We start from the raw sequence: 54641 nt of genomic DNA on the forward strand, positions 1-54641 counted from the left end.
AGGCCGTAGGCCGTGCCCTGCGCGAACGGGTCGTCCATCGCGGCGACCGCGGCGGTCTCGGGTCGCTGGTCCTCGGGAAGGGCGAGGAGATACTCGGCGAGGTTGTTGTAGTGATCGTTCGCGATCGCGGGTGCGGCGTAGAAGAGGTTGTCGAAGCCCTGCTCGAACACCTCCTCCGCCGCGCCGGCCGGTTCGACGAAGAGCATGCCGTACTCCTGCGCGACGCGCGCGGAGGGGACGACGAGGCGGGTGGAGAACGGGCCGAACACGAGGTCGACGCCGTCCTGCGCGATGAGCGATTCGTAATCGGACACGACCCGGTCGGCGTTGGACTGGTCGTCGAGGATCTTCAGCTCGACCGGGCGTCCGAGGAGCCCGCCGTTCTCGTTGACGATGTCGCGCCAGGCCTCATAGCCGCGCTCCACCCCCTTGCCCGGCTCCGAGAAGTCGCCGGTGAGGGGCAGCGAGATGCCGATGACGATGGGGTCCTCTCCGCCCTCACCGCCCGACTGGTCCCCGGTTCCGGAACAGGCCGAAACAAGCAGTGCGGCGATCGTGGCCGTACCGATCGCGCCGGCGATCCGTCGACTCTGGCGGCGTGCAGTCATGCGCGTGTCTCCTACGTCATCGTAAGCGAAAGCGCTTTCGTAAGCGCTTCCGTCAATATACTGTGAGAGAAACGTCGAGAGCAACCCTCAACGCGAGCCGCGTCGGATGAGCTCCCTGGGGGAGGTATTCATGAAGCGCAGCACCGGCACACCGCGCCTGATCGACGTCGCCCAGGCCGCAGGGGTGTCGCTCGCCAGCGCCTCACGGGCGATGACCGGCGGATCGGGCATCTCGCAGTCCGTCGCCGAACACGTGCGCCGCATCGCGAAGGAGCTCGGCTACGAACCCGATCTGCACGCCCGTGGCCTCGCCGGCGGACTCGTGCCGACCATCGGCCTGCTCGTCCACGAGATCGGCGACCCCTACTTCTCCGAGATCGCGAGCGGCGTCATCCGCAGCGCGACGCTCGAGAACCGCTCGGTGCAGATCGCCCAGGCCGACCGCACGCCCGAGAGCGAGCTCGCGCAGGTGCAGTCGCTCCGGCGGCAACGCGTCGGCTCGATCATCATCGCGGGGTCCGGATACTCCGACCCCGCGCACGAGGAGCGGATGACGACGGCCCTGGCCGACTTCGCGCAGGCCGGTGGCCGGGCGGCGGCGATCGGCAGGCACCACCTCGCCATCGACTCCGTCCTGCCCGACAACCACGGTGCCGGGGTCTCGATCGGGCGCCATCTCGCCGACCTCGGCCACCGCCGCATCGGCGTGGTCGCCGGGCCCCTCGAGCTCAACACCGTGACCGACCGCATCGCCGGTCTGCGCGAGGGCTTGACCGACGCGGATGCCGAACTCGCCGTCGTCTCGCACGCCTTCACCCGCGAGGGCGGCATGGCCGGCGCCCGCGACCTCCTCGATCGAGGGCTCACGGCGATCGTCGGCCTGAACGACGCCATGGCCATCGGCATCCTCAGCGAGCTCCGACAGCACGGCATCCGCGTGCCAGATGACCTCTCGGTCGTCGGCTTCGACGACATCGCCGTCGCCGCCGACGTGGCCCCCGCACTCACCACCGCGCGCATCCCGATGTTCGAGATGGGACAGCACGCGGTGTCGCTCATCCTCCGGCCGGAGAGCGACGAGCCGCGCACCGTGACGACCACGCACGAGCTGATCGTGCGCGACTCCTCCGGCCCGCCCCGCTCCTGACCGATCGGGGTCGGCGACTCTGCCAGGATGCTGTCATGCCCCGTTTCGATCTCGACCGTGAACAGCTGCGCGCGTATCGCCCCGACGTCGCGGAGCCCGCGGACTTCGACGAGTTCTGGACCACCACGCTCGCGTCCTCCCGCGCCAAGGCCGAACCCGCACGCCTGACCCGCGTCGACTCGCCGCTGCGCACCGTGGAGGTCTTCGACGTGACGTTCTCGGGATACGACGGGGATCCGATCTCCGCCTGGCTGACCCGCCCCGCGGGGGCCGAGGAGCCGCTGCCGGTCGTCGTCGAGTACAACGGCTACAACGGCGGACGCGGCCTCCCCCACGAGCACATCGCGTGGGCCGCCTCCGGCTACGCGCACCTCTTCATGGACACCCGGGGTCAGGGGTCCGGGTGGGGAACCGGCGGCAGCACCCCCGACCCGCACGGCACCGGCCCGTCCGTCGCGGGCTACATGACCAGGGGCATCCTCGACCCCGCCGACTACTACTACCGGCGCGTGTTCACCGACGGCGTGCTCGCGGTCGACGCCGTGCGCGGCATCGACGGACTCGACCCCGACCGCGTCGCGGTCACCGGCACGAGCCAGGGCGGCGGCATCGCCATCGCCGTCGCGGGACTCGCCGACGGTCTCGTCGCGGTGATGCCCGACGTGCCGTTCCTGTGCCACTTCGAGCGTGCCGTCGGGATGACGGGGCGCGATCCCTACCAGGAGATCGTGCGGTACCTCTCGGTGCACCGCGACCAGGTCGACCAGGTCTTCACGACGCTCTCGTACTTCGACGGCGTCACCTTCGCGAAGCGCGCGACCGCTCCCGCGCTCTTCTCGGTGGCGCTGCTCGACCAGACGTGCCCGCCCTCGACCGTGTACGCCGCCCGGAACAGCTGGGCAGGCGCCGCGGACATCGTCGACTACCCCTTCAACGAGCACGAAGGCGGCCTGGGCGAGCAGTGGCTGCGCCAGGCACGATTCCTCGCCGAGGCGGACGGGACACCCTGACGGCAGGTCCGAGGGGCGTCGATCATCCTCATCAGCCATGACCTGTCCGTGGTGGCGCAGCTCGCCGATGACATCCTCGTGATGCGGGGTGGAGAGGTCGTCGAGCAGGGTGCGGCGGCGCAGGTGCTCGGCGCACCGCAGCACGAATACACGCAGAGCCTCATCGACGCGGTGCCGAGCGGGCACCCCCGCGGCGAGCGCCTCGCCCCGCAGCAGACCACCGTTCCGAATCTGCACGTGGCGCGACCGTCGTCGGGCGAACGCGGAGAGCCCGTGATCGAGGCGCGCGACCTGGTGAAGCGCTTCGTCGCCCCGGATGGACGGCACAGCACGGCCGTCGATCACGTCTCGTTCACGCTGCACCGCGGTGAGACGCTCGGGATCGTCGGCGAATCGGGATCGGGCAAGAGCACGACGGCCCGCATCGCGCTCGCGCTGGAGACAGCGGACGAGGGAGAGGTCCGGCTGCTCGGGTCGCCCTGGTCCGGAGTCTCCGAGCGGAAACGACGTTCGCTGCGCCCCCGCATCGGGGTCGTCTACCAAGACCCTCTGAGCTCGTTCGACCCGCGCTGGAACACCGAGCGGATCCTGCTCGACGCGATCCCCGCCGACGCCGGGCTCACGAAGAGGGAGCGCGAGCAGCGGGTCGTCGACCTCCTCGCGCAGGTCGCGCTGCCGGCATCCGTGCGCGAGCGCTTCCCGCTGCGCCTCTCGGGCGGGCAGCGGCAGCGCATCGCGATCGCCCGCGCCCTCGCCACGTCTCCCGAGATCCTTGTGCTCGACGAGGCCGTGTCGGCGCTCGACGTGTCGGTGCAGGCGCAGGTGCTCGACCTGCTCGTCGACCTGCAGCAGGAGTATGGCCTCAGCTACCTCTTCATCTCGCACGACCTCGGGGTGATCCACCACCTCAGCGACCGGGTTCTCGTCATGAAGGACGGCGCGGTCGTCGAAGAGGGCGACGCCGAGCGGATCTTCCGTGCGCCCGAGCATTCGTACACCCAGGAGCTGCTGCGATCACTCCCGACCTGGGATTCCGTCGAGGGAGCGGATGCCGATCGAGACGGCACCGCGGATCGCTGACTACTCGGGGAACGTCGTCAGCGCGAGACGGAAGAAGGCCAGGTCGTCGCGCGCGACGACGGTCGTGCAGATGACATGCGGGTCGATGACGAAGCCGACCGCGTAGACGAACGGGTCGGTGTCGATGTGCAGTGCTGACCGCTCTGTCCCGTCGACGATCACTCCGGCGGGGGCGACGGCGGTCACGGATGCCCTCCACTTCTCGTCGTCGCGATCATAGGTGACGGGCGCGACCGGCAGGCCGAGGTCCTCGCGGAACCTGTTGCGCAGGATGTGGTTCGTGTGGTCGACGAGCTGCTCGGGCAGCGAGGCGCGAGAGGCGTCAGGATCGGCGTGCCAGCTCGTGCGCACGGCTTCCCACAGCATCGGGTACTTGAACATCTGCGCCTGCTCGACGAGCCAGGGCGGCCTCCCCCAGGGAGGCTCCTCGTCGATGGAGCGGCGCGTGTCGTCGTCGAGCTCGATCTCGTTGCGCGGGTCAGAGTGATCGTCGGGGTAGCGCCACAGCGTGTAGGTGAACGACACCGCACGGGAGTCGCCGGAGTCGACGAACCCCGGCATCCGCAGTCGGGTCAGCGAGGGCTGCGGCTCGAGCTGCATCACCGGAAAGGCGAGTCGGCGTACCCTCGCCTCGGCCTCGATGCGGGGATCGGGCGCATCGGACGGGACCACTCCGCGGTACTCCATCGCCCCAGTGTGACGCGCAGGAGCCGACGAGGGAAGGCGTCAGTCCGAGATCCAGACGGCGGTGTATCGCCAGAACAGCCGCTTCCGCATCCGCACACCGGGAAGGATGCCGCGGACGACCGCCGCGATCTCATCGAAGGTCTCCCGCGGCTCCGACGTCGGAGCGAGCATGCCTTCCGGCGGAGCGGACGCACGACGAGGATGCCGGATCAGGCCGATCACCGGTGTGAGCAACGCGGAAACGGCCGACCGGAGGACGTCGGAGCGTGTCTCCCGCGCGAGACCGACGACGACCAGCCGCCCGCCAGGACGCAGCAGGGGTCGCACCGCTTCGAGAGTCTCCGCGAGCGGCAGGTGGTGGAGCACGGCGACGAGCGTGACGAGATCGAAGGTTTCGTCGGCGAGCTCGCCAGGACGGAACGCACTCTCGATCACCGTCGCGCGGGGCTGTTCAGCGACGGCTCTCCGTGCACGCGCGGCTGTCGCGGGGTCGGGCTCGACGCCCACGACCTCGTCGATCACTGCGGCGAGCCTCTGCAGAAGCGCCCCCGCGCCGCATCCGATGTCGAGAGCGCGCGTGCCGCCACGGTTCCGCACCGCCCGAGCGTGCTGGAGGACGAACGGCGTGAACGCCGCGTTGTGAGACCACGGGTGGGCGGCGTTCACGCGGTCCAGGAGCCGGATCGTCGCCGCCATCCGCTCGTTCATCCGTCCGACGATACCCGGGCGTCGATTCTCGCCGCGGGGAGGCGGTTCACACGTCGCGGACCATGCAGATCAGCTGTGCGCGGTCGTCGCACGAGGGCGTCTCGGCGAACCCGGCCTTCCGGTAGAGCGCGATCGCGTCCGCCCGCCAGTCCCACACCGAGAGCCGGATTGCGGAGGCGCCGCTACGCACGGCGTGTTCGTGCGCTTCATCGAGAAGAGCGGTCGCGATGCGTCGCCCCCTGTGGGCCGGGTCGATCCACAGCCGCTTGATCTCCAGCCGCCCGTCGTGTCGATCCGTGATGACGAGACAGCCGGCCGCTCGGCCCGCGTAGCGCGCGATCAGGACCAGCTCGGCGGCGAACGCGGCGTGAGGATCCTCCACCTCGGCGGCGTACTTCTGCGGGAGGTCCCCGGCTGTCGCCGCCGGCGCGCCCTTCTCGGCCTCCGTCTGCAGGTGGTAGTCCGCCAGGAGGGCGGCGAACTCCGCGGACTCCCGTGCATCGTCGCGGTTCCAGCGGGAGACGAGAGGGCGGAGCTGGTCGGTCACGTGTCCGATGATTCCACGGGGCCGGCCGTCGACTGCGCCCCCGCACCGTGGCGCGTCGGAACGGGTTCGCGAAGCCCGAGGACGAGACCGAGGATGCCGAGCAACGCCGTGCCTGCGGCGGGTCCGTACAGGGTGAGATACGCGCCGAGGTCTGCCGTCGGAGAGCGCGACGAGAACAGGAACAGACCGGACAGATAGGCGATCGGAGTCCACGCCACGACCCACGCCGGCGCCCAGCGCCAGGGGGACGGCACGACGTCGGCCAAGCCGATGCAGAAGACCGAGACGAGGGCGAGCACGGCGAGCACCGCGAGGTACGCCATCAACGTCAGCGTCCACACGTCCTCCTCGGCGTGCGGGTCGAGGGTGTCCGGCACGAGACTGAACCAGAAGGCCTGCGTCAGAGGGGCGACGACCAGCAGGATCGTCGAGACGGTGCCGACGACGCCCCGCCGGGTCACGCTTCCGCCGCGTCCCAGCCCGACGGCGAGGACGATGCCCGCCGCGGCGAACAGCCAGTCCTTCGCCGGGACGACGGCGGCGAGCGGCCCCCGTGCGACGACGAGGACGAGCACGGACAGCAGGAGGAGGACTCCACCGGTCATCCAGGTTCGGCGGCGCGCAGACGCCACTCCCGCATCGACTTCCGCACCCTCGATCATCCGATCACCCTAGCGACCGGACGACCGGTCGCTAGGGTGAGCGGGGAGGACGAATGAAGGCATACGACGCGTTCTGGGGCTCGGCGCTCGGCGTCTTCCTCCTGTCCGCGGTCGTCTCCGCCGCCATGATGGGTCCGCCTTCGCGCACGAACCGATTCCTCGATGCGGACCTCGCGCAGGCCATCACGGGTCCGGCGACCGCCGTGGCGTTGCTGGTCGGGGTGCTCGTGGTCGTCCTGCCTCTCCCGCCGCGCCGTTCGCCCGCGGCCACCGCGGAGACGCTGGCTGTCACCGTCGCCATCCTCGTCGCGGCGATCGGTCTCTACCGCGCTGCGGCGGGCACCGAGGACGGGCGCGGACTCGACGAGGAAGCCGTGACCGCCTGGCTGCTCGCAACCGTCGGGATGCTGATGCTCCTCACCGTTGTCGCGATTCGCGCCGACCGGACGAGAAAGCGCCACTCCGGCCGCTGACGACGGTGACGACGGACCGAGCGGATCGACGACGACGGATCATGCTCGACGCGAAGGCGCGCGGCTCGCCCTCAGGTGCTGCGCTCCGCCTCCGCCGGGAGGTGATCGGGGAAGTCGGTCTCGCCGATGCCGCCCGGTCCGGAGAACGCGTCGACGAACTGCCGCGCCTGCATCACGAGCGCCGTCGCCGTCATCTGACCAGAGGACGGCGCCACCGTGAATCCGTAAGTCCCGCCGGGCGGGCCGTTGAGCCACGAGAAGTCGTAGCTCAGGGTGCCGTCGGGTTGACGTCTCTCCCCCACTCGGAACAGCTCGCCCCCCGATGACGATCTCGAACGGCTCCATCCCGCGATCGTAAGCCTTCGCGCCTCGGACGGACCGGATGACCTCCGCTTACCGGCCTCCTTTATCGACATCTCGGGACTGCGGCAGGAACGCCTGCGCATCCGTCGTCGCCGTACAGCGTTCTCGACGGGGATCAGGACGGGGAGATCGCGTCGAACATGTCGTCCCTGATCGACGCGATCACGGAGGGATCGGCGCGCGTCATCTGCGCGCTGAGACCGAGGGCGGCGGTGACGTGGAGCATGGCGGCGGCGTTGACGGAACCCCACGCGAGCTGCGCAGCCTGCGCTTCGGGTACCGCCAGGCGGCCCGATCGCGCGACGTCGTGCACCTGCCGAGCCAGATGCTCGAAGCTCGCGGTCACCGCGCCGATCTTCGCGCCGCTGAGCACCCTCGCGAGCATCGCCGCGTACAGCCCGGGGCGCTCACCGGCGAAGCCGACGTAGTCGTCCCACCCCTCACGCATGGCCTTCACCGGGTCGGGGTCGGTCGCGTGCTCGCTCTTCCGCGCGAGGAACTGATCGAAGGCGTCGGAGAACGCGGCGCTGAGCAGCCCGTCCGCGCTTCCGAAGTGGTGATAGAGAGTGGGCGCCCCCACCCCGACGATGGCGCACACGCTGCGCGTGGAGAATCCGGCGACGCCGTCGCGTTCGATCACCTCTGCCGCGGCATCCAGCAGTTTCCGTTTCGTATCCATCGCCCTCATCCTCCCGCAGGTTCCCCTGCGGGCGCGAGAACCCGGCGACGGCCCGGGCTCTCGCGCGACGCGGAGGGTCAATCGAACATGGCGCGTGCGCCGTACGACTGCAGACGCTCCTCCCCGAAGCCGTCCATCATCGACACCTGGTCCTGAGCGATCGCATCCGTGAGATAGCGGATACGGTCGCTGCCGTCCGTCGCCGCCTCGAACACGACGGCGGCCGTCCCCTCCGGGGTCGAGACGACGTCGAGCATCGCGGGATCGGAGAACTTCGCGAACACGCGCTCCATGTGGGCGTTGTAGGGCTCGCCGGTCACCATCGTTCCCGCCCGCTGGACGTTCGTGTTCACGATCCCGGGGACGATCGTCTTCACCCTGATCCCGAAGGGATTCACCTCGTGGTTCAGTCCGAAGGACCATCTCTCCAGCCCGGCCTTCGTCGCCCCGTACATGCTCATGAACGGCCCCGCTGCGATCGCGGTCATCGACGTGGTGTTGATCACCAGTCCGCCGCCGCGCGCGCGGAACGCCGGCAGGAACGCGCGGGTCACGCGAATCGGTCCCAGGAGGTTGACGTCGAGCTCGCGCTGCAGATGCTCGTCCGAGAAGAACTCGGCCGGACCCATCAGCATGTGCCCGGCGTTGTTGTGCAGCACGTCGATGTCGGTCTGCGCGAGGGACGCGGCGACGGCGAGGATGTTCGCCGAGTCGGAGACGTCCAGATGGACGGTGTCGATCTCCGGGCGGGATGTGATCTCCGGCGCCTTGCGGAAGTCCCGCGCGGCGGCGATCACCTTCCATCCTTCGTCGGCGAATCGCAGCGCCGTCGCCTTGCCGATACCGGACGATGCGCCGGTGATGAGGATCGTGCTCATGACTTGCCTGCTCTCGAATCGTGCTGACCATCGCCAGCTCTATAGCGTTGCTATAACTATATCACTGCTATAGAGGGGAATGGGGGCGCGTCCCGACGATCCGGGTTCGCTCACCGCCCGAACAGACGCGACCAGAACCCCTTCCTCTTCGACCATCCGAGGGCGGTCAACCGCTCGACGACGGGGCGTGTGATGTCGTCGGTCGAGAAGTTCGCCTGCCAGGTGTGCGCCGACGTGGTGCCCTGGCGGTCGGTCTGCTGAGCGCTCACGGCGGCACCCAACCGGAAGGACTTCCGGTAGACCCTGCCGCGGAATCGCGTGGAGGTGAAACTCGCTCCGCCGATCCCGATGTGGGACTCCATGCCGGTCATCGTCTCCGTCAGACGGAAGACGGGTTCCGACGGCGCGAGCGAGACTCGCAGCTCGTACTCCTCCTCGTAAGAGCCCGCGGCGAGGATGTTGTGCCATCTCGCATCCGCCCACTTCCAGCGCCCGACCACACCGTCGGGAGTCTGCTCGTAGACGAACGGGAGGTCGGGCGAGTTCAACGCGAGAAGCTGCGCTTGCGCGTCGGCGAAGGATGCGGTCATGGGGCGAGCCTAGGGCGAGCAGCCGGAGATCGGACTCCCTGACGACCTCAGGGGGCGGGTGTGCTGAACAGGTTGACGACGTTGCCGTCGGGGTCTCGGATGAGTGCCGACCTGTTCCCCCAGGGCATCGTCGTGGGAGCGAGGACGACGTCCGTCGACTTCGGCCGCAGCCGTGCGAATTCCTCGTCGACGTCGGAGACCTCGAATTCGACGAGCACCGACTGGTTCGCGTGCGCGGACACGGCATCACCGAGCATCCCGATCGTCTCGACGTCGGCGATCGCCAGCGTGGCGCCGCGTCCGGCGAACCGGGCGAAGACGGGCGCCGGACGCTCGGGCGCGGTTGCGACCACGCGCTCGTAGAACGCGGCGAGCCGATCGACATCGTGCGTGATGATGCGGATGGACGAGAACGACATGACGTACCTCCGGGGAGTGGGCGAGTGCAGTGACACCATGCTCGCCGCCCTCGGCGACACCGTCGTGTCGGTGTTTCCGCGAATCGTTCCGCGCTGCCTCAGTCGTCGACGACGGATCGCAGACGCCCGTACTGGATACCGAGATCCTCCCGGCGCAGCATCCGCGGCTGCAGCACCTCGTCCGTCAGTTCGACCGACAGCATCCGGTCGCCTCGGAAGGCGCGCACGCCGTCGCGCAGTCGGCACCAGGCGATCAGGTACCAGTAGCCCTCCTTCCCGATCGACCCCAGCGGCTCGACCTCGCGCACCGACTCCCGGCCGGCGGGATTCCGATACCGAAGACGCACGACGCGACCCGCTCTGAGCGCGGACGCGAACGATGGGGGCGTCGACATCTCCTCGTCCGGCTCGAGCAGATGCACTCGTGACGCGAGTGCTCTGGCGCGCCGAGCGTCGTCACTCGGCATCACCGCGAGGATCTTCCTCCCGGCCGTCGCTGCGGACTGTCGGAACGGGCTCCGACGGAGCGCCCCGAGCCCGATCAGCACGGCGATCGCCTCGTCGAGAGTGAAGCCCGCCGGGCCGAGGGTCGCGGCAGCGTCGATGACGTATCCACCGGTCCGGCCCGGCTCCGCCCAGATGGGGAGCCCCGCCTGCTGCAGCGCGAGGAGGTCCCGCTCCACGGTCCGCCGCGACACCTCGAACCGCTCGGCGAGCCAGCGCGCGCTGCGGGGTCGCGGCGACGCCGCGCGCAACTCCTCGACGAGGGCGTACAGACGATCGGTGCGGTTCACCTCTCCATCATCGATGCCTCGGCCGCGGAGACTCGGTCACACGCGACGAGCGCCCCGTTGACGCGCTTCAGATTTCCGTGACCAAACCGTTGCATTCGTTATCTCGCCGTTATAGAGTGATCGCACGGTGAATGTTTGCTGTGGCATCCACCTCATGTGATTGCAGGACACTCTTGGTGCAAGGGACAAGGGCCGGTCGGGAGCCTCTCCGACCGGCCCTTTACTGTTGCCGTACTCTTTTCCCATGACCGATCGCAAGCTCGCCCTCGAGGCCTGGGAGAGCCTGTTCCGCGCACAGCACGAGCTGTTCACCGAGATGAACGCCGACTTCGACCACTCCGACCTCGGACAGGCCGAGTACGACGTGCTCCTCACGGTCACCCGCTCCCCCGACATGTCAGCGCGTCTTCGCGACGTCACCGCCAACATGCTCATCAGCCAGCCGAGCGTCTCGCGGCTCGTCGACCGCATGGTCACGCGCGGACTCGTCGAGAAGTGCCCCGACCCCGATGACGGTCGCGGCGCGCTGATCAGAGCGACGGATGCCGGGGCGAGGGCGTTCCGCAGCGTCGCCACCGTGCACGGCCGATCGATCGCCGCCCGCATGTCGGTGCTCGAGGATGCCGAGCTGCGCACCCTGCGCGACCTGGCGCAGAAGCTCCGCGGGCGCTGACGCGCAGCATCCTCCGCCCCTCTCCGCCGTCCGCGACACGGCATCCTCCTGCCCTCGTCGTCGCGCGCAACGAGGGAGATCTCGCGTAACGACGGAGCATCCGCGGCTTGAGCTCCTTCGATACGTGCGATCTCCTTCGGAACCGTGATCGTCCCGAGGGGAATTCTCCCCGCGCGGGCACGAGCCGGTTTCTGGCAGGGTGGAAGCGAGTCCCGGCATCTCGCGCCGGGACCGCGGACCACCCCCTCGGGGGGAACCAGGGAGGTCATCCATGGAGATCGCCGGAATCGTCGGCATCCTCGTCATCGTCGGGATCGCGGTCGTCGCCGCCGTCGTCGTCCTGCTCATCCTGCTGCTGTTCGCCCGCAGCTGGATCAAGGTCGCCCGAGCCGACGAGGCACTCGTCATCTCGGGTCGCAAGCAGAAGGTCGCCCGCGCCGTCATCGGCACCGACGGCACGACGCGCGACGAGATGTCGGAGTCGCCCGTCACGGTCATCGTGAACGGCAAGTCGCTCGTCAACCCGATCACCCAGCGCCACGAGATCATCTCGCTGCGCTCGCGGCAGGTGTCGCTGAACGCCGAGGCGCAGTCGCTCGACAGCGTCACCCTCAACGTCGACGGCGTCGCGATCGTCAAGATCGGCTCCGACCCGATCCTCGTGCGCCGCGCCGCCGAGCGATTCGCCTCGCAGGACAAGGCCATCGAGCAGTTCACCACCGAGCAGCTCGAGGGTGCCCTGCGCGGCATCGTCGCGACGCTGTCGGTCGTCGAGCTCATGCGCGAGCGCAAGAAGTTCTCCGACCAGATCGCCGCCGACGTCTCGCAGGAGCTCGCCGAGCAGGGCCTGATCCTCGACTCGTTCCAGATCAAGGGCATCACCGACAAGGTCGGCTACATCCAGTCGCTCGGTGCTCCCGAGATCCAGGCGAAGCGCCAGTCGGCCGAGATCTCGCAGACGAACGCCGACCGCGCGATCAATCAGAAGAACATCGCCAACCAGGAGGCGAACCTCGTCGAGCAGACCGCGCTCGACACCAACACGGCCAACGCCAACGCCGGCATCGGTCGTGCACGTGCCGAGGCGGAGCAGGCCGAGCAGCTCGCCCGCGCCCAGGCCGAGCAGGCCGTTCTGCAGCAACAGGCCGAGAACCGGCAGGCTCAGCTCGACGCCGACGTCAAGCGCGTCGCCGACGCACAGCGGTACGAGGCCGAGACCCGCGCCCAGGCCGAGCTGTACACGCGTGAGCGCGCGGCAGAGGCGGCCGCGATCGAGCAGGTGAAGCAGGCCGAGGCCCGCACCCGCATCGCCGAGCAGCAGGCTCAGGCCGACAAGGCGAAGGCCGACGGTGAGGCCGCAGCCGCCATCGCCCGCGCGACCGGTGAGGCCGACGCGCTGCGCGCCCAGGCCGAGGCCGAGTCCGAGGCACGTCGTCTGCGCGCGAACGCGGAGGCCGACGCCATCCGCGCCGAGGGTGAGGCGCGGGCCGCCGCGGTCGAGGCCGAGGCGAAGGCCATCGCGTCGAACCAGGACGCCTTCCTCTCGCAGCGCGTGCTCGAGACCCTCCCGGCCATCATGGCCGAGTTCGCGAAGGGCTACTCGACGATCGGCAGCGTCTCGATCATCGGCGGCAACGGCGACGGCGCCTCCGACCTCGTGGGCGCCGACAGCGCCAAGGCACTCAAGTCGGTGTTCGACAGCGTCAGCTCCGCCACCGGACTCGACCTCGCCTCGATCATCCAGGGCCAGGCCGTCGGTCGCGGCATCGGCGAGGGGGTGGCCGCGGCATCCGCATCCGCTCCCGCGAAGCGCGCACCGAAGCCCACCACGCCTCCGCCGCCGGCCCCGCCGGCTCCCGCCGCGGAGTAACAGCACGAGAACAGCGGATGCCGCGGCCGAGCCGGTCGCGGCATCCGCTGTTTCGTCGGGTGTCGATGCTTCGCTCCGGGCGCCACCACCCGCCGCGCCTCAACGCGGCAGACTGGAGGGGTGACCGCCGCCTTCGACCTCGCCGCCATCGGCGCGGGACTCTCGTTCGCGACGGCTGTCGACGACCTGTCGCATGCTCTCGACGGCAGTCAGGCTGTGATCGTCAGCGCCCCTCCCGGCACGGGCAAGACGACGCTCGTGCCGCCGCTGCTGGCGAGCCGGTCGGGCGGACGCGTCATCGTCACCCAGCCGCGCCGCGTCGCCGCCCGAGCGGCCGCGCGTCGGCTCGCGCATCTCGACGGCTCAGCCCTCGGCGAGCGCGTCGGGTTCACGGTGCGCGGCGAGAGCGCGGTCGGTCCGTCGACACGGATCGAGTTCGTCACCGCGGGCGTGCTCCTGCGCCGCATGCTCGACGACCCGGGTCTCGACGGAGTGGATGCCGTGATCCTCGACGAAGTACACGAGCGCGCCCTCGAGACCGACCTGCTGATCGGGCTCCTGTCGGAGGTGCGCGAGCTGCGCGACGACCTGGCTGTCGTCGCCATGTCGGCCACGCTCGATGCCGTGCGCTTCGCCGCCGTGCTCGGCACGGACGACGCGCCCGCCCCGGTCGTCGACCACGACGTACCCGCCTTCCCTCTCACCGAGCGCTGGGCGCCGAGTGCCGCGCCCCGCCTCGACGAGCGCGGCGTCACGTGGGCATTCCTCGATCATGTCGCGCACACCGCGGCATCCGCTGCCCGCGATCTCCGACACGACGACCCCGCAGCCGACGTGCTCGTCTTCGCGCCGGGCGCGCGCGAGGTCAGCGAGATCGCGCGCCGCATCAGTGCCACCGCCGACGGGTTCGACGTGCGCGAGCTGCACGGGCAGATCCCCGCGGCGGAGCAGGATGCCGTGATCCGCGGCCGCGCACCGGGCGCACCCCCGCGCATCATCGTGTCGACCTCGCTCGCGGAGTCGTCGCTCACCGTTCCCGGGGTTCGACTGGTGGTCGACAGCTGCCTGGCTCGACACCCTCAGCGTGATGCCGCCCGAGGCATGACCGGTCTCGTGACGACCGCGGCTCCCCGCTCCTCCTGCGTGCAGCGAGCTGGACGCGCCACGCGGCAGAGTCCGGGAACGGTGATCCGCTGCGTCGACGAGCGCACGTACGCTGCCGCCCCCGCTCGCCCTGACCCCGAGATCGCGGTGGCAGACCTCGCGGATGCCGCCCTGTTGCTCGCCTGCTGGGGCGCGCCGGGCGGGGCGGGACTGCGGATGGTCGACCGGCCGCCCGCCGACAACCTCGCCGATGCGATCACGGTGCTGCACGGCCTCGGCGCGGTCGACGACGACGGACGCGCCACCCCCGAAGGCCGTGCACTGGCACGCGTCCCCACCGACCCCCGACTCGCCCGCGCCCTGCGCGACGGCAGCCCCGTCGTGGGGGCATCGCTCGCGGCGGAGGTCGTCGCGCTGCTCGGAGGCGACGTGCGCGTCGCCGAAGCCGATGTCGCGCAGGCTCTGGTCGCCCTGCGCGGTGGTGGCACGGCGCAGGCGCGTCGCTGGCGGCGCGACGCGGATCGCCTCGAGCGACTGGTGCCGCCGACGCCCGGCATCCGCTCCGACCTCGACGGCACGGGACTGGTGATCGCCCTCGCCTTCCCCGAGCGCATCGCTCAGCGGGTGGAGCGCGCGGCCGACGGCGCGTCGTTCCTGCTCGCGTCGGGCACCCGCGCCGGGGTGCGCGGCACGCTCGCAGCGGCCGAGTGGATCGCCGTCGCCGACGTCACCAGAGCCGGCGGACGCGCGGCGGCAGGCTCCGGCGCGATCGTCCGCGCCGCGGCGGTCCTCACCGAGCCGCAGCGCGAGATCGCCGCGAGCCACCTCATGACCGACCGTGTCGAAGCGGAGTTCGTCGGTGGCCGCGTGCAGGCAAGACGCGAACGGCGCATCGGAGCGATCCTGCGGTCGTCGGCCCCCGTCCGTCCGACGATCGACGAGGGACGGGATGCCGTGCGGCGGGCGCTCCACCGCGACGGCCTCTCGGTGTTCACCTGGTCGGAGACGGCCGACGCGCTGCGTCGTCGGCTGGCTCTGCTGCGACGCGAGCTCGGCGACCCGTGGCCCGAGGTGACGGATGCCGGACTGCTCGCGTCTCTCGACAGCTGGCTCGCGTCCGAGCTCGACGCGCTCGCCGGCGGAACCCCTGCGGCTCGGATCGACCTCGCGACCGCGCTGCGCCGACTGCTGCCGTGGCCGGCGGCGACCCGCTTCGAGGAGCTCGTACCGGAGCGGCTGGAGGTTCCGACAGGATCCCGCATCCGCATCGATTACCCCGCGATCGACGAGGAGTCGGCCCGCCCCGTCGTCGCCGTCAAGCTGCAGGAGTGCTTCGGGTGGGCGCAGACCCCGCGGCTCGTCGACGGGAGGGTCCCGGTGCTGTTCCACCTGCTCTCCCCGGCCGGCCGTCCGCTCGCCGTGACCGACGATCTCGCCTCGTTCTGGTCCGGTCCCTACGCGCAGGTGCGGGCCGAGATGCGCGGGCGGTACCCGAAGCACCCCTGGCCGGAGGACCCGTGGGCCGCCGCACCGACGCGATGGACGAAGAACCGCACCGCGCGGGAGTCGGGGTAGGACGTTTCGTGTCGCTCCGCTCGCTCAACGGCCCGCAAGAGAGGTCCGCTCGCTCAACGACCCGCGGAACGGGCCGTGCGCGAGGACGTTCAGGCCAGGAGGTGTCGCAGGTAGCGGGGCGGGTCCTGCAGGAACGAGCGCCAGTGGTTCACGAGTTCGAGGTCGGCCCACTCGGCCGGGCGGATTCCCCACTCCCCGACCTCCAGGATCTTCGCCCCCGGCAGAGCGGCCAGCACCGGCGAGTGCGTCGCGCAGAGCACCTGCCCGCCTTCGTCGACGATGCGCTGCAGCACGGCGATGAGCGCGAGCGTCGACTGGAACGACAGCGCCGCCTCCGGCTCGTCGAGGCAGTAGAAGCCGGGCTCGTCGAAGCGGCTCTCGAGCAGCGCGAGGAACGACTCGCCGTGACTCATCTCGTGGAACGGCACATCCGGTCCGCTCGTCGACGGGTTGTCTTCGAGGTAGGTGTAGAACGAGTGCATCGTCTCGGCGCGCAGGAAGAACCCCCAGCGGTTCGCCCCCACCCCGCGCTGCAGTCGGAGCCACTCCGACAGCGGCGACTCGGTCGGCCGGGTGCGATGCGCCGCCTGGCGCGAACCGCCCTCCGGCGAGAGTCCGTAGGCGACGGCGATCCCCTCGACGATCGTCGACTTGCCGCTGCCGTTCTCACCGACGAGAAAGGTCACACCGGGGTCGAGGTCGATCCCCTCGCGGAGCACCTGCGCGACCGCCGCGATGCTCGTGGGCCAGCGACCATCGGGTTCGGGTGCATCGTCCGCTGCGCGGACCGCCACGATGGGCTGCTCGCGCTTCCGTCTGCTGCCCGGCTCCCAGATCGACTCCATGCTCCGACGTTACGGGCGACCGCAGACATCGGCATCTCCGGGTTCGGCCCGGTCAGCACTCGATGACGTTGACCGCGAGGCCGCCCTCGCTCGTCTCCTTGTACTTCGTCGACATGTCCATGCCGGTCTGCCGCATCGTCTCGACGACCGCGTCGAGCGACACGTAGTGACTGCCGTCTCCGCGCAGAGCGAGGCGCGCGGCGGTCACCGCCGTCGAGGCGGCGATCGCGTTGCGCTCGATGCACGGGATCTGCACGAGGCCGGCGATCGGATCGCACGTCAGCCCGAGGTGGTGCTCCATCGCGATCTCGGCGGCGTTCTCGATCTGCCGGTTCGTACCGCCCATGACGGCGGTGAGTCCGCCCGCGGCCATCGCGCACGCCGACCCGACCTCGGCCTGGCACCCGCCCTCGGCTCCCGAGATCGACGCGTTGGCCTTGAACAGCGAGCCCAGCGCGGTCGCGGTGAGGAGGAACCGACGGATGCCGCGGCGACGGTTCGCCTCGGCGACCGCGTCGGGGTCTTCGATCGCGCCGACCGCGACGAGCGACGCCTCCGCGCCGAAGCCGAGCAGGGCGCTGCCGACCAGTTCGCCGTAGGGTGTGACGGCGTTGCCCGCGCCGAGGCCGGAATCGGCGAGGAACCGCCACCAGTACATCGCGACGGCGGGGAGGATGCCGGCCGCACCGTTCGTCGGAGCCGTGACGACGCGTCCGCCTGCGGCGTTCTCCTCGTTCACCGCGAGCGCGAAGGCACCCAGCCATTCACCCGGGAGCTCGCGGTGCCCCTCGGATTCGACCTCTTCGAGCTGCTCCCTGATCAGGTTCGCCCGCCGCTTCACCTTGAGGATGCCGGGCAGGATGCCGTCGCTGTGGAGCCCCGCGTCGACGCAGCCCGACATCGCGTCCCAGATGGCGTCGAGCCCCGCGGCGACCTCTTCCTCGCCGCGCATCGCGGTCTCGTTGAGTCGTGCGACCTCGGCGATCGACAGGCCGTACTCGTCGCACAGTGCCAGCAGCGATGCCGCGTCGGCGTACGAGTACGGCAGCGGGGCCGTGGCGAGCTTCGCCTCCTCCCCGTCGCGGCGGATGAAGCCTCCGCCGACCGAGTAGTAGGTCTCCTCAGCGACGGTCGAGCCCGCGGCATCCCAGGCCGTGATCGTCATCGCATTCGGGTGACCGGGCAGGCGCGTGCGCGGGGCGAACACGATGTCGTCCTTCGCGAACGCCACCTCGTGCGTGCCGTCGAGCAGCAGCCGTCCGCCGTCGGGGAAGTCCGTCCACGCCGAGCGCACGGCAGCCGGATCACAGGTCTCGGGTTCGAGACCGCGGAGTCCGGCGACGACCGCATCCGGCGTGCCGTGGCCGATGCCGGTGGCGCCGAGCGACCCGAACAGGGTGCAGCCGACGCGCGAGACGCGATCAATCGCGCCGGTCGCCGTGAGCCGCCTGGCGAACTCCAGAGCCGCCCTCATCGGTCCGACCGTGTGGGAGCTGGAAGGCCCCACTCCGATGGAGAAGAGGTCGAAGGCCGAGACGTACGCTGTCACCCGACCAGCGTACGTCGTCGGACGGATGCGGTCGTCAAGCCCCTTCCCGCGACGGCGAGGCCGCGGCATCCTGAATCCGTCCACCCACGCGAAAGGGATGATCATGAGCGACACCACACCCGAGCAGGATCCGGCCACCGACCTCGACGGCGAGGCTCAGGCGCCCACCCCGACCCCGTCCTCCGGCGACGCCGGCGAGATCACGGCGGTCTCCCCCGACGACGAGAGCGAGTCGGAGAACCTGACCGAGGGCCAGGCTGAGACGCCCGAGCAGGCAGAGTCTCCGGAGGACGCCGACCCCGAAGAGGTGCCGAGCACCGAGGAGCTCGAAGAGCCCAGCACCGAGAAGTCGCCCGGCGAGGAGCCGAAGGCCCCGAAGCGAGACGACCCCGAGCCCGACCATCAGGCGGTCGGGATCGGGGTCATCGACGGTCCGCAGACGGACCAGGGCGACTGAGGCGGCTCCTACCCCACCCCAGGGCCCGCGTTCCGGTCGCAGATCGTGCCGCTCCGAGGGCGCGGGGACGGCACGCGACGCGACCGGGACGAGTGCGGGGAACTATTCGACGAGCTTGCCCGTCGTGTCGACGTCGCGCATGAGCTCGGCGATCTCGTCCGGGATCGGCGGGATCTGCTCGTGCGTCACACCCGTGCCCGGGCTCCACACCAGGTTCACCTGCAGCGTCGGATCGGTGTCGGGGTAGTCGCTGCGGTTGTGGCATCCGCGGGTCTCACGCCGCTCCCGCGCGGCCTCCAGCGTGGCCCTGGCCGCGATCGCCGAGGCCTTGAGGTCGAAGGCGTGCGCGAGATCCTGGAACCCGGCGATGTCGGGATGGATGCCGATGTCCTCCATGCGCCCCTCGATCATGTCGAGGTCGGCGAGACCGGCGCGCAGCCCCTCCTCCGAACGCACCACCCCGGCGTGCTGGGTCATGGTGTTGCGGATCGCGCGCTGCAGTGCGCGGACGTTCTCGTGTCCGTCGGCGGCCAGCAGGTCATCGATCTCTGCGCGAGCCTGCGCCACGGCGGCCGCCGAGCGCTTCTGCGCGTCGAGCCCGGCGGCGTGCGCCATCGCGGCCTGGCCGACGATGCGTCCGTACACGAGCAGCTCGACGAGCGAGTTGCCGCCGAGACGATTGGCGCCGTGGAGTCCGCTCGACGCCTCGCCGATCGCGTAGAGGCCGTCGACGTCGGTCTGATGGTCTTCCGAGCGCACCCACACGCCGCCCATCGAGTAGTGCGCGGTGGGGGCGATCTCGATCGGTTCGGCGGTGATGTCGAGCATCTGCAGCTCCATCATCGTCTGGTAGACGCGAGGCAGACGGGTCATGATCGTCTCGCGCGGCAGGTGCGAGACGTCGAGCCAGACGCCGCCGTTCTCGGTGCCGCGCCCCTCGGCGATCTCGGTGTACGCGGCGAGAGCGACGCGGTCGCGGGTCGAGAGTTCCATCCGCTCGGGGTCGTACTTCTCCATGAACCGCTCCCCGAGCGCGTTGCGCAGGATGCCGCCCTCGCCGCGCGCCGCCTCGGAGATGAGGGTGCCCGCCGCGTTCTCCGGCTCGATGATGCCGGAGGGGTGGAACTGCACGAGTTCGGGATCGCGCAGCCGGGCGCCGGCCTCGACCGCGAGGCGGAACGAGTCGCCAGTGTTCTCGTCGCGCCGAGACGAGGTGCGTCGCCAGATGCGGTTGTGGCCGCCCGCGGCGAGGATCACGGCATCCGCGTGGATGAGGTAGCGCGTGCCGTCGGCCTGGTCGAAGCCGTACGCGCCGAAGACGACATTGTCGCGCACGAGGAGTCGGGTGATGTAGACGTTGTCGAGGATCGGCACGTCGAGCTGCTCGGCTTTGGCGACGAGGGTGCGCTGGATCTCGAGACCGGTGTAGTCGCCCGCGAACGCGGTGCGGCGGAAGGTGTGCGCGCCGAAGAAGCGCTGCGAGATGCGGCCGTCGTCCTCGCGCGCGAACTCCATGCCCCAGCGTTCGAGATCACGGATGCCGCGCTCGGCCCCCTGCGTCACGACCTCGACCGTGTGCGGGTTGGCGAGCAGGTAGCTCTCCTTGATCGTGTCCGCGGCGTGCTGCTGCCAGGTGTCGTCGGCATCCATCGTCCCGAGCGCGGCGTTGATTCCTCCGGCCGCGAGCGACGTGTGCGCGTCCTGCCGGGGGCGTTTGCCGACGGCGAGGACGTCGACGCCGTGCTCGGCGACCTCGATCGCCGCGCGGAGACCCGACCCGCCCGTCCCGATGACGAGGACCGTGGTGGAGATCTGCCGTTCGCGTGTACTCATGCCTTCGACGCTAGTTAGGCAGCCCTAATAACTCCAATGCATTGTTCTACTGGTATCGATAGACTGCAGGCATGAATCTGGAGCAGCTGCGGGGGTTCGTCGAAGTGGCCCGTCTGGGGCACTTCACCCGCGCGTCCGAGCACCTGCATCTTGCACAGCCCTCGCTGAGCAGGCAGATCTCGACGCTCGAACGCGAGCTCGGAGCCGAGCTGTTCCACCGCGCACGCGGTCACATCAACCTGACCGCGGCGGGCGAGGCGCTGCTCCCCCGCGCGCAGCGGATGCTGTCGGAGGCCGAGGCGATCCGCGAGGAGATGGGCGAGCTCGCCGGCCTCCGCCGTGGTCGGGTGCGGCTCGGAGCGCCGCCCACCCTCTGCATCAGCCTCGTCGCCGAGGCCATCAGCACGTTCCACGCCTCGCACCCCGGCGTCGATCTGCACCTCGTCGAGAGCGGATCACGTCTGCTCGTCGAGCAGCTCGCGGTCGGAGCCGTCGACATCGCCCTCATCACCGAGTCCGACGGACCGCCCCCCTCCGGCTTCAGCCTCAGCCGCATGCAGCTGCTCACGGAGGAACTCGTCGTCGTCTCCGCGGCATCCCAGCCTCCCGTCGCGGTGACCCCGGCCATCGGCCTCGAACACCTCGCGACGCTGCCGCTCATCGCGCTCGACGAGACCTACGAGCTGCGTGCGACGACGGATGCCGCGTTCCGCTCGGCCGGACTCACGCCCAACCACGTGCTCGAGGGGGCGGAGATGGATGCCGTGCTCCGCTTCGTCGAACGCGGAGTGGGCGTCGCGGTCGTACCCGCGATGGTGCTGCTCGATCAGCCAGCGCTGCGGTCGGTGCGGCTCACGCACCCGATGATGCGGCGCACCGTGAGCCTCGCGCACCGCGCCGACGTCACCCCCGCGGTCGCCGTCGCCGCCATGCGCGAGGTCATCGTCGCGACCGCCGCCGAGGTCGCGCGCCGCGACCCCGCGATCACGAGCCTGCTCGACTGACGGCATCCGCCGCCCGGTGCGGGCCGGAAACGCGTCGCCCACGCGATGCGGCGTCAGGAGGCAGCGAGCTCGTCCCGCACGATCGCGGCGCCGGCGCTGAGCGCGCTCAGCTTCGCGAGGGCTGCTCCGCGGGGCAAGGGAGCCATGCCGCAGTTCGTGCTCGGCACGAGCTTGTCCGCATCCACGAAGGCGAGCGCCTCGCGCAGGACGTCGGCGACCTGTTCGGGAGTCTCGACGGTCTCGCTCGCGACGTCGATCGCGCCGAGCATGACGTTCTTGCCTCGGATGAGCTCGATCAGGTCGAGGGGCACGTGCGAGTGCGCGCGCTCCAACGAGACGGTGTCGATGATCGACTTCTGCAGCAGCGGGAACGACTCCTCGTACTGACGCCACTCCGGCCCGAGCGTCGCCTTCCAGTCGGTGTTCGCCTTGATGCCGTAGCCGTAGCAGATGTGCACGACGGTTTCGGCGCGCAGCCCCTCGGCCGCGCGCTCGAGCGTCGCGACGCCCCAGTCCTTCAGCTCGTCGAAGAAGACGTTGAAGGCGGGCTCGTCGAACTGGATGACGTCGACGCCGGCCGCTTCGAGCTCGCGCGCCTCCTGATTGAGGATCGTCGCGAACTCCCAGGCGAGCTTCTCGCGGCTGCGGTAGTGCCGGTCCGACAGCGTGTCGATCATGGTCATCGGCCCCGGCAGCGCCCACTTGATCCGCTGGTCGGTCTGCTGGCGGAGGAACGTCGCGTCGTCGACGAACACCGGCTTCTCGCGGCTCACCGCGCCGACGACCGTGGGCACGCTCGCGTCGTACCGGTCGCGGATGCGCACCGTCTCGCGCTGGTCGAAGTCCACGCCGCTCAGGTGCTCGATGAACGTCGTGACGAAGTGCTGGCGGGTCTGCTCGCCGTCGCTGATGATGTCGATGCCGCGGCGGGTCTGCTCCTGCACGGCGCTGCGCAGAGCATCCTGCTTGCCCTCGACGAGAGCGTCGCCCTCGAGCTTCCAGGGCGACCAGAGCGTCTCGGGCTGTGCGAGCCAGGACGGCTTGGGGAGGCTGCCCACGATCGAGGTGGGGAGGAGGGAGTTCACGATGCGCCTGCGGGTCACGCGGCCGCGGCCGTGTCGTCGGCGGCGGCCCACCGCGCGAGCACGTCGCGGTGCGGCTTCACGAAGTGCTCCTCGGTGTACCGGCCCTGCGAGCGTGCGAGCCGGTTGCGCTCCTCGCGGTCGTACCCGATCTGGGTCGACGAGTAGTCCTGCTGGTCGAGCGTCGGCCGGTAGATGCTCGCGGCGGCGGAGTTCGCGTTGTAGATCTCCGGGCGGTAGATCTTCTGGAACGTCTCCATGGTGCTGATGGTGCCGATCAGCTGCAGGTTGGAGTAGTCGGTGAGCAGGTCGCCCTCGAAGTAGAACGCGAGCGGTGCGACGCTCCCCGGAGGCATGAAGTACCGCACCCGCAGCCCCATCTTCCCGAAGTAGGCGTCGGTCAGCGATCCCTCGTCATCCTGCACGTACTCGACGCCGAGGACGGGGTGGTGGTTCTCGGTGCGGCGGTACTCCTTGCTCGTCGACACGCTGATGCAGATCACCGGCGAGGTCGTGAAGCGCTCGCGGTACGCCTCGGAGTCGAGGAAGTGCCGGAACAGCTTGCCGTGCAGGTCGCCGAAGTCGTCCGGGACGGTGAACCGGCCCGCCGCCTCCGTCGCCGCCGGGAGCACCACGCTGAAGTCGAAGTCGCGGACGTACGACGAGAAGTTGTTGCCGACGATGCCGTGATGACGTCGTCCGGTCTGCCGGTCGACGATCTGGATGTCGAGGACCTCGAGCAGCGGGAACCGCTTGTCCTCGCCGTCGGCGGTGAACTCCAGGCCGGCTGAGACGATCTCGAGCTCGAGCGTGTACCGGTCGCGGGTCGGGTTGTCCCAGTGCGCGAGGTCGTTGAACCGCCGGTCGATCATCGTGAGCGCGTTGCGGAGGTTCTGCCGGCGGTGCTCGCCGCGCGCGAGGTTCGCGAAGTTCGTCGTGATGCGCGAGTCGTCGGAGGGCGTGTAGTCCTCGTCGAAGCGCGTGGTGGTGATGTGGAACGTGAAGTCGTTCGCCATGAGCGGCCCATCTGCTGGCTGAGCGACCGGATCGGCCGCGCGGAAGTCTGTGCATCCATGGTGCGGTGGAAAGCGGACTATCGGGTAACTCGCGCCAGCTATGCGCGGATATAGTCTCTACCTATGGCACGCGCATCCAGCGGCATCACGCTGCAGCAACTCCACTACTTCGTCGAGGTGGCGGCGGAGGGCTCGATCAGCGCAGCCGCCGATCTGCTCTACGTCTCGCAGCCCACGATGTCGGCGGCCATGAAGGACCTCGAGACGCGGGCAGGGCGCACCCTGCTGCTCCGCTCCGCCCGCGGGGTCACCCTCACGGCCGACGGCGCGGAGTTCCTCGGGTATGCGCGACAGGTCACCGAGCAGGTCGCGCTGCTCGAGCAGCGGTACCTCGGTCGGCCGCCGTCGCGTCGCCTGCTGGGCGTCTCGGCACAGCACTACTCGTTCGTGATCGACGCCTTCGTGCGCATGGTCAAGGCCAGCGGCGCGGCGGAGTACGAGTTCTCGCTGCGCGAGACCCGCACGTGGGACATCATCGAAGACGTGCGCACCCTGCGCAGCGAACTCGGCATCCTCTACCGCAACGACTTCAACCGCAGCGTCATCGACAAGCTGCTGCGCGACTCCGGCCTCGCGTTCCATCCCCTCTTCCTGGCCGATCCGCACATCTTCATCTCGCGCAAGAACCCGCTCGCGAGGCGCGATCGCGTGACCCTCGACGACCTCGTCGGCCTCCCCCGCCTCACTTTCGACCAGGGTGCGAACAACTCGTTTTACTTCGCCGAGGAGATCCTCTCGACCCTGTCGAGCGCGCAGGAGATCCGCGTCTTGGATCGCGCGACCATCTTCAACCTCATGATCGGCCTCGACGGCTACACGATCTCGACGGGCATCATCAGCGACGACCTCGACCCCGAGATCGTCGCGATCCCGCTCGACGTCGACGAGCGCATCGAGATCGGCTGGATCGGCCACTCGGCGATCCCGCTCACGGAGCAGGCGCAGCGCTATCTCGACGAGCTGCGGGCGGTCGTCGCGGGCTTCGGAGTCGTGCTCCTCGGCTGAGGGCGGAGGACCCACGGGAACGCCTCGGACGGTACGGCGTCCGAGGCGTTCTCCCTCGTGGGTCAGGCTTCGACGGACGCCTTCTTCGCCTCAGCCTTCGCCTGAGCGCGCGCCACGATGCGTCCGCGCACCGCCAGCACGAGGACGACGGCCAGGATCGCGTACAGGGTGAGCGAGATCGGCCCCTGCACGAGCACCGAGAAGTCGCCGTTGGCGCTCATCGCGGCATCCCGCAGGCTGGTCTCCGCCAGCGGTCCGAGCACCATGCCGATGATCAGCGGGGCGAGCGGGTAGTCGAGCGCCCGCATCAGGAACCCGAGCAGACCGATCCCCAGCAGCATGAGCAGATCGAACACCGAGCCGCTCGTCGCGTAGATGCCGAGGGCGCAGAAGAGCGTGATCCCCGCGTACAGGTAGGGACGCGGGATCAGCAGCAGCTTGGCCCACAGCATCGCGAAAGGCAGGTTCAGGATGAGCAGCACGATCATCGCGATGAAGAAGCTCGCCAGCAGCGCCCACACGAGCTCGGGCGCCCGCTCGAACAGCAGCGGGCCGGGCTGCAGCCCGTACTGGCGGAAGGCGGCGAGCATGATCGCGGCGGTCGCCGAGATCGGCAGGCCCAGGGCGAGCAGGGCACCCATCGCCATGCTCGTGGTCGAGTTGCCCGCGGCCTCGGGGGCTGCCAGACCGCGGATCGCCCCCGTGCCGAAGGTCGGGCGCGCGCGTCGGGCGTCGAGACGCTTCTCGAGTCCGTAGGCGAGGAAGGTCGGGATCTCCGATCCGCCGGCCGGCACCACGCCGAACGGGAGGCCGATCGCGGTGCCGCGGAACCAGGCGGGAGCGGCCTCCCTGAACTCGGCGCGGCTCAGCCAGGGCCGTCCCGAGGGCTTGATGAGCGCCTTGTCCTTCATGTGCCGCTCCAGGCAGGCGACGTAGATGACCTCGCCGAGCGCGAGGATCGCCACGGTCACGGTGACCAGCGAGACGCCGTCGAAGAGGTTCGGCGATCCCATGGTGAAGCGCGGGGCACCGGAGACGCCGTCGACGCCGATCACGGCGATGCCGAGACCGATGAAGAGAGAGGTCAGTCCCTTGATCACGTTGTCGGTGACGACCGACGACGTGGCGACGAAGGCGAACACGGCGAGCGCGAAGAACTCCGCCGGTCCGAACCGGCTCGAGAAGTCGGCCAGCGCCGGAGCGAGGAAGACCACGACGATCGAACCGATGAAGCCGCCGATGAATGCGCCGATCGCCGCCGTCGCGAGCGCCTGGGCCGCTCGCCCGTTGCGGGCCATCTTGTGACCCTCGATCGTCGAGGCGATCGCCGACGCCTGCCCCGGGGTGTTCATGAGGATGCCCATGGTGGAGTCGCCGAACAGGCCGCCGAAGTACACGCCGGCGAACATGATGAACGCGGCCGTGGGTTCGAGCGAGAAGGTCACCGGCAGCAGCAGGGCGACCGCCATCGAGGAGCCGAGGCCCGGCATCACGCCGACCGCGGTGCCCAGCAGGCATCCGATCAGCACCCAGACGAGGTTCTGCCACGTCAGCGCACCGGCGAAGCCCTCCGCGAGAAGCTGCAGCACGTCCATGTCAGAACCCCCATCCGAGAATGCCCGAGGGCAGCGACATGCCGAGCGCCATGTCGAACGCGATGTACGAGAGCGAGCTCACGGTCAGACCGACCACGAGGCTGAACAGCCAGCGGGTCGAGCCGAAACCGCGCGCGATGCACCAGAACAGGAGTCCTGCGGCGATGATCCAGCCGAGGATGTTCAGCACGAGCGCGAAGACGAGGAACGAGCCCACCACCCAGGCGAGCGACCTCACGTCGACGCGGACCGTGCGCTGCACGGCCGGCTCTTCCGGAGCCGCTGCGGATGCCGGGGTGACCGGCGCGTCCGAGACGGAGGCCGCGGTGTCGTCGTCCGCGCGGAGCTCGCGCACGGCGCCGACGACGAGCACGACCGCGAACAGGTACAGCCCCGCCGTGATGAGCATCGGGAAGAACTGCGGACCGGGGAACGCGGTGCCCTCCGGCACCTTCATCGTGATGATGCCCACGAGCAGGTAGGTCGCGAACGCGATGAGCACGCCCGGCATCGTGAGGTTCTTCAGCAGGGCCGCCGTGCGTCCGGGGCCGGCGCCGAACGCCAGCCGCTGTCCGACGACCGCCGACACCGCTGTCGGGTTGTTGGATGACATCACAGCCCCATCTCCTCGTACAGCTGCTCGATGCGGGAGTGCTCGTCCTCGAGGAAGGCGTCGAGCTCCTCCCCCGTGATGACCCGCTCGGTCCAGCGGTAGCGCTCGATGGCGTCCTTCCACTCCGGAGTCGCGATCGAGTCGGCGATGAGCTCGCGCAGACCGTCGACCTGCTCGTCATCGAGGCCCGCCGGGGCGGCGAGCATGCGCCAGTTGGTCAGCGAGACGTCGTAGCCCTGCTCGGCCGCGGTCGGGATGTCGATGCCGTCGACCGGCTCCTCCGCGACGAGGGCGAGCACGCGCAGGCGTCCGGACTCGATCTGATCGATGTTGTCGGGGTAGCCGCCCGCCGCGGCCTGGGCCGTGCCGTTGAGGAGGGCCTGGATCGCCTCCCCTCCGCCGTCCGATGAGATGTAGGTGGTGTCCAGCGGGGCGATGCCCGCGCTGAGCGCGAGGTCGGTCACGACGAGCTGGTCGAACGAGCCGCCACCCGTCCACGGCACGCCCTTCGGATCGGCCTTCCAGGCCTCGACGAGGTCGTCCAGCGTCTCGTACGGGGAGTCGGCGGGCACCACGATCACGTCGTACTCCTCGACGACCACGGCGAGGGGCGTCACGTCGTCGAGCGTGGCCGCTGAGCCGAACTGGATCGTCGCCGCCATGAGGCCTGTCCCTCCGACGAGGAGGTTGTTCGGCTGTCCTTCGAGCACCGAGACGTTGCCGAGGGCGATCGTGCCGCCCGCCCCCGGCATGTTCACGACCTGGACGTTGTTGACGAGCCCGTTCGCCTTCTGCGCCTGCTGCAGCTCGCGCGCCACACCGTCCCACCCGCCACCTGCTGCGGCCGGCGCGATGATGGTCATCGACGCGTGGATGTCCTGTCCGGCTGCCGCGGACGTGATCGAACCGAACGCGGCGATGCCGATCGCCGCTGCGGCGATCGTGCCGCCTATGACGCGGGGCAGGACCCGCTTACTCGATGAACTCGTCGTCATCATCGCCTCCTCGTGCGGACACCGTTGTCGCCGCAAGACGGTTATTAGGATGGCAAGGGACCGAGCGCACGTCGCGTGCGCTCGGCTTTGTGCTCATAGATGCTCATGGGAGAGCGGAGCGCGGCGATCCAGCGACGGAGAGGCAGCCGAGATGAGACGCAGCAGTGGCGCCCGCGCCGCGCGCCTCGGGATGCTCGTGCTGCCCAGTGTCATCGTGCTCGCGGCGGTCGGAGTGACGGCAGGGGTCGCGATCGCGGCGCAGGAGCGCAGCATCCGCGCCTCCACGGCCGATCGCGTGCACGAGGTCGCCGCGAGCCTCGCCGTGCTCCCCGAGGTGCAGCGCACGCTGGAGTCGACGGTCGACAGCGGCGATGAGGACGACCCAGCGGATGCGGTCGACCTCGCCCCCGCGACGGAGGAGCTGCAGCCGCTCGCCGACATCGTCGCGCAGGCCGCCGGGGTGTACTACGTCGTGATCACCGACGACGAGGGGGTGCGCATCACGCATCCTCTCGCCGCAGAGCGCGGCGTGCGCGTGTCGACCACGAACGAGTCGGTGCTGGCCGGCAAGGAGTTCCTCGGCACCGAGACCGGACCGTCCGGCCGCTCGCTGCGCGCCAAGGTGCCCGTCTACGGCGACGGCGACCGGGTCATCGGCATGGTGGCAGTCGGCGTGCTGGAATCGAGCCTCTCCGCGCGTCGCGACGAGGCGCTCGGCGACATCCTGCCGTGGATCATCGGGGCGCTCGTCGTCGGAACCCTCGCGAGCTCGGCCGTGGGCGCGGCGATCGAACGGCGCTTCCGCCGTCTCGACGAGCAGGCCGCGGAGCACGAGCACCTGCGGCGCACCACCGCGGCCCTGCAAGAGCAGTCGCACGAGTTCAGCACGCGGCTGCACGTGATCCATGGGCTCGTCTCGCACGGCGACGCAGACGACGCGCTGTCCTACATCGATGGCATCGTCCCGGTGCTCACGACCGAGCGACCGGGAGTCGGCGGAGCCACGGTCATGGGCGCGGCGATCGAGGCCGTGCAGAACGAGCTCACCGCGCTGGGCGCGCGGCTCGAGCTCGAGGTCGACGACGACATCGCGATCGACGAGGGCGTGCTGCTCGTCGTCGCGAACCTGTGCCGCAACGCGGGAGAGGCCGGCGCACGGCGCGTGCGCTGCACCCTGGCGGAGCGCGGACGCACACTCGTCGGCTCGGTGGAGGACGACGGACCGGGTATCGACCCCGCCGACGTCGAGCGGGTGTTCGCTCGCGGCTATTCGTCGAAGACGGACCGCGCCGTCGGCGGTCGCGGCATCGGTCTCGACCTCGTGCGTCGCACGGTCGTGGCGCGCGGTGGTGTGATCGAGGTGGGGCGCTCGTCGCTCGGCGGAGCGCGCTTCGATTTCGAGATGGAGGCCGTGCGATGAACGGCATCCGTGTCCTCGTTGTCGACGACGATCCCGGCGCTCGTGCGCTGCACGGTCGATTCATCGCCGAGACTCCGGGCTTCGAGCTGACCGGCACGGCAGCCACCGGCGCCTCGGCGCTCGCGCAGATCACCGAGGACGTCGATCTGCTGCTGCTCGACATGCGCCTGCCCGACATCAGCGGCATCGAGGTGCTGCACCGGCTCCGTGTCATCGGCGCAACGGGACCCGACGTCCTCGTGATCAGCTCGTCGCGCGACCAGGTGACGGTGCGGCAGGCCCTCGCGGCTCACGTCGTGGGGTACCTCATCAAGCCCTTCACGCAGGACGTGCTCCGTCGACGGCTGGAGGAATACGTCGCGCGCCGCAGCGCGCGCGACGCCGATGAGCACGACCGGCCGCTCGCCCAGGGCGAGGTCGACCGACTGCTCGCCACCGGCACCATCCGGCTGAGCGACCGAGCGGGCGATCGGTCGCCCTCGCCCTCACCGGAGCAGGCCGGCGGGCTGCCCAAGGGGCTCGCCGAGGTCACGCTGGCGCGCGTGATCGCAGCCCTCGACCCGGTCACGTCTCGGTCGGCCTCCGAGATCGCAGCGACCTGCGCGCTCTCGCGCGCGACCGCCCGTCGCTACCTCGACCACCTCGTCGAGACGGGCGTGATCGACCTCGCGCACCGCTACGGCAAGCGCGGACGCCCGCAGGTGCTGTACCGCCTCGCGCCCTCGCCCGACGCCTGACGGCGCTGGCGAGACAGCCCCAGGATGCAGAAATCCCCGCCGCTTCCGCGACGGGGATTCCCGAGTGATGTGCGCCCGAAGGGACTCGAACCCCTAACCTTCTGATCCGTAGTCAGATGCTCTATCCATTGAGCTACGGGCGCTCCTGGACCGCTCAGCGGGCCGTAGAACAGCTTATAGCAGTCGTCAGATGATTGCGAATCGAGGGGTCAGTCGTCGTGTTCGGCGGCCTTCTCCTGCTTCTTCTTCCGCTTCGCGCGGGCGCGCTGCTGCGACGACAGGGCCTGCAGGTCGACGAGGCGCAGCGCCTGCATGCGGGCGTCGCGCATGCGCTCGTAGTCGGGGTCCTGGTCGGGGCGCATCCCCTCGACGCGCAGACGGCGGTCGAGGTTGTGGCGCACGTCCGACCACGCGGCCTCGCGGGCCTCCTCGACGATCGCGCTCAGGGCGGCCTCGTCGTCCATCATCTCACGCAGCCGGGTGGCGACCCCGTGCGACTGCTTCGCCCGGCGCCGCAGGTTGCGCACGTCGCGGTCACGGTAGTCGTGGGTGCCTGACGGGTCGGAGTGTCGACCGCGGGCGCGTTTGCGCAGCGCGGTGAGGTTCTCCTCCGCCTCTTCGGATTCCTCGGCCATCGCCCGCAGCGCCTCGCGCGCGTCGGCGAGGTACTCGTGCGTGTCGAACACGCCGCCCTCGGCGATCGTGCCGATGAGGATGTGGTTCTTCACGGCGAGGCGCGCCGCAGCGGTCGCGATCGCGACGCCTTCCGCGATGGCATCCGCAGTTCGTCCCACCGTTCCTCCTCCCTTCGAGCGTACCCGTTTCGCCCTCCGTGGCGGTTGGCCAGAATGGACCGGAGGCCGGTCGAGGCGACGGGTTCGACCGAGGCAGCGCGAGCGACGGGAGCGACGATGCGGCAGGGAGCGGTGGGTGCTGTCCGTCTCGTCGAGCGCGACGGACGGCGACTGGTCGAGAAACGGCTGCCGGATGCCGAGCGCCACCGCGCCGAGGTCAGCGCGCTGCAGGCGCTGTCGCTCGTCGACGACCTGCCCACCCCGCAGCTGATCGAGGATCGCGCCGACGCCGTCCTGATGTCGGAGATGCCCGGCACCCGGCTCGACGAGGTCGACCGCGAGACCCGCCTGCAAGGGCTCCGCGCTTCGGCATCCCTCCTCCGGCGACTGCACGACCTTGCCCCGCCCTCCGGTCTCCGCCCGCGACCGGACGACGAGGCGATCATCGCGCGCTATCGGGCGGCCGACGCGCCGCCCCTGCCCCTCGACATCCCGCCCGCGTCCGGGCGAGCGTTCTGTCACGGCGACTGGGGCGACGGCAATCTCCTCGCCGTGGACGGCGCGATCTCCGCGATCGTGGACTGGGAGGCCGCGCACGTCGGCGACCCGCTCCGGGAGCTCTCCCGCGCCGCCTGGGGCGCCTCGCGCAAGGATCCCCGATCGTCCGCGGCGCTGATCGACGCCTACGGAGCGGATGCCGACGACGTGCATCGGTGGGACGCGATCCACGCGGCGGAGCTGTGGCTCTGGTTCGCTGAAGCCGGCCCGCCCGAGTATCTCGCCCAGCTCACCGCCGAGCTGCGCGAGTGGGGCGCCTGAGTCAGCGCACCACGCCGACCCAGATCCCCGAGGCCCACGCCTGCTGGTCGCCGTTGCAGCCCACCGAGCCCGGGTACCCGCGCACCACGGCCATGCAGTTCGCCAGGAACTCCGGATCGCCACCGAACAGGGCGGCGTAAGTCCCTGACGCGTTGAGAGTGCCCCAGACCTGGAACTGGTAGATGTGCGCGAGCTCGTGCGCCATGGCCCAGTTCAGCCGGTCGGCGCTCCATCCGGCGATGTCGCCGCGGTACTTGATGTACCCGTTGCTGTTGGCGCACGCGGCGGCGGTGCCACCCGCGCACGATGACGATTCGTAGAGGCCGACGCCGGCGCCGCCGACCCTGTCCAGCGCGGCGCGCACGCGCGCGTAGCCGTCGGGTCCGCTCGACGACCAGGCGGGTCCCATCGGGCGCGCGTATTGCGCCGCCTGCCAGGTCGAGACCTCCTCGCCCACCTTCTCGGTGAGGGCGTGCACCGTGGCGGTCGCGGCGACGACGACGGCCGGGTCTGACTTCTCGGCGAGCACGGTCTGCTGCGCGGACTGCGCTGCTGCCCGGTGCGCGGCCGTGTCGACCTTGCCCTCGGCACTGCTGATCGCCGCGCTCAGCGACGCGATCTCCTGCACGAAGGCGGGGCGCACCTCGAGCACCGCTGCGCGGTCGGCGGTGTCGTCCTGCGCGACCTCGATCTGCGCCTGCAGGTGGTCCGACCGCATCTGCGCGTCCTGCGTCTGCTGCGCGATCTCGCGCAGCTGCGCGATGGCGTCGGCCCGGGCGTCGTCGAGCGCGTCCGCCCGGCCGATGACACCGGCGGCGAGCAGCACGGCGGCCACGACGGTCACCGAGAACACGCGGCGCAGCATCACGGGAGGAAGCCCGTGGAGTCGGCGAGCTGCGCGTCCTGCTCGGCGATCACCGCGCGCAGGCTCGTGAGCTGCTCAGCGAGGTCGTAGTTCGCCGACCTCGCGGCGTCGCGGTCCTCCTCGGCCTGCACGACCGCGGCCTTGACCTCGGCGAGCGCGGTGACACGCTGCTGGTCTGCGACCACGATGATCACCGCTCCACCGATGAGCAGCAGCCCTCCGACGACGACCGCGAGTCTGCGCATATCGCTCCCCAGACACGACGCACTTTCGGAACGATTCCGTACGCACAATATATCCAGGCGGAAGGGTCCCGACTAGCCGATCGCGTGCGGCGCGGCGCTGCGGAATCGGCGCAGTCTGAGACTGTTCAGCACGACGAAGACGCTCGAGAAGGCCATGGCGGCTCCGGCCAGCATCGGATTCAGCAGTCCCAGAGCGGCGAGCGGGATCGCCGCGACGTTGTACGCGAGCGCCCAGAACAGGTTGCCGCGGATGATCGCGAGCGTTCGTCGCGCGAGACGGATGGCGTCCACGGCGCCTCCCAGGTCGCCGCGCACGAGGGTGAGGTCGGCCGCCTCGATCGCGGCATCCGTTCCCGTCCCCATCGCGATGCCGAGGTCGGATGCCGCGAGCGCTGCCGCGTCGTTGACACCGTCTCCCACCATCGCCACGACTCTGCCCTGCTGCTGCAGCGCGGCGACCTCGGCGACCTTCTGCTCGGGGAGCACGCCGGCGCGCACGGTGCGGATGCCGACCTCGGCCGCCACGGCTTCGGCAGCGCGCTGGTTGTCGCCCGTGAGCAGGACCGGCTCGAGGCCGAGCGCACGGAGCCCGGCGATCGCCGTGCGAGCGTCCGGTTTCACGACATCGGAGACGACGAGGACTCCGCGGACGCGCTCACCCCACGCGACTAGGACGGCAGTGTGCGCGCGATCCTCGGCGGCCGCGAACGCCTCGAGGAGGCGCCCGTCGAGCGGCGACTCGACTGCTCCGTCCGCGAGCGCCGAGGGCCGGCCGACCGTGACCCGCACCCCGTCGACGAATCCCTCGACGCCGCGGCCCTGGATGCTGCGGAACTCGCTCACCGACGGCAGATCGCCGAACCGCTCGACGGCCGCACGTACGACGGCGGCTGCGACGGGGTGCTCTGAGGCGTCCTCCACCGCGGCGGCGAGGCGCAGCACCCGCGCCTCGTACTCGCCGTCGGCCGCGACGACGTCGCGGAGCGTCATGCGTCCGCTCGTGACCGTGCCGGTCTTGTCGAGCACGATCGTGTCGACGCGGCGAGTCGATTCGAGGACCTCCGGGCCCTTGATGAGCACGCCGAGCTGTGCGCCCCGGCCGGTGCCGACGACCAGCGCCATGGGCGTGGCCAGGCCGAGGGCGCACGGGCACGCGATGATGAGCACCGCGACGGCCGCCGTGAATGACGCGGAGGCTCCCCCGCCGCTGAGCAGCCAGACGATGAGCGTCCCGGCGGCGATCGCGAACACGATCGGCACGAACACGGCCGAGAGCCGATCGGCGAGACGCTGCGCCTCGGCCTTGCCCGACTGCGCCTGCTCGACGAGCCGCGTCATGCGCGCGAGCTGGGTGTCGGCGCCGACCCTGGTCGCCGTGACGAGGAGGCGCCCGCCGACGTTCACGGTCGCACCGGTGACGGAGTCGCCCTGCCGCACCTCGACGGGCACGGACTCGCCGGTCAGCATCGACGCGTCGACCGCGGACGACCCCTCGCTCACGATGCCGTCGGTCGCGATCTTCTCCCCCGGCCGCACGACGAACACGTCTCCGACCACGAGCCGCGCCAGCGGCATCCGCTGTTCCACGCCGTCGCGTAGCACAGCGACGTCTTTCGCGCCGAGCTCGCCGAGTGCGCGCAGCGCCGCCCCTGCCGTGCGCTTCGACCGCTGCTCGAGGAAGCGTCCGAGCAGCAGGAACATGGTGACGCCCGCGGCGACCTCGAGGTAGATCGTTCCGAGTCCGTCACCGCGCTCGATCGTGAACCGGAACGGATGCGTCATGCCCCGCATGCCTGCCGTGCCGAACACGAGCGCATACAGCGACCAGAGGAAGGCGGCCGAGACCCCGACCGAGATCAGCGTGTCCATCGTGACCGTACGGTGCCGGGCGTTCAGGACCGCCGCGCGATGGAACGGCCACGCCGCCCACGTGACGACGGGGAGGGCGAGCACGAGCGACGCCCACTGCCAGCCGGGGAACTGCAGCGCCTCGACCATCGCCATCGCGATGACGGGGACGGCGAGCACGACGGCCGCGATGAGGCGCCTGCGCAGCAGGACGTCGCCGGGATCCGCCTCGCCGGACCCGGTCTCGCGCGGCAGCGCGGCGGTGTAGCCGGTGCGGACGACCTCGGAGATGAGGTCGTCGGCGACCACGTCTCCCGCGACCTCGACGTGCGCCTTCTCGGTGGCGTAGTTGACGGATGCCGTCACGCCGTCGATCCGGTTGAGGCGCTTTTCGATCCGCGCGGCGCAGGACGCGCACGTCATCCCGCCGATCTCGAGATCGTACGAGGCCAGCTGCTCGCTCATGGGGTGATCAGGCGCGGACGGCGCTGTACCCGGCCTCGTCGACGGCGGCCAGGACGGCGCTGTCGTCGAGCGGGGACTCGGAGGTGACGACGAGTCGACCGGAGGCCGCGCTCACGTCGATGGCAGTGATGCCCTGCAGCTTCGAGACCTCGCTGCGCACGGAGCCCTCGCAGTGCCCACAGGTCATGCCGGTCACGGTGTAGGTGGTCGTGGTCATGTCGATCCTTTCGTCGATGACGACACCCACTATACCCCCTAGGGGTATCCGAGGGACGGGATCACGCGGTCTCGGACTCGACGTCGAGGCGCTTCGCAGCGGATGCGACCGCGTTCGCGGTGTGCTGCGGGATCAGCTCCCGCAGCGCGTCGGCATCCTGCGCCTCGACGGCCTCGAGGATCACGCGATGCTCCTCGGCGGTCTCGATGAGATCGTCGTGCTGACCGAACAGCCACCGCAGCCGCGTCGCGAACACGCTGATGAACTCGCCGATCATGTCGTTGGCCGCGAGGTGCGCGGCGACCTCGTGGAAAAGGCTCGCCGCGATGCGCGCGCCCTCCACGTCGCCGGCCTGGGCGGCTGCGAGCTCCTGCTCGTACGCGGCGCGCAGCCGGGCGAGTCCCTCGGGCGTGCGACGCTCGGCCGCGAAGACGAAGATCATCGTCTCCATCGCCTCGCGCACCTCGCCGTAGTCCTGCAGATCCTGCCGGGAGAACTCGCGCACGATCGCCCAGGTGCGCGGGCGTGCGACGACGACGCCCTCGGCCACGAGCGTGCGGATCGCTTCCCGCACCGGCAATCGGGAGACGTTCAGCTCCGCCGCGATGTCGCGCTCGACGAGCCGCGATCCTGACGCCCGCCTCCCCAGCACGATGTCATCGCGCAGAATACGCGTCACTCTCACCGACTCGAGTTCGCCGGCAGCCCCCACCTCCGCCATATCGGGATTGTCTCATCCGCGCACCGGAGGGACAAGTTTGGTATCCCACGGTGCGCGGACATCGAGATCAGGGCAGGCGGTTCGCGATGGCGAGGTTGGCGCGCAGCTCTTCGGCGTTCTGACGCACCACGTAGGCGGGGCGGTCGCGCTCGACGCGCCAGGACTCGCTGAGCGGGCCGATGTTGACGGTGTCGAAGCCGAGCTCGTCGTAGAAGCGGGTGACGAAGTCCACTGCGTCCGCGTCGTCGCCGGCCGTCGCGAGGGCGCGGCGGTTCTCGCTCCCCGCCGGAGCACCGTCGGTCGTGATGTCGCGGGCCATGATGTGGTTGAACGCCTTCGCGATGCGCGAGGTGGGCAGCCGACGCTGCAGCAGCTCCGACGTGGTCGTCTCGCCCTTGTCGAGCGCCTCGATGCGGCCGTCGCGCTCGAAGTAGTAGTTGTTCGTGTCGAGCACGATCTTGCCCGCCAGCTCGTCGACGGGGAGCTCGTCGATCCGACCGAGCGGGATGGTCACGACCGCGATGTCCGCCGCCGCAGCCGCCTCCGCGGCGGTCGCCGCGCGCGCCCTGTCCCCCAGCTCCGCGACGAGAGGGGCGAGCGTCTCCGGACCGCGGGAGTTCGCGATCACGACGTCGTAGCCGTGGGCCACGGCCGCACGCGCGACCTGGCTGCCGATGTGTCCTGCACCGATGATTCCGAGAGTGGTCATGTGTGGGCCAACGTGTGTCGGCGACGCCTATTCCCCGATGACGCCGATCGTCGGGCGGATCACAGCGACAGCAGGTGCCGCTCTTCGACCCGGCGATAGCCGAGGCTCTCGTACAGCGCGATGGCTCCCGTGTTGAAGCCGAACACGTGCAGGCCGACGGAGTCCGCACCGTGCTCCCGCGCGACCCGTTCGGCGGCGAGCATCAGCTCACGGCCGTACCCCTTGCGCCGCTGCGACTCGGCGACCTCGATGTCGAGGATGAAGGCATGCGGTCGACCGCCCCTGGTCCGCAGGCCCACCCAGAGGATGCCGACCTCCTCGCCGTCGACCGCCGCGGTGAAGAGCTCCTGCCCCTCCGTCTCGACGCCGTCGGGCAGCTCCTGCACCATCTGACGGTGCGACTCCACGCGGGCGTCGTCGATCGAGTATCGGCCTGAGGCGGCGAGCTCCTCCGCGAAGGCCGCTTCCGATGCGGCGGCGAAGGACGGGTAGCGCTCCGCAGTCATCGGCTCGACCCTCACCACGGGCGCACGCTCGCGGTCGGGGAGCGGTTCGAGCAGCATCTGGATCGACGCGCACGTGAACCCCCGCCCGTCGATGAAGGACCGGCTCGCCGCGTCGGTCGCGTACACCGAGATGCTGAGCCGGTCGACTCCGTGCCCACGCCCCATCTCGACCATGGCGGTGAACAGCTCGTCCTGCTGCGAGACGGTGGGCCGGCCCGTGAAGGACAGGTCGATGACCATGAGCATGCCCGACATCGACGCGAGCCACACCGTGCCCAGCTCCCGATCACCGTCGCGGATCGACAGGATGACCGATGTCTGCGTGGCGGCGCCGTCGGCGAGCAGCTGGTCGAGGAACGCGTCGGCCTGCACGACCGCGTCATCGCCGACCAGCATCCCCGAGTCCTGACGCAGCGCGATGAGACGTTCCCTCGTCGCCGAGCGCCAGTCGTCGAAGCGGCCGCGATCGAGCGGGGTCAGCGAGAGGGGCATGATCCCATCCTGCACCCCGGTCACGACGCAGCCGTGTCAGCTCTTCTGCAGGGCGTCCTCGGCGGCGACCCACGCGAGCATCGCGCACTTCACCCGGGCGACGTAGCGCGAGACCCCGCCGAGCGCCGCCGCGTCCCCGAGCAGCTCCTCGTCCGGCTCGATCTTGCCTCGCGAGCGCATGGCCGTGCGGAACGCGTCGATGCGCACCTCGAGCTCCTCGACCGTGAGCCCCTCCGCGAGTTCGGCGAGCAGCGACGCCGACGCCTGCGAGATCGCGCAGCCGTGCCCCTCCCACGCGATCGCCTCGACACTGCCGTCGGGCGCGCGGTGCACCTGCAGGGTGACCTCGTCACCGCACGTGGGGTTGATCTGGTGCGACTGCGCCGCGATCTCCTCGCGCAGCCCGAAGCCGTGCGGGGTGCGCGAGTGGTCGAGGATGAGCTCCTGGTACAGGTTCTGCAGGTCGCTCATGCGCCCCTCCGGAAGAAGTCGATGGCTCCGGCGACGCCCGCGATCACGGCATCCACCTCGCCCTCGGTCGTGTAGAGATAGGTGCTCGCCCTGGTCGACGAGGTGATGCCCAGTCGGCGGTGCAGCGGCTGTGCGCAGTGGTGGCCGACGCGCACCGCGATGCCGAGATCGTCGAGGTACTGCCCCACGTCGTGCGAGTGGATGCCGTCGACATCGAAGCTCGCGAGCCCCACGCGCGGCAGGTCGATGCCCGCGCCGAGCACGCGCACCCCATCGATCGCGGTGAGGCCGTCGACGAGGCGACGGCCGAAGGCGGCCTCGTGGGCGGCGATGCGCGGCATCCCGACCGCCGAGAGGTAGTCGATGGCCGCGGCGAGCGCGACGGCCTGCGACACCCGCTGCGTGCCGGCCTCGAAGCGCTGCGGCGGCGGGAGGTACTGCGCCTCGGTCGTGGTAACCGTCGTGATCATCGAACCGCCGGTGAGGAACGGGGGCAGGGCCTCGAGCAGCTCGCGGCGTCCGTAGAGCGCGCCGATGCCCGACGGGCCGAGCATCTTGTGACCGGACAGCACGGCGAAGTCGACGTCGAGCGCGCGCACGTCGAGTGGCAGATGCGGCGCCGACTGGCACGCGTCGAGCAGCACGAGGGCGTCGACCCGGCGGGCCATGGCGACGAGCCGGTCGACGGGATTGATCACGCCGAGCACGTTCGACACATGCGTGACGGCGACGAGACGAGTGCGCTCGCCGATCAGCTCGGCAGCGGCGTCGAGCCGCAGCGCGCCGTCGTCGTCGAGCGGGATCACCCGCAGCGTCGCCCCCGTTCGTGCAGCGAGCTCCTGCCACGGGATGAGGTTGGCGTGATGTTCCATCTCGGTCGTGACGATCTCGTCGCCCTGACCGATGCGGAACCGTTCGGCGGCTGCTCCCCCGCGCCCCAGCGACGCGTTGGAGATTCCGTAGGCGACGAGGTTGATCGCCTCCGTGGCGTTCGAGGTCCAGACCACCTCACCCTCGTCGGCGCCGATGAAGCGGGCCACGGTCGCACGGGCGTCCTCGAACACCTCGGTTGCCTCGGCGGCGAGCGTGTGCGCCCCGCGGTGCACGGCGGCGTTGAGCGTCGTCGCGAACTCCCGCTCGGCGTCGAGCACCGCGAGCGGACGCTGCGACGTCGCACCGGAATCGAGATACGCGAGCGGATGCCCGTTCACCTCGACACCGAGGATCGGGAAGTCCTGGCGAAGGCGCCGCACCTCGGCATCCGTCAGCGGGCTGTCGATCGACGAGGCGATCACGTCGGCGGCGGGCGTCGTACTCATCCTTCTAGCTTCTCACCTGGCGGCAGCGACGGCATCGCGGGCTAGGCTCGCACCATGTTCGGCGCCGACACCCTCGCGACGTTCGTCGTCGCGGCGTTCATCATGGTCGTGATCCCCGGCCCGACGGTGCTGTTCACGATCGGACGCGCCATGGCGCTCGGACGCAACGGCGGCTTCCTCAGCATCCTGGGCACAGCACTCGGCTCGATCCTGCTCGTTGTGGCTGTGGCGCTCGGCGTCGGCACGGTGATCGCGCAGTCGATCGTGCTGTTCACGATCGTGAAGGTGCTCGGCGCGGGGTATCTCGTGTTCCTCGGCATCCAGGCGATCCGGCATCGGAAGGATGCAGCGGCGATCGCGACGGAACCCCAGCCACGCCGCTCCGGCGCGCGGCTCCTCAGCGAGGGCTTCGTCGTCGGCGTCACCAACCCGAAGTCGATCGCGTTCTTCCTCGCGATCCTCCCCCAGTTCGTCGACCTGCACACGGGATCCGTTCCCCTGCAGCTGCTCGTGCTGGGTGTGATCGTGGTCGCGATCGGTGTCGCGTGCGACGCGATCTGGGTGCTGCTCGCGAGCGCGGCCAGGCAGTGGTTCGGGCGCTCGCCGCGGCGCATCGAGGCGATGGGCGCGACGGGCGGAGCACTCATGATCGGGCTCGGCGCGTTCCTCCTGCTGTGGAGCGAGAAGCCCGCCGCGACCTGAGCGCGTCGGGCCCGGTCACTGTCCGACGTCGAGCCAGCGGAAGGTCGAGGAGTCGTCGTTCCAGCGTTCGCCGGGCTGCGGTTTCTCGGAGAAGTAGAGCACCGTGCCGCCGATGACGAGGAGCGGTCCGAGCGAGAGCCCCGCTGGCGCGACGCCCTCGGACACGGGGATGCCGAAGAAGAACTGCGGGATGGATGCGAGGATCAGCAGCGCACCCGGGATCAGCAGGGCGAGTCCGATCTTCCGGTATGGGCGACGACGTCTTCTTCTCACCATGGGGTCAGGATAGGGGAACGCCGAGCGAGGCGGCCGTCACATACGGGCGTAGCGAGCGCGCACGATCGAGAAGACGCCGTACACGGCGAGGCCCGCACCGACGACCCACAGCACCGTGCGCCCGAAGGGCAGGTCGGTGAGGCTGCGCAGCGCGGCGTCCAGACCACCCGCCTTGTCGGGGTCGTGCGTCCAGGCCGACACCACGAAGAGGATGCCGGTCACGGCGATCGCGATCCCCTTGGCGATGTAGCCGATCACCCCGAGCACGACGATCGGCGGCCGCCCCGCGCCCGACGGCAGATCGAGCGTCTTGCGGAAACCGGTCGTGAAGCCGCTCACGACGAAGCCGATGCCGACGCCGACCACCGTGAGGCCGATGGCGACGAGGAGGAAGATTCCTCCCGGCGCGCCCAGCAGCACTTCGCTCACGAACCTCGACGACTTCTCGGACTCGGCGGTGCCGCCGAACGCGTAGATGGTCGCGAGACCGGCGATCACGAGATAGGCCAGGGCGATGCCGAACAGCTTGATGCGCTGCCCCCACTTCTTCACCTCGCCGCCGACGGCGACGACGCCGCTCACGACCTGCCACACCGCGAGGGCGATGAGTGCGGCCGCGACGAGAGCCAGGATGAGCCCTCCCACAGGCGTCGATCGGATCTGCTGCATCGCGCCGTCCTGATCGGCATCCCCGCCACCGCCCGAGGCGATCGACACGGCGAGCGCGCCGATGATGATGTGCACGAGACCGATCACCACAAAGCCGGCCCGAGCGACGCGTCGGAAGGCGTCCGACCCCCTGGCCTCGTGCGCGGCGGACTTCGCTGTCGTCATCGATGCAGGATATCGCCGTGGGAGGGATAGGCCGGAGGGGCTTGAACCCGACGGCGTCGTGCGGCAGTCAGACGCGCGCGACCGGCTGCCGGAGGATCGTGCGCAGCCGCTCGGGGGCCACGCGCCTGGCGTCGCCGAGGTAGATCTCGTGATGGCGCGCCGCCATGCGCAGGCGGTTCTCGGGGATGAACCGCTCATGCAGCTCGGCCAGCACGGGTGCCTCGTCGTCGTACGACCCGACGTGCAGCGTCTGCACGCTCAGGCCCTCGTCGAGGGTTTCGAGTCGCACCGACCGCAGCGCCGGCAGGGGCTCCTTCTTCGCCGCCGCCTTGGCCTCGACCTTGTCGACGGCCGCCGCGAACATCTCCGCTGTCACCTGCTCGGGCACCATGATCATCATCGTCCACAGCCAGGCCGACTTGTCGCGCTTGGTCGTGAACGACTCCTTGTCGGGCGCATCCCAGAGCCCTTCGAGCGGCATCACCACCACATCGAGGTCCAGCTCGGCGCGGGCCGCGAACTTCAGCGTGTACGCGAGCGGGAAGAGTGCGGCGACGGCATCCTTGTATTCCTTCTCAGTGTTCGGGTCGCCCGCGCCGTCGACCATCAGGTACTGCAGCGGCGGCACCTCGACGAGGCGGAACTCGCCCGGCTTCGCCCGGTATGCGTCGAGCGTCTTCTTCGGGTCGATCGGCATCGTGCACCTCCGCGTCGGTTGGCGATCTGAGTCGGCGATGCGCTCAGTGTGCCACGGGGGCCGGACAACAGGTGGGCCGACAGCCGACCCACCCGCCCTCGCGATCAGGCCGGTTCGACCGCCAGCCACAGCTCGCACGACGCATGCGTCCCCGTGAACTCGAGGTAGCGCACGATCGATGGTCCGGGCCGCAGCCGCCAGGGGTTCGACGGGAACCACTCGGTCGCGGTCGCCGCCCAGAGGTTCTGCAGGGTCTCGGGAAATGGACCGCTCGCGGTGAAGACCGCCCACGATCCTGCGTCGACACGCATCGCGTCGAGATCGGCCGGCACCTCGGCATCCGGCTGCACGGAGACGCCGTGCAGGTAGGTGAGCATCGTGCCCTCCGGCGCGTCCGGCGGGGTGTCGCCGGTGACCGCGAGGATGCCGGCGGGTTCGGCGTCGCTGAGCGCCTTGAGCCGCGCGTGCTCTTCGGCGGGGATCCCTGCGATGTGCTGTTGCATGCGCGGATTCACTCCCTCGTGGATGAGCGGGACCTCGACGGCGTGGCCGACGAGAACGAGCTCGGGTGCGGTGGTGATGGTGACGTCCATCGGACTTCTCCCTTCGACGCTCAGGCGGAACCGGAGCGTGGGTTGTGTGCGGAGAGGTCCCCCGTCTCGGCGCGCGTCCGCCGGTGAGATGCCGTGCACGGCACGGAATGCCCGCGCGAACGCCTCCACCGATCCGTAGCCGTGCCGCACAGCGACGTCGAGCAGGCTCGACGCCCCCGCGACGAGCTCCGCACCTGCGAGCGTCATGCGTCGCCGACGGATGTACTCCGAGAGCGGCATGCCTGCGAGCGCCGAGAACATCCGGCGCAGGTGGTACTCGGTCGTTCCGTGTGCTCGGGCGAAGTCCGCGACATCGAGCTCCGTGCCGGCTGCGGCCTCGATCCGATCGACCAAGGCGTTGAGCGTTCCGATCATGAGGTCCTCCTTTCCTCACCATCGTGCGGCTCGAGCGTAGCCCGCGACCCGACCATCCGTGTCCGATGCGATCGGTTCTCCGCCCCGCGCGACTCGTTCGCACACGAGCGGCCAGTGCTGGATCTCGTCAGGGAGAGCGGTCCGGGCTCACGAAGCCGCGTCGCCTCGAGCGACGGCGCGCGAACCCCGCGAGCCGCCGCCATCGTCGAGATCCTCCGCGACAACGGCTTCACTCGTTCCCGGCGCCGGCCATGAGAGAAGACGTGCGACGCGGCGGAACGCCGGGACCCGGATCGCGAGCCGCAGGACGAGGTAACCGATCACGGTTCCCAGAACATTCGTGATGAGGTCATCGATGTCAGCGACTCTGCCGGGTCCCACGGTGACGTCCCCGATGAACTGAACGATCTCGATCGTGCCGCTCACAAGGAGCCCCAGCAGCGCCGCTCGCAGCCATGTCGATGTGCGCAGAAGCACCGGCGCGAGCAGACCGAGCGGAACGAAGAGCGCCACGTTGAGCGTCAACCCGACGGGGTCGTCCACGATGTCTTGGAACGGCACGACATTGACCCAGATCCACCACGGCTTCTCATACTCCGAAGCCTCGAGGCGAAGCGGTAGGAAGGTGAGAGCGATCAAGGCGGCGAAGTAGACGCTCGCCGCGACACCGCTGAGCAGCCGCAACACCGTGAACCTGTCGCCTCTGCGCAGGCGCCAGACGGTGAAAGCGATGCCGCCGAACACGGACACTGCCACGATGGCGAGGTCAACCACGCTCACGACGGGGCCCCTCATACGTGGCCACCCGGATCGGTCAGCAGCTCCGCGAACGCGAGCTCGGCTGCTCCGATCAACAGGCGGTCCGCTCCCAGGGCAGCGGGTCGGATCTCGAGCCCCTCGGCACTCTCCGTCATCGCCAGCGCGGCGACGTCGGCGGCGAGCCGTTCGCCCTGCAGGTCGGCGAGCGTCGCGAGGAATCCGCCCAGCACGATCACGGAGGGGTTCAGCACGTTCACCGCGTTGGCGAGCGCGCTCGCGAGCACGTGCGCCTGACGCGTGACCTCCGCCTCGACCTCGGAGGAGTCGGAGGCCGTCAGCTCGCGGTCGAGCGTGTCGTCGTCGGCCTGGTCGAGCCCGGCGACGTCGAGCAGCAGACGCCGACTCACCTCCGCTTCGAGCACCCCGTCGGCCGTGCGGCGGTCGGCGTCATCGGTGATGCGCGGACGGTTCTGACCGAACTCGCCGGCGTATCCGCCCGCCCCGGTCACGGGGAATCCTCGGATGATGAGCCCGCCGCCGATACCCGAGGCACCGCCGTTCAGGTAGACGAGGTCGTCGATGCCCCGGCCTGCCCCGTAGCGGTGCTCGGCGATCGCTCCGAGCGTCGCATCGTTGTCGACCACGACCGTGACGTCGGCCGCCGCGCGTACGAGCTCGGCGAGCGGCACGTCGACCCAGTCGAGGTGCGGCGCATTGCGCACCACGCCGTCACTCGCGCGCACGAGACCGGGCACCGCGATGCCGACGGCCTCGATGCGGCCGTCGGCCAGGGCATCGGCGCGCCAGGCCGCGATCCGCTCCGCGATCACCCCGGCGACCGCCTCGGGCGTCGGCAGGGACTCGTTCGGGAGGCGCTCACGGACGAGGATGCTGCGGTCCAGCCCGACCGCGGCGATCTCGATCGCGTCGACCTCGGGGTTCACCGCGATCGCGACGACGCGCGCGGATGCCGTGACGACCGGCGATGGGCGCCCGACCCGACCGGGTACATCGGGCACCCGCTCGTCGACCAGCCCGCGGCGGACCAGCTCGCCGACGAGGTCGGCGATCGTGGAGCGGTTGAGACCCGTGCGCTCGGTGAGCGCTGCGCGGGACTGGGCGCCCTCCTCGTGGACGAGCCGCAGGACGCGCGCGAGATTGTGCGGGCGGGTTCCGCTGGCGGTACTCGTCGGAGACGGCATCCCTTCACTGTAGGGGGTGGACGCCCCCCCTGTCATGAGATATGTTGTCAAACACAACTTATCCGATGACCTGCACAGGAGCAGCCATGCCCACCCCCACTCGCGACGACAAGTTCTCCTTCGGCCTCTGGACCATCGGGTACAACGGTGCAGACCCGTTCGGGGGTCCCACCCGGCCGGCGCTCGACGTCGTGCACGCGGTCGAGAAGCTCGCCGAACTCGGGGCGTACGGTCTCACCTTCCACGACGACGACCTCTTCGCCTTCGGCTCGACCGACGCCGAACGTCAGACGCAGATCGACCGCCTCACGGGCGCGCTCGACGCCACCGGCATCGTCGTACCCATGGTGACCACGAACCTCTTCAGCGCCCCGATCTTCAAAGACGGCGGCTTCACCTCGAACGACCGCGACGTGCGCCGCTACGCGCTGCGCAAGGTGTTCCGCCAGCTCGACCTGGGCGCCGAGCTGGGTGCTCAGACGTTCGTCATGTGGGGCGGCCGCGAGGGTGCCGAGTACGACTCCGCGAAAGACATCCGTGCCGCGCTCGAGCGCTACCGCGAGTCCGTGAACCTGCTCGGCGACTACGTGACCGACAAGGGCTACGACATCCGCTTCGCGATTGAGCCGAAGCCGAACGAGCCGCGCGGCGACATCCTGCTCCCCACCCTCGGCCACGCGCTCGCGTTCATCGACTCGCTCGAGCGCCCCGAGCTCGTCGGCCTCAACCCCGAGGTGGGCCATGAGCAGATGGCCGGCCTGAACTTCGCCGCGGGCATCGCCCAGGCGCTGTACCACGGCAAGCTCTTCCACATCGACCTCAACGGCCAGCGCGGCATCAAGTACGACCAGGACCTCGTCTTCGGCCACGGCGACCTGCACAACGCGTTCGCGCTCGTCGACCTGCTCGAGAACGGCGGCCCCGGCGGCGTGCCCGCGTACGACGGCCCCCGCCACTTCGACTACAAGCCCAGCCGCACCGAAGACGAGAACGGCGTGTGGGATTCCGCCGCCGCGAACATGCGCACCTACCTCCTGCTCAAGGAGCGCGCTGCCGCCTTCCGTGCCGACCCGGAGGTGCAGGAGGCCCTCGCGGCCGCCCGCGTCGATGAACTCTCGACGCCGACCCTCGCCGAGGGCGAGTCGTACGACGACTTCCTCGCCGACCGCAGCGCCTACGAGGACTTCGACGCGCACGCGTACTTCGGCGGCAAGGGCTTCGGCTTCGTGCGACTGCAGCAGCTCGCCACCGAGCACCTCCTCGGCGCCCGCTGATCGCCATGCCCCTGGTTCTCGGGGTCGACTCGTCGACCCAGTCGTGCAAGGCGGTCGTCGTCGACGGCGCGACCGGAGCGGTCGTCCGCACCGGTCGCGCAGCTCATCCCGACGGGACCTCCGTCGACCCCGAGGCCTGGTGGCGTGCACTGCAGGAGGCGATCGCAGAGGCCGGCTCGCTCGACGACATCGCGGCCTGGTCGGTCGGGGGACAGCAGCACGGACTCGTCGCGCTCGATGCGCAGGGCCGTGTCGTCCGCGACGCCCTGCTCTGGAACGACACCCGCTCGGCCGGTGCGGCAGCCGACCTGATCGACGAGTTCGGCGCGGCCGCTCTCGCGGTGCGCACCGGGCTGGTTCCCGTCGCGTCTTTCACGATCACCAAGCTGCGCTGGCTGCGCGACCACGAGCCGGAGAACGCCGCCCGAGTCGCCGCGGTCGCACTCCCGCACGATTGGCTGACCTGGCGTCTGCGCGGCTTCGGACCCGAGAACCCGATGCTCGACGAGCTCGTGACCGACCGCTCCGACGCCTCGGGCACCGGCTACTGGAACCCCGCGACCGGCGAGTACGACCGAGAACTGCTCGCGGCGGCGCTGGGCCACGATGCGATCCTGCCCCGCGTGCTGGGACCCGACGAGTGGGTGACGGATGCCGACGGTCGCCGTGTCGGACCCGGCGCCGGCGACAATGCCGGTGCGGCGCTCGGCCTCGGCGCCCAGCCGGGCGACGCCGTGGTGTCGATCGGGACGTCCGGCACGGTGTTCGCCGTCAGTCGCGAACCGGTGAACGACCCCGAGGGCACGGTCGCGGGGTTCGCCGACGCCTCCGGACTCTTCCTTCCGCTGATCGCCACGCTCAACGCGGCCAGGGTCGTCGATGTCACGGCTGCGCTGCTCGGCGTGGATCACGAGGAGTTCAGCGACCTCGCCCTCGCAGCCGCCCCCGGGGCTGGGGGCCTCACGCTGCTGCCGTACTTCGAGGGCGAGCGCACACCGAACCTCCCCGACGCGACCGCGACCCTCAGCGGCATGACGCTCGCCTCCACGACCCGCGAGAACCTCGCGCGCGCGGCGGTGGAGGGGATGCTGCGCGGACTCGGCGCCGGCCTCGACGCACTGCGCGCCCTCGGCATCCCGCTCGAACGCGCACTGCTCATCGGCGGAGGTGCGCAGTCGGAGGCCGTGCGACGGATCGCGCCCCCGGTGCTGGGACTGCCGGTGGAGCTACCCGAGCCCGGCGAGTACGTCGCGCTCGGCGCAGCCCGCCAGGCCATCGCCGCCCTCCCCTAGCCGCTCCCCGCCGGCTGCCGACGACGCACCCTCCTGCCGGCCTTTCCCGCTCCTCGCTCGGCGTTCCGTGTGGCGCGGGCCCGCAGCATCCTCTGCGTGACTACGGTGAGACCGGAGGCGAAATGAAGATCCTGATCCCCGACACCATCGACTTGCATCTGAGCGGCGACGTCGACGCCGTCGTGTACGACATCGAGCGCGAGATCCCGGAGGAGCATCGCGACGCCGAGGTGCTCGTCGTCTGGCACAACTCCGGTGCGTGGCTCGAACAGGCCGCACGGATGCTGCCCCGCCTGCGCCTCGTGCAGGCCCTCGCGTCCGGGGCGGATGTCGTGCTGCGGTCGGGTTTCGCTCCCGAGGTGCGCATCTGTTCGGGCCGTTCGCTGCATGACGGTCCCGTCGCCGAGCACACGCTCGCTCTGATCCTCGCGGTCGTCCGCCGCCTCGACCGCCTGCGCGATGCGCAGCTCGACCATCGGTGGGACGAGGAGTTCAACGAGGCGCAGAGCGCGACGGGCACGCGGGCGCAGTTCACGCTGTCGGGCGCTCGGGTCACGATCTGGGGCTTCGGCTCGATCGCGGCCACTCTCGCTCCGGTGCTGCGCGCGCTCGGCGCCGAGGTGCGCGGCATCGCGCGGAGCGCCGGCGAGCGGGCGGGTTTCGAGGTGCACGCGGACGCGGATGCGGATGCCGTGCTGGCAGACACCGACATCCTCGTGTCCCTGCTGCCCGCGACGCCGGATACGGCCGACCTGTTCGACTCCGCCGTCTTCGGTGCCCTCCAGCCCGGTGCCGCCTTCGTCAACGTCGGGCGTGGAGCGACCGTCGACGAGGGCGCTCTGATCGACGCCCTGTCGTCGGGACGGCTGCGTGCGGCCGCGATCGATGTCGCGAAGGCCGAGCCGCTCCCGGCCGACGATGCGCTGTGGGACGCCCCGAACCTGCAGATCACCCCGCACGTCGCGGGAAACCGTCCGATCGGCGCGAGCGCGCTGATCGACGACAACGTCTCGCACCTGGCCGCCGACCGAGAGCTCGTGAACCAGGTCCGACCCTAGCCTTGCCTGAACCTCCAATCGGAGGTTTTCACCGCGGCGTGGGTATCATCGGGAGCATGGCCGCTCCCTCCGACGACGGACCCCGCAGCCCGGGGCGCTACGCGAAGGGCATCGCCCGGCGGCAGGAGATCCTCGACAAGGCGATCGAGGTGTTCGCCAAGCGCGGTTCTCGACGAACGAGCCTGCGAGCGATCGCTCACGAGGTCGGCGTCACGCACGCCGCACTCACGCACTATTTCGGCTCCCTGGAGGAGCTGCTGGTCGCGGTGTACCGCGAGTCGGAGCGCCGCAACGACACCGAGCACCCCGAGTCGTCCGGTTTGAGCCCCGCCATGATGATGCGGGTCTCCGCCGAGGAGAACCGCAACATCCCCGGCCTCGTCCAGCTCTACTCGACACTCGTCGCCAACGCGCTCGAGGAGGGGCACCCCGCAGCCTACGAGTTCGCAACGCACCGCTTCTCGCGCCTGCGCGAGCAGATGGCCGAGCGCGTTCGCGAGCTGCAGGCGTCGGGCGAGATCCGCGACGACCTGGATGCCGTGCTCGTGTCGTCCCTCGTCATCGCGGCCTCGGACGGCCTGCAGACACAGTGGCTGCTCGACCCGTCCGTCGATCACGAGGCCGCCCTGGAGATGCTCGACGCGCTGCTGGCCGGGAACCGCGACCCTCACTGAACGACGGAGCGGGCCCGCCGGCGTGAGCCGACGGACCCGCGGGTTCCGTGCGCGTCAGAGCGTGGCGGCGAAGGGGTCGAAGCCCTCCGGCAGGAGCGGCACGGGTGCGACCGTGCTCTCCACGGTCACCGTCGCGCCCGACTGGGCGGAGTCCTGCGCCGAGAGCAGCACATCGAGCACGTGGAAGCCGAGCTCGCCCGAGGCCACGTGCGGGCGCCCCTCGGCGATCGCACGCACCATGTCGAGGGCTCCGAGACCGCGGCCCACCTCGATGTCCGCGTGCTCGATCTCGATCCACTCCTGCTCGAACGACATCCCGTCGCGGATCACGCCGAGCGGCTTGACGTAGGCGATACGTCCGGCGAACGTGTTCGGGTCGGGCAGCACGATCGTGCCCTCGGTGCCGTGGATCTCGACGATCCCGTGACGCTCGAGCGCCGAGTCGAAGCTCAGCAGGCTCTGCGCCTGAGCGCCTCCCTCGAACGCGGTCACGATCTGGATCGTCGACGGCACCTCGACGGGGAAGGTCGTGCCGGCGAGCGGTCCGGTGTGGATCTCGCGCTCTTCGCGCGCCTTCGATCCGACGGCGGCGACGCGGTCGACCGGGCCGAGCAGGCTGACCAGGGCGGAGAAGTAGTACGGCCCCATGTCGAGCAGCGGGCCGGCGCCCCGGGCGAAGAGGAAGCCGGGGTTCGGATGCCACAGGTCGGGGCCCTGCGTCTGGAACGTCGTCTGGGCGAACAGCGGCCGCCCGATGACGCCGGCCTCGATCGCGCGGCGCGCGGCCTGGAACCCAGGACCGAGAAGCGTGTCGGGCGCGGAGCCGATCCGCAGTCCGGCCGCCTCCGCCTCGCGGAGCAGCAGCGACGCGCCGTCGCGGTCGAGCCCGAGGGGCTTCTCCGTCCACACGTGCTTGCCGGCGGCGATCGCCGCACGCGAGACCTCGATGTGCACGGCCGGGATGGTGAGGTTCACGACGAGGTCGACGTCAGGGTGTGCGAGCACGTCCTCCGCCGAGCCGAACGCGGGGACGCCGTACTTCTCGGCCTGCGCCTGGGCGCGGTCGAGCAGCAGGTCGCCGACGATGAGCACCTCGGTGTCGGGGAACGACGAGAGGTTCTGCAGGTAGGTGTCGCTGATGACGCCGACGCCGATGATGCCGATGCCGACCGCGCTCATCGGGCGAAACCGCCCTCGATGAGGAACGCGTAGCTCGCTGCGATGTCGGCGAACACGTCACCCGGAGCGTTGTCGTACTCGATGATCGCGTACTTCAGGTCGGATGCCGCGCGCAGCGCCTCGGCGAGAGGCACGTCGCCCGTGCCGGCGTGGCACTGGTCGAGGGAGTCGGAGCCGAAGGCCTCAGCGCCGGGCGCGAACGGGTTGCTCTCGGGTGCGACGCCGTCCTTCACGTGGGCGGCGACGAGGCGGTCGCCGAGCAGCGACACGAGCGCGGTGACGTCCTGTCCGCCGACCAGCGCCCAGTACAGGTCGAGCTCGATGGCGACGCGCTCGTCGGTGAGGGCGATGAAGCGCTCGTACGCGGTCTGTCCGTCGAACTCGGCGAGGAACTCCTGCGCGTGGTTGTGGTAGCCGACCTCGAGGCCGAAGCCGGCGGCGGTCTCGGTGAGGGCGTTCAGACGCTCGGCGATGTCGGTGACGCCCTCGAGCGTCAGCCAGCGGTCGGTGACGACGAAGGGGTCGATGACGGTCTTGATGCCGACCTTCGCCGCTGCCTCGAAGACGACCTCGGGCGCGGGGGTGGGGATCGAGCCGTCCGGGGTCCACAGCTCGTCGGAGAGCAGGGGCGCGTGCCCGGTCGGCGAGGCGAGACCGGAAGCGTCGAGGGCTGCGCGGATCTCGTCGGGCCGGCCGACGAAGTCGAACGCCTCGACGTTGCGCAGGCCGATCGCGGCGAGCTTGTCGAGCGACCCCTCCATGTCGGCGGAGAACTCCGCCGCGAGCGTGTAGAGCTGGACCGATGCTTCTGGCAGGGCCACGGTGACCTTCCTTCGTAGTGCGGGTGGGCAGCTCGTTCTGCCCGCGGTCAGACTAGCAGAAACCTCCATGCGGAAGTTATGAGTTCTCGCGGTGTGTCCACCCGCTCGCGGGTCGCCCGGATGCGGGGTGGACACCGCCGCCGCAGAGGCGCATGCTGAACGCATGACGGCATTCGACAGCACCCACGCGTTCAGCGGATTCAGCGTCGACGACATCGACGCCGCCCGCACCTTCTACGGGGACGTCCTCGGCATGAAGGTGACGACCAACGAGATGGGGTTCCTCGACATCGCGCTCGGCGCCGGCGCGTCGATCCTCGTCTATGCGAAGCCGGATCACCAGCCGGCGAGCTTCACCATCCTCAACTTCCCGGTGAAAGACGTCGAGGCGGCGGTCGACGAGCTCAACGCCCGCGGCGTGGTCACCAAGATCTACGACGACGTGCAGCTCGGCACCGACGCGAAGGGCATCTCGCACGGTCAGCCTGGTCGCGGGCCCGACATCGCCTGGTTCCGGGACCCGGCCGGCAATGTGCTCGCGGTGCTCGCGCCGAACTAAGCGACAAGGCTGTCGAAGAGAGCGTTGATCGCGGGGTCGACGCGCTGCAACTCGGGATGCGCGTCGTGCCAGTCGATGATCGCACTGGCCGACTCGTGCAGTCCGATGGTCGGCGCGAAGTCGCGCACGAGCCGCTTGATCTTCGTGTTGTCGAACACGACGGAGTGCGCCATGTCACCGGTGAGCTGGCCTGCGCGATCGGGGATCGCTGCCTCGATCGCCTCGCTGGTCGCGTACCGGAGGCGCGGCTCGGCGCCGGCGGCGCGCCCCAGCATCCCGTAGATCTGGTTCCAGGTGTAGACGAAGTCACTCGTGATCTGGAACGTGTCGCCGTGGGCGAGCGGGTTGCCGAGGAGGCCGACGAACCCGACGGCGAAGTCGCGCGAGTGGGTGAGAGTCCACAGCGAGGTCCCGTCGCCGTGCACGACGATCTCCTCGCCTCGCCGGATGCGGTCGATCGCGGTCCAGCCGCCGAAGGCGGGGATGGTCCACTCGTCGTAGGTGTGGGAGGGCCGCAGCACCGTGACCGGGAAGCCTCGTTCCCGGTAGGCCGCTGTCAGCAGGTCCTCGCAGGCGATCTTGTCGCGCGAGTACTGCCAGAACGGATTCCGCAACGGCGTCGACTCCGTGATCGGAAGATGCGCGACCGGCTTCTGGTACGCCGACGCCGAGCTGATGAAGATGTACTGCCCCGTACGCCCCTCGAAGCGGTCGATGTCGCGCTGCACCTGGTCGGGTGTGAAGGCGATCATGTCGGCCACGACGTCGAACTCACGACCGGCGAGCGCGGCGTCGACAGCCGCGTCGTCGGCGATGTCCGCGGTCAGCACCTCGACGCCCTCGGCCGGTTCACGCTGCGATCGGCCGCGGTTGAGCAGCGTCACCTCCATGCCGCGCTCGGCGGCGAGCGCACTGGCGGCGGACGAGATGATCCCCGTACCGCCGATGAACAACACCGTCGTCGCTGACATGTCGGTCCTCTTCTCAGAATGCGCGGGCGGTGCTCGTCAGGGGCGCAGGTCGAGGTCGAGGTCGTCGATCACGTCGATGCCCCACTCCATGGGCGGCTGGTCTTCGCCGCCCGCATCGCGTCGCGGGAACCGGTGGTGTCCGCGGAGGCGGGCGGCATGCTCGGAGAAGTCCGGGTCGACGCCCTCCGATGCGCTCGGTCCGACGAGCACGTCGTTGCCGAGGCCCACCACGAGTTCCGCCGTGTCCTTCTCGCCGTCGACGATGATCGGGATCTGCAGCGCCTCCGACTCGCCCTCGTTCGCGATCGCAGCCGCCAGCACCACGAGGGCGTCTGCGACATCGTCGGTGGTGACCAGCTGCTGACCTGCGTACGAGACGAGCTTCATGGCATCAGCTTGACATCGGCATGTCCTCCCCGTCTTGGGCTTGCGCCCGAGGGGAGGCGTGTGGCACGGCAGCACGCATCCGCGTCGGGGAGCGGAGATCACCGCCCCGCGGGGCTGACGAGAGCCTCGACCAGACGCTCCTCCGCTGCACCGAGGTGGTCGGCGAGCAGTGTCGCTGCACGGTCGGCATCGCCGGCGTCGACCGCGTCGAGGATCGCCGCGTGCTGCTGCGCGATCGCGGCGGCCTCCAGCAGTCGCCTGCCCTGCACCTGGGTCATGCACAGCCGCACCTCGTCGAGCACGCTGCGGTACATGCGCGATGTGCGGTCGCTGCCGACCGCGTCGATGAGAGCGGTGTGGAAGCGGAGGTCGGGGTCGACCGTGGCGGTGTCGGCGGCGGCGGGCATGGCGAGCAGGTCAGCGTTGGCCGCTCGCGCGGCATCCGGCACCGCGCGCTCCCGTGCGAGCTCGCGCAGCGCCGCGCTCTCCAGCCGCATCCGGGTGCGGTAGACGTCGCGGACCATCTCCGGGTCGATCGCGACGACACGCGCGCTGCGGTGCGCGGTGCGCACCAGGAGACCGGATGCCACGAGCTGCTCGATCGCGGCTTTGGCGCTGGGGCGGGCGACGCCGAACGAGGCCGAGACCCTGGCCTCGGTGAGGGCGAGATCCGCGCCGATCTCTCCGCGAAGGATCTGGTCGCGCAGGCGGCGCGTCACGGCATCCACGACGCCGACGACGCCCAGGCGCTCGGCGGGATCGGAGGTCATGCACCCAGAGTAGAGGACGGTAGGCTCTTCGGTATTCTTGTCTGACAATCTTGCTTCGGCGAAGGAGCCCCATGCCCACCACGCTCGCGCACCCGCTGTCCGACGAGACCCTCGGGTCGGACACCGCGGTCTCGGTGCGCTCCATCGACCGATTCGCCCGCGCCCATGACGCGTCGCACTATCTGCTGATCCCGGATGCCGTGCTGTCGCCGACCGACGCCGCCGGCGTCGCCCGCGCCTTCGCCGCCGTCCGCGAGGCCGGACGCACCCTCACCTTCCGCTCGGGCGGCACGAGCCTCTCGGGACAGGGGGTGTCGGGCGACATCCTCGTCGACACCCGCGCGGCCTTCCGCGGCATCGCCGTCGAGGAGGACGGCGAGCTGGTCCGTGTCGAGCCGGGCGCCACCGTCCGCCAGGTCAACACCCGACTCGCACGTCACCGCCGCAAGCTCGGACCCGATCCGGCCAGCGAGATCGCCTGCACGATCGGCGGTGTCGTGGCCAACAACTCCAGCGGCATGGCGTGCGGCATCACCGAGAACTCGTACCGCACAATCGATTCGCTCCTGCTCGTGCTCCCCAGCGGCTCCGTGCTCGACACGGGCGCTCCCGACGCGCTCGACATGCTGCGCGAGCGAGAGCCGGCCATCGCCGCCGGGCTGCTCGACC

Annotated in this window: 60 protein-coding genes and 1 tRNA gene (2 of these 61 cut by a window edge); 20 read left to right on the top strand and 41 right to left on the bottom strand. The window is 70.2% G+C overall.

What is annotated here, in order from left to right; genetic code table 11:
- Positions 1–608 carry the start of an amino acid ABC transporter substrate-binding protein gene (locus tag RAC69_RS12085; protein ID WP_341935471.1) on the bottom strand. Its footprint begins 628 nt before the window's first position, so only the first 608 of its 1236 coding nucleotides appear in the window; its start codon is at positions 606–608; the stop codon falls past the left edge of the window.
- Positions 609–738: 130 nt separating this feature from the next.
- Here RAC69_RS12085 and RAC69_RS12090 point away from each other — a divergent pair, with 130 nt between their 5' ends.
- From RAC69_RS12090 to RAC69_RS12100, 3 genes are read left to right on the top strand one after another with little or no spacing between them, the layout of a single operon-like run.
- Positions 739–1755 carry a LacI family DNA-binding transcriptional regulator gene (locus tag RAC69_RS12090; RefSeq protein WP_375087017.1) on the top strand — a complete coding sequence of 339 codons (1017 nt, stop codon included), beginning with the start codon at positions 739–741 and terminating at the stop codon, positions 1753–1755.
- Positions 1756–1790: 35 nt separating this feature from the next.
- Positions 1791–2765, top strand: coding sequence for an acetylxylan esterase (locus RAC69_RS12095; protein ID WP_375087018.1), 975 nt, complete (start codon positions 1791–1793; stop codon positions 2763–2765).
- A gap of 51 nt (positions 2766–2816) precedes the next feature.
- Positions 2817–3845: an ATP-binding cassette domain-containing protein gene (locus RAC69_RS12100; RefSeq protein WP_375087019.1), complete on the top strand. Its 1029-nt coding sequence runs from the start codon at positions 2817–2819 to the stop codon at positions 3843–3845.
- Here the strand turns inward: RAC69_RS12100 and RAC69_RS12105 are convergent, their stop codons facing one another.
- From RAC69_RS12105 to RAC69_RS12120, 4 genes are read right to left on the bottom strand one after another with little or no spacing between them, the layout of a single operon-like run.
- Positions 3846–4532: a hypothetical protein gene (locus RAC69_RS12105; protein ID WP_375087020.1), complete on the bottom strand. Its 687-nt coding sequence runs from the start codon at positions 4530–4532 to the stop codon at positions 3846–3848.
- A gap of 39 nt (positions 4533–4571) precedes the next feature.
- Entirely contained in the window at positions 4572–5240 is a 669-nt protein-coding gene (locus RAC69_RS12110) for a class I SAM-dependent methyltransferase (protein WP_375087021.1), read from the bottom strand.
- Between the two features lie 46 nt (positions 5241–5286).
- Positions 5287–5787, bottom strand: a complete 501-nt coding sequence (locus RAC69_RS12115) for a GNAT family N-acetyltransferase (protein ID WP_375087022.1) — start codon at positions 5785–5787, stop codon at positions 5287–5289.
- On the bottom strand, positions 5784–6392 hold the full coding sequence (locus tag RAC69_RS12120; protein ID WP_375087023.1) for a hypothetical protein: 609 nt from the start codon (positions 6390–6392) through the stop codon (positions 5784–5786). The genes RAC69_RS12115 and RAC69_RS12120 overlap by 4 nt, the downstream gene beginning before the upstream one ends.
- Before the next feature lie 110 nt (positions 6393–6502).
- Here RAC69_RS12120 and RAC69_RS12125 point away from each other — a divergent pair, with 110 nt between their 5' ends.
- Positions 6503–6922 (top strand): hypothetical protein, encoded by a 420-nt coding sequence (locus tag RAC69_RS12125; protein ID WP_375087024.1) that lies wholly within the window; start codon positions 6503–6505, stop codon positions 6920–6922.
- 71 nt (positions 6923–6993) lie between these two features.
- Here the strand turns inward: RAC69_RS12125 and RAC69_RS12130 are convergent, their stop codons facing one another.
- The 6 genes from RAC69_RS12130 to RAC69_RS12155 form a co-directional block, all read right to left on the bottom strand.
- Positions 6994–7224 (bottom strand): hypothetical protein, encoded by a 231-nt coding sequence (locus tag RAC69_RS12130; RefSeq protein WP_375087025.1) that lies wholly within the window; start codon positions 7222–7224, stop codon positions 6994–6996.
- A gap of 176 nt (positions 7225–7400) precedes the next feature.
- Entirely contained in the window at positions 7401–7964 is a 564-nt protein-coding gene (locus RAC69_RS12135) for a TetR/AcrR family transcriptional regulator (protein ID WP_375087026.1), read from the bottom strand.
- A 77-nt stretch (positions 7965–8041) separates the two neighbouring features.
- A complete protein-coding gene (locus RAC69_RS12140) occupies positions 8042–8842 on the bottom strand; it encodes an SDR family NAD(P)-dependent oxidoreductase (protein WP_375087027.1) in 801 nt (266 codons plus the stop codon).
- A gap of 110 nt (positions 8843–8952) precedes the next feature.
- On the bottom strand, positions 8953–9432 hold the full coding sequence (locus RAC69_RS12145; RefSeq protein WP_375087028.1) for a hypothetical protein: 480 nt from the start codon (positions 9430–9432) through the stop codon (positions 8953–8955).
- Positions 9433–9479: 47 nt separating this feature from the next.
- Positions 9480–9890, bottom strand: a complete 411-nt coding sequence (locus RAC69_RS12150; RefSeq protein ID WP_375087029.1) for a VOC family protein — start codon at positions 9888–9890, stop codon at positions 9480–9482.
- Positions 9891–9949: 59 nt separating this feature from the next.
- Positions 9950–10645 (bottom strand): helix-turn-helix transcriptional regulator, encoded by a 696-nt coding sequence (locus RAC69_RS12155; protein WP_375087030.1) that lies wholly within the window; start codon positions 10643–10645, stop codon positions 9950–9952.
- Positions 10646–10889: 244 nt separating this feature from the next.
- Here RAC69_RS12155 and RAC69_RS12160 point away from each other — a divergent pair, with 244 nt between their 5' ends.
- The 3 genes from RAC69_RS12160 (at position 10890) to hrpB (ending at position 15867) form a co-directional block, all read left to right on the top strand.
- Positions 10890–11318, top strand: a complete 429-nt coding sequence (locus tag RAC69_RS12160; RefSeq protein WP_341935486.1) for a MarR family transcriptional regulator — start codon at positions 10890–10892, stop codon at positions 11316–11318.
- A gap of 271 nt (positions 11319–11589) precedes the next feature.
- Entirely contained in the window at positions 11590–13188 is a 1599-nt protein-coding gene (locus RAC69_RS12165; protein ID WP_375087031.1) for an SPFH domain-containing protein, read from the top strand.
- 120 nt (positions 13189–13308) lie between these two features.
- Complete coding sequence (gene hrpB / locus RAC69_RS12170; RefSeq protein ID WP_375087032.1) at positions 13309–15867, top strand: ATP-dependent helicase HrpB; 2559 nt, start codon at positions 13309–13311, stop codon at positions 15865–15867.
- An 89-nt stretch (positions 15868–15956) separates the two neighbouring features.
- Here the strand turns inward: hrpB and RAC69_RS12175 are convergent, their stop codons facing one another.
- Both RAC69_RS12175 and RAC69_RS12180 read right to left on the bottom strand, forming a co-directional pair.
- Positions 15957–16712, bottom strand: a complete 756-nt coding sequence (locus tag RAC69_RS12175; RefSeq protein WP_375087033.1) for an AAA family ATPase — start codon at positions 16710–16712, stop codon at positions 15957–15959.
- 52 nt (positions 16713–16764) lie between these two features.
- On the bottom strand, positions 16765–18261 hold the full coding sequence (locus tag RAC69_RS12180) for an L-serine ammonia-lyase, iron-sulfur-dependent, subunit alpha (protein WP_375087034.1): 1497 nt from the start codon (positions 18259–18261) through the stop codon (positions 16765–16767).
- Between the two features lie 103 nt (positions 18262–18364).
- On the opposite strand from RAC69_RS12180, the gene RAC69_RS12185 reads away from it, so the two are divergent.
- Complete coding sequence (locus RAC69_RS12185) at positions 18365–18718, top strand: hypothetical protein (protein WP_375087035.1); 354 nt, start codon at positions 18365–18367, stop codon at positions 18716–18718.
- Positions 18719–18820: 102 nt separating this feature from the next.
- Here RAC69_RS12185 and RAC69_RS12190 read toward each other — a convergent pair whose 3' ends face one another.
- Positions 18821–20551, bottom strand: a complete 1731-nt coding sequence (locus tag RAC69_RS12190; RefSeq protein WP_375087036.1) for an L-aspartate oxidase — start codon at positions 20549–20551, stop codon at positions 18821–18823.
- Positions 20552–20622: 71 nt separating this feature from the next.
- Here RAC69_RS12190 and RAC69_RS12195 point away from each other — a divergent pair, with 71 nt between their 5' ends.
- Entirely contained in the window at positions 20623–21555 is a 933-nt protein-coding gene (locus RAC69_RS12195; protein ID WP_341935493.1) for a LysR family transcriptional regulator, read from the top strand.
- A 53-nt stretch (positions 21556–21608) separates the two neighbouring features.
- Here RAC69_RS12195 and RAC69_RS12200 read toward each other — a convergent pair whose 3' ends face one another.
- Both RAC69_RS12200 and RAC69_RS12205 read right to left on the bottom strand, forming a co-directional pair.
- Entirely contained in the window at positions 21609–22640 is a 1032-nt protein-coding gene (locus RAC69_RS12200; RefSeq protein ID WP_375087037.1) for a methionine synthase, read from the bottom strand.
- Between the two features lie 14 nt (positions 22641–22654).
- Positions 22655–23653, bottom strand: coding sequence for a putative oxygenase MesX (locus RAC69_RS12205; protein WP_375087038.1), 999 nt, complete (start codon positions 23651–23653; stop codon positions 22655–22657).
- Positions 23654–23776: 123 nt separating this feature from the next.
- Here RAC69_RS12205 and RAC69_RS12210 point away from each other — a divergent pair, with 123 nt between their 5' ends.
- Positions 23777–24718, top strand: coding sequence for a LysR family transcriptional regulator (locus tag RAC69_RS12210; protein ID WP_375087039.1), 942 nt, complete (start codon positions 23777–23779; stop codon positions 24716–24718).
- Between the two features lie 62 nt (positions 24719–24780).
- On the opposite strand, the gene RAC69_RS12215 is transcribed toward RAC69_RS12210, so the two are convergent.
- From RAC69_RS12215 to RAC69_RS12225, 3 genes are read right to left on the bottom strand one after another with little or no spacing between them, the layout of a single operon-like run.
- Complete coding sequence (locus tag RAC69_RS12215; RefSeq protein ID WP_375087040.1) at positions 24781–26313, bottom strand: tripartite tricarboxylate transporter permease; 1533 nt, start codon at positions 26311–26313, stop codon at positions 24781–24783.
- Position 26314: 1 nt separating this feature from the next.
- Positions 26315–26926, bottom strand: coding sequence for a tripartite tricarboxylate transporter TctB family protein (locus tag RAC69_RS12220; protein ID WP_375087041.1), 612 nt, complete (start codon positions 26924–26926; stop codon positions 26315–26317).
- Positions 26926–27921: a tripartite tricarboxylate transporter substrate binding protein gene (locus tag RAC69_RS12225; RefSeq protein WP_375087042.1), complete on the bottom strand. Its 996-nt coding sequence runs from the start codon at positions 27919–27921 to the stop codon at positions 26926–26928. Before RAC69_RS12225 ends, RAC69_RS12220 begins: the two co-directional genes overlap by 1 nt.
- A gap of 151 nt (positions 27922–28072) precedes the next feature.
- Here RAC69_RS12225 and RAC69_RS12230 point away from each other — a divergent pair, with 151 nt between their 5' ends.
- Complete coding sequence (locus RAC69_RS12230; RefSeq protein ID WP_375087043.1) at positions 28073–29341, top strand: ATP-binding protein; 1269 nt, start codon at positions 28073–28075, stop codon at positions 29339–29341.
- The gene (locus tag RAC69_RS12235; RefSeq protein WP_375087044.1) at positions 29338–30078 is read left to right on the top strand and encodes a response regulator; all 741 of its coding nucleotides are present in this window, start codon (positions 29338–29340) and stop codon (positions 30076–30078) included. Before RAC69_RS12230 ends, RAC69_RS12235 begins: the two co-directional genes overlap by 4 nt.
- A 70-nt stretch (positions 30079–30148) precedes the next feature.
- Here RAC69_RS12235 and RAC69_RS12240 read toward each other — a convergent pair.
- Positions 30149–30221 (bottom strand) — tRNA-Arg (locus RAC69_RS12240).
- 66 nt (positions 30222–30287) lie between these two features.
- Positions 30288–30872: an asparagine synthase gene (locus tag RAC69_RS12245; RefSeq protein WP_375087045.1), complete on the bottom strand. Its 585-nt coding sequence runs from the start codon at positions 30870–30872 to the stop codon at positions 30288–30290.
- Positions 30873–30926: 54 nt separating this feature from the next.
- Between RAC69_RS12245 and RAC69_RS12250 the strand changes: the two genes are divergently transcribed.
- Entirely contained in the window at positions 30927–31691 is a 765-nt protein-coding gene (locus RAC69_RS12250) for a phosphotransferase family protein (protein WP_375087046.1), read from the top strand.
- A gap of 1 nt (position 31692) precedes the next feature.
- On the opposite strand, the gene RAC69_RS12255 is transcribed toward RAC69_RS12250, so the two are convergent.
- From RAC69_RS12255 to RAC69_RS12295, 9 genes are all read right to left on the bottom strand, one after another.
- Positions 31693–32556, bottom strand: a complete 864-nt coding sequence (locus tag RAC69_RS12255) for a hypothetical protein (protein ID WP_375087095.1) — start codon at positions 32554–32556, stop codon at positions 31693–31695.
- Complete coding sequence (locus RAC69_RS12260; RefSeq protein WP_375087047.1) at positions 32556–32801, bottom strand: hypothetical protein; 246 nt, start codon at positions 32799–32801, stop codon at positions 32556–32558. Before RAC69_RS12260 ends, RAC69_RS12255 begins: the two co-directional genes overlap by 1 nt.
- Before the next feature lie 72 nt (positions 32802–32873).
- On the bottom strand, positions 32874–35114 hold the full coding sequence (locus RAC69_RS12265; protein WP_375087048.1) for a heavy metal translocating P-type ATPase: 2241 nt from the start codon (positions 35112–35114) through the stop codon (positions 32874–32876).
- A 7-nt stretch (positions 35115–35121) separates the two neighbouring features.
- Positions 35122–35331: a heavy metal-associated domain-containing protein gene (locus tag RAC69_RS12270; protein WP_341935529.1), complete on the bottom strand. Its 210-nt coding sequence runs from the start codon at positions 35329–35331 to the stop codon at positions 35122–35124.
- 61 nt (positions 35332–35392) lie between these two features.
- Positions 35393–36052, bottom strand: coding sequence for a GntR family transcriptional regulator (locus RAC69_RS12275; protein ID WP_375087049.1), 660 nt, complete (start codon positions 36050–36052; stop codon positions 35393–35395).
- A 67-nt stretch (positions 36053–36119) separates the two neighbouring features.
- Positions 36120–36761, bottom strand: coding sequence for an NADPH-dependent F420 reductase (locus RAC69_RS12280; RefSeq protein ID WP_375087050.1), 642 nt, complete (start codon positions 36759–36761; stop codon positions 36120–36122).
- Positions 36762–36820: 59 nt separating this feature from the next.
- A complete protein-coding gene (locus RAC69_RS12285) occupies positions 36821–37759 on the bottom strand; it encodes a GNAT family N-acetyltransferase (RefSeq protein ID WP_375087051.1) in 939 nt (312 codons plus the stop codon).
- Between the two features lie 36 nt (positions 37760–37795).
- On the bottom strand, positions 37796–38230 hold the full coding sequence (sufU, locus tag RAC69_RS12290; protein WP_341935533.1) for a Fe-S cluster assembly sulfur transfer protein SufU: 435 nt from the start codon (positions 38228–38230) through the stop codon (positions 37796–37798).
- Complete coding sequence (locus RAC69_RS12295) at positions 38227–39549, bottom strand: aminotransferase class V-fold PLP-dependent enzyme (RefSeq protein ID WP_375087052.1); 1323 nt, start codon at positions 39547–39549, stop codon at positions 38227–38229. Before RAC69_RS12295 ends, sufU begins: the two co-directional genes overlap by 4 nt.
- A 54-nt stretch (positions 39550–39603) precedes the next feature.
- Here RAC69_RS12295 and RAC69_RS12300 point away from each other — a divergent pair, with 54 nt between their 5' ends.
- Positions 39604–40251, top strand: coding sequence for a LysE family translocator (locus RAC69_RS12300; RefSeq protein WP_375087053.1), 648 nt, complete (start codon positions 39604–39606; stop codon positions 40249–40251).
- 15 nt (positions 40252–40266) lie between these two features.
- On the opposite strand, the gene RAC69_RS12305 is transcribed toward RAC69_RS12300, so the two are convergent.
- The 6 genes from RAC69_RS12305 to RAC69_RS12330 form a co-directional block, all read right to left on the bottom strand.
- On the bottom strand, positions 40267–40527 hold the full coding sequence (locus RAC69_RS12305) for a hypothetical protein (protein WP_375087054.1): 261 nt from the start codon (positions 40525–40527) through the stop codon (positions 40267–40269).
- 36 nt (positions 40528–40563) lie between these two features.
- On the bottom strand, positions 40564–41361 hold the full coding sequence (locus RAC69_RS12310) for a DUF1206 domain-containing protein (protein WP_375087055.1): 798 nt from the start codon (positions 41359–41361) through the stop codon (positions 40564–40566).
- A 67-nt stretch (positions 41362–41428) separates the two neighbouring features.
- Positions 41429–42058 carry a GyrI-like domain-containing protein gene (locus RAC69_RS12315; protein WP_375087056.1) on the bottom strand — a complete coding sequence of 210 codons (630 nt, stop codon included), beginning with the start codon at positions 42056–42058 and terminating at the stop codon, positions 41429–41431.
- Between the two features lie 104 nt (positions 42059–42162).
- Entirely contained in the window at positions 42163–43026 is an 864-nt protein-coding gene (locus RAC69_RS12320) for a GyrI-like domain-containing protein (RefSeq protein ID WP_375087057.1), read from the bottom strand.
- Between the two features lie 147 nt (positions 43027–43173).
- Positions 43174–43800, bottom strand: a complete 627-nt coding sequence (locus RAC69_RS12325) for a VanZ family protein (RefSeq protein ID WP_375087058.1) — start codon at positions 43798–43800, stop codon at positions 43174–43176.
- 17 nt (positions 43801–43817) lie between these two features.
- Complete coding sequence (locus tag RAC69_RS12330) at positions 43818–44987, bottom strand: ROK family protein (protein ID WP_375087059.1); 1170 nt, start codon at positions 44985–44987, stop codon at positions 43818–43820.
- A gap of 86 nt (positions 44988–45073) precedes the next feature.
- On the opposite strand from RAC69_RS12330, the gene xylA reads away from it, so the two are divergent.
- The 4 genes from xylA to RAC69_RS12350 all read left to right on the top strand — a co-directional run bounded on the left by xylA (position 45074) and on the right by RAC69_RS12350 (position 49285).
- Positions 45074–46261 carry a xylose isomerase gene (gene xylA / locus RAC69_RS12335; protein ID WP_375087060.1) on the top strand — a complete coding sequence of 396 codons (1188 nt, stop codon included), beginning with the start codon at positions 45074–45076 and terminating at the stop codon, positions 46259–46261.
- Between the two features lie 5 nt (positions 46262–46266).
- Positions 46267–47553, top strand: a complete 1287-nt coding sequence (gene xylB / locus RAC69_RS12340; RefSeq protein WP_375087061.1) for a xylulokinase — start codon at positions 46267–46269, stop codon at positions 47551–47553.
- A gap of 122 nt (positions 47554–47675) precedes the next feature.
- The gene (locus tag RAC69_RS12345) at positions 47676–48611 is read left to right on the top strand and encodes an NAD(P)-dependent oxidoreductase (RefSeq protein ID WP_375087062.1); all 936 of its coding nucleotides are present in this window, start codon (positions 47676–47678) and stop codon (positions 48609–48611) included.
- 56 nt (positions 48612–48667) lie between these two features.
- On the top strand, positions 48668–49285 hold the full coding sequence (locus RAC69_RS12350; protein WP_375087063.1) for a TetR/AcrR family transcriptional regulator: 618 nt from the start codon (positions 48668–48670) through the stop codon (positions 49283–49285).
- A 54-nt stretch (positions 49286–49339) separates the two neighbouring features.
- Here the strand turns inward: RAC69_RS12350 and RAC69_RS12355 are convergent, their stop codons facing one another.
- Positions 49340–50464 (bottom strand): Gfo/Idh/MocA family protein, encoded by a 1125-nt coding sequence (locus RAC69_RS12355; RefSeq protein ID WP_375087064.1) that lies wholly within the window; start codon positions 50462–50464, stop codon positions 49340–49342.
- Positions 50461–51285 carry a sugar phosphate isomerase/epimerase family protein gene (locus RAC69_RS12360; RefSeq protein WP_375087065.1) on the bottom strand — a complete coding sequence of 275 codons (825 nt, stop codon included), beginning with the start codon at positions 51283–51285 and terminating at the stop codon, positions 50461–50463. Before RAC69_RS12360 ends, RAC69_RS12355 begins: the two co-directional genes overlap by 4 nt.
- A gap of 163 nt (positions 51286–51448) precedes the next feature.
- Here RAC69_RS12360 and RAC69_RS12365 point away from each other — a divergent pair, with 163 nt between their 5' ends.
- On the top strand, positions 51449–51844 hold the full coding sequence (locus RAC69_RS12365) for a VOC family protein (RefSeq protein ID WP_375087066.1): 396 nt from the start codon (positions 51449–51451) through the stop codon (positions 51842–51844).
- Here the strand turns inward: RAC69_RS12365 and RAC69_RS12370 are convergent.
- The 3 genes from RAC69_RS12370 to RAC69_RS12380 all read right to left on the bottom strand — a co-directional run bounded on the left by RAC69_RS12370 (position 51841) and on the right by RAC69_RS12380 (position 53972).
- Positions 51841–52815, bottom strand: coding sequence for an NAD-dependent epimerase/dehydratase family protein (locus RAC69_RS12370; RefSeq protein ID WP_375087067.1), 975 nt, complete (start codon positions 52813–52815; stop codon positions 51841–51843). The two genes, RAC69_RS12365 and RAC69_RS12370, sit on opposite strands and share 4 nt — an antisense overlap.
- Before the next feature lie 36 nt (positions 52816–52851).
- Complete coding sequence (locus tag RAC69_RS12375; protein WP_375087068.1) at positions 52852–53202, bottom strand: hypothetical protein; 351 nt, start codon at positions 53200–53202, stop codon at positions 52852–52854.
- Between the two features lie 98 nt (positions 53203–53300).
- Positions 53301–53972, bottom strand: coding sequence for a GntR family transcriptional regulator (locus RAC69_RS12380; RefSeq protein ID WP_375087069.1), 672 nt, complete (start codon positions 53970–53972; stop codon positions 53301–53303).
- Positions 53973–54043: 71 nt separating this feature from the next.
- Here RAC69_RS12380 and RAC69_RS12385 point away from each other — a divergent pair, with 71 nt between their 5' ends.
- A protein-coding gene (locus tag RAC69_RS12385; protein ID WP_375087070.1) for an FAD-binding and (Fe-S)-binding domain-containing protein crosses the window boundary here: on the top strand, positions 54044–54641 show its beginning. It continues 2231 nt past the right edge of the window; the window shows 598 of its 2829 coding nt (coding positions 1–598); the start codon lies at positions 54044–54046; the stop codon falls past the right edge of the window.

This window comes from Microbacterium sp. LS_15 (assembly GCF_041954735.1).
Classification (GTDB): domain Bacteria; phylum Actinomycetota; class Actinomycetes; order Actinomycetales; family Microbacteriaceae; genus Microbacterium.

Coding starts and splice junctions, on each gene's coding strand:
- RAC69_RS12285 (WP_375087051.1), bottom strand. CDS start 37,759: ATGCCCCTCTCGCTGACCCCGCTCGATCGCGGCCGCTTCGACGACTGG.
- RAC69_RS12110 (WP_375087021.1), bottom strand. CDS start 5,240: ATGAACGAGCGGATGGCGGCGACGATCCGGCTCCTGGACCGCGTGAAC.
- RAC69_RS12215 (WP_375087040.1), bottom strand. CDS start 26,313: ATGGACGTGCTGCAGCTTCTCGCGGAGGGCTTCGCCGGTGCGCTGACG.
- RAC69_RS12210 (WP_375087039.1), top strand. CDS start 23,777: ATGGCACGCGCATCCAGCGGCATCACGCTGCAGCAACTCCACTACTTC.
- RAC69_RS12280 (WP_375087050.1), bottom strand. CDS start 36,761: ATGACCACTCTCGGAATCATCGGTGCAGGACACATCGGCAGCCAGGTC.
- RAC69_RS12220 (WP_375087041.1), bottom strand. CDS start 26,926: ATGTCATCCAACAACCCGACAGCGGTGTCGGCGGTCGTCGGACAGCGG.
- RAC69_RS12315 (WP_375087056.1), bottom strand. CDS start 42,058: ATGCCGATCGACCCGAAGAAGACGCTCGACGCATACCGGGCGAAGCCG.
- RAC69_RS12190 (WP_375087036.1), bottom strand. CDS start 20,551: ATGAGTACACGCGAACGGCAGATCTCCACCACGGTCCTCGTCATCGGG.
- RAC69_RS12095 (WP_375087018.1), top strand. CDS start 1,791: ATGCCCCGTTTCGATCTCGACCGTGAACAGCTGCGCGCGTATCGCCCC.
- RAC69_RS12305 (WP_375087054.1), bottom strand. CDS start 40,527: ATGGTGAGAAGAAGACGTCGTCGCCCATACCGGAAGATCGGACTCGCC.
- RAC69_RS12275 (WP_375087049.1), bottom strand. CDS start 36,052: ATGGCGGAGGTGGGGGCTGCCGGCGAACTCGAGTCGGTGAGAGTGACG.
- RAC69_RS12320 (WP_375087057.1), bottom strand. CDS start 43,026: ATGATCGGAACGCTCAACGCCTTGGTCGATCGGATCGAGGCCGCAGCC.
- RAC69_RS12255 (WP_375087095.1), bottom strand. CDS start 32,556: ATGCTGCGCCGCGTGTTCTCGGTGACCGTCGTGGCCGCCGTGCTGCTC.
- RAC69_RS12225 (WP_375087042.1), bottom strand. CDS start 27,921: ATGACGACGAGTTCATCGAGTAAGCGGGTCCTGCCCCGCGTCATAGGC.
- RAC69_RS12185 (WP_375087035.1), top strand. CDS start 18,365: ATGAGCGACACCACACCCGAGCAGGATCCGGCCACCGACCTCGACGGC.
- RAC69_RS12295 (WP_375087052.1), bottom strand. CDS start 39,549: ATGAGTACGACGCCCGCCGCCGACGTGATCGCCTCGTCGATCGACAGC.
- RAC69_RS12160 (WP_341935486.1), top strand. CDS start 10,890: ATGACCGATCGCAAGCTCGCCCTCGAGGCCTGGGAGAGCCTGTTCCGC.
- RAC69_RS12135 (WP_375087026.1), bottom strand. CDS start 7,964: ATGGATACGAAACGGAAACTGCTGGATGCCGCGGCAGAGGTGATCGAA.
- RAC69_RS12380 (WP_375087069.1), bottom strand. CDS start 53,972: ATGACCTCCGATCCCGCCGAGCGCCTGGGCGTCGTCGGCGTCGTGGAT.
- RAC69_RS12375 (WP_375087068.1), bottom strand. CDS start 53,202: ATGAAGCTCGTCTCGTACGCAGGTCAGCAGCTGGTCACCACCGACGAT.
- RAC69_RS12205 (WP_375087038.1), bottom strand. CDS start 23,653: ATGGCGAACGACTTCACGTTCCACATCACCACCACGCGCTTCGACGAG.
- RAC69_RS12105 (WP_375087020.1), bottom strand. CDS start 4,532: ATGGAGTACCGCGGAGTGGTCCCGTCCGATGCGCCCGATCCCCGCATC.
- RAC69_RS12165 (WP_375087031.1), top strand. CDS start 11,590: ATGGAGATCGCCGGAATCGTCGGCATCCTCGTCATCGTCGGGATCGCG.
- RAC69_RS12195 (WP_341935493.1), top strand. CDS start 20,623: ATGAATCTGGAGCAGCTGCGGGGGTTCGTCGAAGTGGCCCGTCTGGGG.
- RAC69_RS12300 (WP_375087053.1), top strand. CDS start 39,604: ATGTTCGGCGCCGACACCCTCGCGACGTTCGTCGTCGCGGCGTTCATC.
- RAC69_RS12145 (WP_375087028.1), bottom strand. CDS start 9,432: ATGACCGCATCCTTCGCCGACGCGCAAGCGCAGCTTCTCGCGTTGAAC.
- RAC69_RS12265 (WP_375087048.1), bottom strand. CDS start 35,114: ATGAGCGAGCAGCTGGCCTCGTACGATCTCGAGATCGGCGGGATGACG.
- RAC69_RS12120 (WP_375087023.1), bottom strand. CDS start 6,392: ATGACCGGTGGAGTCCTCCTCCTGCTGTCCGTGCTCGTCCTCGTCGTC.
- RAC69_RS12355 (WP_375087064.1), bottom strand. CDS start 50,464: ATGAGCGCGGTCGGCATCGGCATCATCGGCGTCGGCGTCATCAGCGAC.
- RAC69_RS12370 (WP_375087067.1), bottom strand. CDS start 52,815: ATGTCAGCGACGACGGTGTTGTTCATCGGCGGTACGGGGATCATCTCG.
- RAC69_RS12150 (WP_375087029.1), bottom strand. CDS start 9,890: ATGGTGTCACTGCACTCGCCCACTCCCCGGAGGTACGTCATGTCGTTC.
- sufU (WP_341935533.1), bottom strand. CDS start 38,230: ATGAGCGACCTGCAGAACCTGTACCAGGAGCTCATCCTCGACCACTCG.
- RAC69_RS12270 (WP_341935529.1), bottom strand. CDS start 35,331: ATGACCACGACCACCTACACCGTGACCGGCATGACCTGTGGGCACTGC.
- RAC69_RS12260 (WP_375087047.1), bottom strand. CDS start 32,801: ATGCGCAGACTCGCGGTCGTCGTCGGAGGGCTGCTGCTCATCGGTGGA.
- RAC69_RS12230 (WP_375087043.1), top strand. CDS start 28,073: ATGAGACGCAGCAGTGGCGCCCGCGCCGCGCGCCTCGGGATGCTCGTG.
- RAC69_RS12175 (WP_375087033.1), bottom strand. CDS start 16,712: ATGGAGTCGATCTGGGAGCCGGGCAGCAGACGGAAGCGCGAGCAGCCC.
- RAC69_RS12250 (WP_375087046.1), top strand. CDS start 30,927: ATGGACCGGAGGCCGGTCGAGGCGACGGGTTCGACCGAGGCAGCGCGA.
- RAC69_RS12140 (WP_375087027.1), bottom strand. CDS start 8,842: ATGAGCACGATCCTCATCACCGGCGCATCGTCCGGTATCGGCAAGGCG.
- RAC69_RS12330 (WP_375087059.1), bottom strand. CDS start 44,987: ATGCCGTCTCCGACGAGTACCGCCAGCGGAACCCGCCCGCACAATCTC.
- xylB (WP_375087061.1), top strand. CDS start 46,267: ATGCCCCTGGTTCTCGGGGTCGACTCGTCGACCCAGTCGTGCAAGGCG.
- RAC69_RS12090 (WP_375087017.1), top strand. CDS start 739: ATGAAGCGCAGCACCGGCACACCGCGCCTGATCGACGTCGCCCAGGCC.
- RAC69_RS12350 (WP_375087063.1), top strand. CDS start 48,668: ATGGCCGCTCCCTCCGACGACGGACCCCGCAGCCCGGGGCGCTACGCG.
- RAC69_RS12235 (WP_375087044.1), top strand. CDS start 29,338: ATGAACGGCATCCGTGTCCTCGTTGTCGACGACGATCCCGGCGCTCGT.
- RAC69_RS12310 (WP_375087055.1), bottom strand. CDS start 41,361: ATGACGACAGCGAAGTCCGCCGCGCACGAGGCCAGGGGGTCGGACGCC.
- xylA (WP_375087060.1), top strand. CDS start 45,074: ATGCCCACCCCCACTCGCGACGACAAGTTCTCCTTCGGCCTCTGGACC.
- RAC69_RS12125 (WP_375087024.1), top strand. CDS start 6,503: ATGAAGGCATACGACGCGTTCTGGGGCTCGGCGCTCGGCGTCTTCCTC.
- RAC69_RS12365 (WP_375087066.1), top strand. CDS start 51,449: ATGACGGCATTCGACAGCACCCACGCGTTCAGCGGATTCAGCGTCGAC.
- RAC69_RS12345 (WP_375087062.1), top strand. CDS start 47,676: ATGAAGATCCTGATCCCCGACACCATCGACTTGCATCTGAGCGGCGAC.